This is a genomic window from Streptomyces xylophagus (assembly GCF_000716435.1).
GTDB classification, from domain to species: domain Bacteria; phylum Actinomycetota; class Actinomycetes; order Streptomycetales; family Streptomycetaceae; genus Streptomyces; species Streptomyces xylophagus.
Map to the genome: position 1 here is coordinate 458,911 of NZ_JNWO01000002.1, position 55,531 is coordinate 514,441.

The following is a 55,531-nucleotide window of genomic DNA, read 5'->3' on the forward strand; positions in this document are numbered from 1 at the left end:
AGCGGTATCGGTGCCGCGACCGCGCGCCGCCTCGCCGGGGAGGGCGCGGCGGTGGCGCTCGTCGCACGGCGTCGCGACCGCCTGGACCGGCTCGCCCAGGACATCACGGAGGCGGGCGGCCGGGCCCACGCCGTGGAGGCGGACATCAGCGAGCCCGAGCAGGCGTACCAGGCGGTCCAGGTCGCGCTCGGGCGGCTGGAGCGGCTCGACATCCTGGTCAACAACGCCGGGATCATGCTGCTCGGCACGGCCCTGCACGCCACGATCGAGGACTGGGACCGGATGGTCTCGCTCAACGTGGCCGCGCTGCTCCACGTCACCCACGCCGCCGTGCCCTACCTGATCGACGCGGCCACCACCTCCCCACGGCAGGTCGCCGACATCGTGAACGTGAGCTCGACGGCCGGACGCGTCGCCCGCCCCGGGAGCAGCGTCTACAACCTGACGAAATTCGGCCTCAACGGCTTCACCGAAGCCCTGCGCCAGGAACTGCTCGTGGAGCGGGTACGGGTCGGCGTGGTCGAACCCGGCACCGTACGGACGGAGTTGGTGGATCACCTCGGCGAGGCCACCCGTGAGGCGGCCCTCCGTCAGGTCAGCGGGATCGAACCGCTGCGGGCGGAGGACGTCGCGGACGCGATCGCCTACATCGTCACCCGGGAGCGGCGGGTGGCCGTCAACGAGATGCTGGTCCGCGCCGGTGACCAGACGTGGTAGCTGAGGAGGACGGACCGATGAGCCGCTACGACAACGGTTACGACTACGACGTCATCGTGATCGGCGGAGGATCGCCCGGCGAGCACTGCGCCGGCGCCCTGGCCGACGGCGGCCTGCGGGTCGCCCTGGTGGAACGTGAACTGGTCGGCGGCGAGTGCTCGTACTGGGCGTGCATCCCGTCGAAGACGCTGCTGCGCCCGGGCGAAGCCGTGCACGGCGCACGAGAGGCCGCGGCGAGCGCCGAGGTCGATGTCCAACAGGCCCTGGCCTGGCGGGACTTCATGGTGTCGGACTACTCCGACGCCGGACAGGAACGCTGGCTGGCCGACAACGGCATCGCCCTGTTGCGCGGCACCGGCCGTTTGGCGGGACCGGGTGTCGTGGAGGTGGCCGGAGCCCGCCACACCGCCGAGCACGTCGTCGTGGCCACAGGGGCGTCGCCGATCATGCCGCCGGTCCCGGGCCTGGCCGAGCTGACCGGCGTGTGGACCAACCGCGAAGTGACCGGCATGAAGGCGATCCCGCGCCGGCTGATCGTGCTCGGCGCAGGCCCCGTCGGCGTCGAGATGGCCCAGGCCGTACGCCGACTGGGCGGCGAGGTGGTCCTCACGGCCCACGGCCGGTACGTCCTGCCCCGCGAGCCCCGGCCGCTGGGCGAGGCGCTCGGCGAGGTGCTGCGCCGCGACGGGGTCGAGCTCGTTCTCGGCCCCCGGACGGTCGCCGCCGGGCGCGACGGCGAGGACTACGTCCTGACGCTCGACGACGGGCGGGAACTGCGCGGCGACCGTCTCCTCGTGGCCACCGGGCGCCGCCCGCGCGTCGACGACATCGGCCTGGACACCGTGGGCGTGAAGGCCGACGAGCACGGCATTCCCGTCGACTCGCGTCTGCGTGCCGCCGAGCGGCTGTGGGTCGTCGGCGACGCCACCGGCCTTTGGATGCTGACCCATGTAGGCAAGTACCAGGGCGAGATCGTCGCCGCCAACATCCTCGGCGAACCCCGCGAGGCCGACTACACGGCCGTGCCCCGCGTCGTCTACACCGATCCGCAGGCGGCGTCGGTGGGTGCGGGCGAGGCACGGTTCAGCGCCACCGTCCCGATCTCCGGGGTGGCCAAGACCGCGGCCTACACCCGCGCCTACGCCGACGCCAACGGGTTCCTCACGCTGCTCAGCGACGGCCGGGTGATCACCGGCGCGTACGCCCTCGGCCCGGAGGCGGGGGAGTGGTTGCAACAGGCGACCCTCGCCGTCCGCGCCCGCGTCCCGCTGGACGTGCTGCGGGACACGATCCAGCCGTTCCCCACGTTCTCGGAGATCTACGTCGCCGCGCTCAAGGACCTGCACGAGCAGATGCGGGCCACGGAGGGGAAGGCGTCGCAGTGACGCACTACCGCACGCTGAAGGTCGACGACCTGGAGATCTTCTACCGCGAGGCCGGACCGCCCGACGCCCCCGTCCTGCTGCTCCTGCACGGCTTCCCGTCCTCGTCGCGCATGTACGAACCGCTCCTCGGACGCCTGGCCGACCGGTGGCGACTGATCGCGCCCGACTACCCGGGATTCGGCCACAGCAGCGCTCCCGCGCCGACCGGGTTCGCGTACACCTTCGACCACCTGGCCGAGGTGATGAACGGCTTCGGGGACGCGCTCGGCATCGAGCAGTACACGCTCGTCCTGCAGGACTACGGCGGGCCGGTCGGGTTCCGCATGGCCATGGCGCACCCGGAGCGACTGGAGGCGTTGGTCATCCTGAACGCGGTGGCCCACGAGAGCGGACTGGGGCCGCTGTGGGAGACACGACGCGCCTTCTGGGCAGATCGTGCCACCCATGAACCGGAGCTGCGGGAGAACTTCCTCTCCCTGGCCGCCACGCGCGGACGACACCTGGGGAACGACCCCGCCACCGACCGCTACGACCCCGACCTGTGGACGGACGAGTTCGCCTTCCTCAACCGGCCGGGGCAGGCGGAGATCCAGCTGGACCTGTTCTACGACTACCGCACCAACCTCGCCGCCTACCCGGTCTGGCAGCAGTGGCTGCGCGACCGTCAGCCGCGCACGCTGGTGCTCTGGGGACGCCACGACGCGTCGTTCCAGGCGCGGGAGGCCGACTCGTACCGGGCCGATCTGCCCGACGCGGAGGTCCATCTGCTCGACGGCGGCCACTTCGTCCTGGACACGTGCGCCGACGAGGCCGCGGAGCGGATCCGGGCCTTCCTGACCGCATTGGCCTGAAATCCGCTCCCAGTGGCTTGACCCGCCACCTGCGACGGGACCACGAAAAGGGGCTTTACCCCGCCAGGATTCAGGGTGCGGCCCCGCCGTTGTAGCGTGCAGTGTGACCAGGGGGCAGACCGCGACGAAGGCGGGCAACCGTGGCGCATGCGGAGCACAGCTCACGGGACGGGGCACAGGCCGGCCTTCTCGGCAGGCGGACCGAGTGTGCCCTGCTCGACCGGATGATCGGCGCGGCCCGTAGCGGAGAGAGCAGCACGCTCGTTGTCCACGGCCCACCCGGCGTCGGAATATCGGCCCTCCTCGACTACGCGACGCAGACGGCGACCGACCTGCGCGTGCTGCACGCCGTCGGCATCGAATCCGAGATGGAGCTCGCGTTCGCCACCCTGCACCAGGTCTGTGTGCCGCTGCTCGAACGCCTGAAGAACCTCCCCCAGCCGCAGTGCGCCGCACTGGAGACGGTGTTCGGGATACGAGCGGGACCCCCGCCCGATCGCTTCCTGGTCGGCATGGCGGTACTCGGTCTGCTGTCGGACGCCTCCGCGAAGCACCCGCTGCTCTGCCTGGTCGACGACGCGCAGTGGATGGACCGGGTCTCGGCACAGATCCTGGGCTTCGTCGCCCGACGACTGCTGGCGGAGTCGGTCGCCCTCGTCTTCGGAGCCCGCGAGGAGCCCGAGGACCTGCTCGGACTGCCGGAGCTGGAGGTCACCGGGCTGCGTGACGCCGACGCCCACACCCTGCTCGACTCGGTCACCCACACCCGGCTCGACCAGGACATCCGCGACCGCCTCGTCGCGGAGACCAAGGGCAATCCCCTCGCCCTCCTCGAACTGCCCCGCGGGTTGACGCTCACCCAACTCGCCGGAGGACTCGGCCTGTTGAACGGCGACACACTGCCGGGCCGGATCGAACAGAGCTTCCTGAGCCGGATCGAAGCCCTCCCGGACGAGACCCGGCTGCTCCTGCTGGTCGCCGCCGCGGAACCGGTCGGCGACCCCGCCCTGGTGTGGGCGGCGGCCGACCGGCTCGGTGTGACACCGGAGACGGCGCTCGTCGGCGGCACGGACGGGCTGCTGTCCTTCGACGTACGCGTCACGTTCCGGCACCCGCTCGTCCGGTCGGCCGTCTACCGGTCGGCGACGGAAGAGGACCGCCGGGCCGCGCACCTGGCTCTGGCGGAGGCCACCGACCCGCAGGCCGACCCGGACCGTCGTGCCTGGCACCTCGCCTCCGCCACCGCGGGCCCGGACGAATCCGTCGCCGCCGAACTCGAACGCTCCGCCGGCCGCGCGCAGGCACGCGGCGGACTGGCCGCCGCGGCCGCGTTCCTGCAGCGAGCCGTGGCACTCACCGGCGACACGTCACGGCGCGCCGAACGGGCGGTGGAGGCCGCCGACGTCAGCCTCCAGGCAGGCGACCTCGCTGCCGCCCGCCGGTTCGTCGACATCGCGGACCAGTACGCACAGAACGAGTTCCAACGCGCCCGAGCCCATCTCGTGCGCAGCCGGATCACGTTCGCCGCCGGTCTCGACCAGGAGGCGCCACCGCTGTTGCTGACGGCCGCGCAGCGGCTGGAGCCCTTCGACAAGGGCCTCGCGCGTGAGACCTACCTGATCGCGTGGGGCACCGCGGCACTGGTCGCCGCGGACGCGGACAGCCTCCTGGCGATCTCCTGGGCGATGAGAGCACTTCCGGCGGCAACGGGAACTCCCCACGCCCTCGATCTCGTCAGCGATGCCTGCGCGCTGCTCGTCACCGACGGCCGCGCCGCCGCCGTCCCCGCCCTGCGGCGGGCGGTGGCGGCGCTCGCGGATCTTCCCGCGTCCGACGTCCTGAAGTGGGGCTGGGTGGCCAACGGCGTCAGCGCGGCCGTCTGGGACGACCGGGCCATGCGCAGCACGTACAGCCGGGCCGTCGAAGTGGCGCGCGCGGCCGGCGCCCTGACCGAACTCCCTTTCTGTCTCGCGTCGTTGGGCATGGCGACCACCTGGACCGGGGACTTCACCGCCGCCGCGTCGATCGTCGACGAGGCGGACATCGTCGCCGCGGCGACCGGCGTTCCCCTGGCACCGCACGTCAAGCTGCGGCTCAGCGCACTGCGGGGCCGTAGCGCCGACGCGGAGGCGCTCATCGCCGCGACGATCGAAGAGGCCGGTGCGAGCGGCCAGTTGATGGGCGTCACGACCGCCCACTGGGCCGCCGCCGTCCTCTACAACGGCCTCGCCCGCTACGAACAGGCGATGTCGGCGGCCCAGATCAGCAGCCGGATCGCCGAACTGTGGGTCTCCGTCTGGGTGTTGCCCGAACTCGTCGAGTCGGCGGTGCGCGTCGGGGAGGAGGACGTCGCCGGTGACGCGCTCGCTCGACTCGCGGACACGGCGGAGCCGTGCGACACCGACTGGGCGCAGGGAACCCTGGCCCGCTGCCGGGCCCTGCTCAGCACCGGGGCACCCGCGGACCGCCTCTACCGCAGGGCGATCGAGCGGCTGGGCCGGACACAGCTGCGCCCCGAACTGGCGCGTGCCCACCTGCTGTACGGCGAATGGCTGCGCCGGGGCCGTCGGCGGAGCGACGCGCGCGGCCATCTCCGCACGGCTCACGAGATGTTCGGGTCGATCGGTATGGAGGCGTTCGCCGAACGGGCCCGCCGCGAACTGCTCGCCACGGGGGAGACCGTGCGCAAGCGCACGTTCGAGGCCTCGTCGAGCGACGAACTGACCCCGCAGGAACAGCAGATCGCGTCGCTCGTGCAGGACGGCTTCTCCAACCCGGAGGTCGGATCCCGCCTGTTCCTGAGCCCGCGAACCGTCGAGTGGCACCTGCGGAAGATCTTCACCAAGCTGTCGATCACCTCCCGTAGACAGCTCCGCGACGTCCTGCCCCGCGCCGGGTACGAGGCCACACCGGAGTAGGAGATTGGGGTCAGGGGATGAGCTGCTGGCCGCCGTCGATATCGTAAGTCGCCCCGGTGAGGGCCGTGTTGGTCATCAGGTGCAGGGCGAGCGCGGCCACGTCCGACGGTCCCACGACCCGCCGGATCGGCAGCGTGGCACGCAACTCCGCGCGGCGCTGCTCCAGTTCGTCGCCGAGCAGGCGCGCCGACAGCGGGGTGTCGACGAAGCCGGCGGCGATCGCGTTGACCCGGACCGGGGCGAGTTCGAGGGCGGCGTTCGCCGTGATCGCGGGCAGGCCGGCCGCAGCGACGGCCGCGATACTCAGACCCACGCCGGGGCGGCGGGCGTGCGTACCGGTGATGTACGTCAGCGAACCGCCGGGACGGACACACGTCGCGCACTCCCGTGCGATGCGCAGCGATCCGAGCAGATGCTCGTCGAGCACGCTGCGCGCCAGCTCGAAGTCCATGTCGACGATCGGCGCGTAGACCGGTCCACCACCGGCGACGAGGACGTGGTCGACCGGAGCGGGCAGTTCCGCGAAGAACCGGTGCAGTCCCGCCGCGTCACCCAGGTCGAGTGTCGCGGCCGACGCGTCGAGTTCGTCACGCGCGGTCTCGAGCCGTGCCTGGTCACGACCGGTGATGACGATCCTCGAGCCGCCCGCGTGGGCCTGGCGCGCCGTCTCCAGCCCGATGCCGGAGCTGCCGCCGATGACGACAACGGTGCTTCCTGAGAGCTCGTTCACTGCTTCCTCCTTGCTGGGCCGTGCCGGTCAGGCCGTTGAGCCGCTGGAAACGCCGGACCCCGGGACGCTCGCCGGGTCGCCGGGATGCCTGGTCAGCGGCACCGTCTCGACCGTGAGCCAGTCGGCGAGCGGCAGGGAGCGCAGGACGTCCCGCATCTGCCCGGCTCCGGCGGCGTGCCAGAGGCCGAGGTTCCGCCCCTCGCCGGGCAGCCTCCACAACCGGACCAGGTGGCTCTGGGCGGCCGGATCACCAGCGCGGTCGTCGTCCCGGGTGGTCATCTCCTCAAGGGTCTCGCCGCTCGTTCCGTACGGCACCTCCACGACGAGCGTGACCAGGAACTCCTGGCTGCTCTCCGAGAGCGGAATCCGGCCCCGCCCGGGGTCGTCGGGGTGCGGGCCGAGCGCGGTGACCTCGTCCGTCCGCCAGACCCGCAGGGGCATCGAGGCGAGAGTCCGCTCCAGGCCGTCGGAGTCGTCGGCGGCGAACAGCCCGATCGAGCGCCACTCGCCCGGCTCCGGCGGCGGACGCCACAGGCGCAGGACGCGCCCCCGAGCCGCCGGCTGACGGGTCTGCGCGGCCTCGCGCCCCCGCAGGTGGTCCACCTCGTCCGCCGGTGTTCCGCCCGGAACCCGGGTCGTCATCGTGACCAGGTACTCCATGTCGGGCCTCCTCGGCCGTCGCCCCGCCCAGGATCGGTCGGCCGGGTCGTCGCTCGCGCCCGTGGTCCTCCCTGGCCGACGGCCGACCAGGGTGTCGCCCGGTTCCCGCCCCCTGCCATCTGGCACGGCACGGACCAGTGAGCTCTACGGGCGCGACGGTCTCCGGCGCCGAGGGACGCTGGACGAAGTCACCCACCGTCCCGCGAGTCGCAGCGCCAGGGCGACGAACTCCGCACTGCGCGATCACCTCGTGGCCGACCGAGGGAATCGCCATGTCCAACCACTTCAGCGCCGCCTATCTCAAGTTCCCCGGCGACGACGCGCGCCTGGACCTCACCGACCTGTACGCCTTCCCGGCGTCCGGCGACACCGGCAGAACGGTGTTGATCATCGACGTGAACCCCTTCGCGACGGGGATGAGCGCGACCCCGCCGTTCCTGATGAGCTCGGAACTGCACCCCGACGCGGTGTACCGCATCAACATCGACAACGACGGCGACAACCAGGCCGACGCCGCCTTCTCCTTCGTGTTCACGGAGACGAAGGACGGCAGGCAGACGGGCACGGCCTTCTACGCCACCGGAGCCGACGCCCGCAGCGCCGGGCCGGCCGGTGAGGTGTTCGCCAGTGCCGTACCGGTCGGTCTGGACGCGTCGGCGCAGCCCGTCCAGGCGGGGCGCTGCCGACTGTTCACCGGCGTACGCAGCGATCCGTTCTTCGCCGACGCCGAAGGCGCCCTGCACGGTTTTGAGTGGACGGGGCAGGACGCGTTCGCCGACAAGGACGTGCAGTGCATCGCGCTCGAGGTGCCCGACGACATGCTCGGCCCGGATCCGGTGATCCACCTGTGGGCGACCGTGAGCGTGCGCCGCGACGGTACGCTCGTCCAGGTGGACCGCGGCGGGCATCCGACGATCAACCCGTTCATCAATCCCGACTACGCCAAGGACGCGTACAACGCCGGACATCCGTCGGACGACGTGGCGACGTACCTGCAGCCGTGGTCGAAGATCCTTGAGGGGAACGGCTATTCACCCGCCGAGGCGAGCGCGGCGGCCGCCACCGTCCTGCCGGACGTCCTGCGCTACGACCGCGACCGGCCGGCCGTCTATCCCAACGGGCGGGGACTCACCGATGACGTCTTCATCGCCCGGATGGCCTTCCTGACCAACGGAAAGGTCACCTCCGGCGGGGTGCCGCCGCATGACTACCTGCCCGAGTTCCCCCACCTCGGGCCCCCGCACAGGTAGGCATGCCCCACCCGAACGCGACCCGCCGACACGAGCCGGTCCGCACCGTCACCATCCAGGGGGCCGCCATGGACACTCCCGTCAAGAAGGTCGCCGTCATCACCGGCGCGTCGCAGGGCATCGGCGCCGGCCTGGTCGAGGCGTACCGAAAGCTCGGCTACTCCATCGTCGCGACCTCACGCGGCATCACGCCCTCCGAGGACCCGGACGTCCTCACCGTCCGGGGCGACATCGCCGATCCCGCCACGGCCGAGCGCGTCGCCACCGCGGCGATCGAGCGGTTCGGCCGGATCGACACCCTCGTCAACAACGCCGGCCTCTACCTCGCCAAGCCGTTCACCGACTACTCGCGAGAGGAGTACGAGAGGGTCGTAGGAGTCAACCTGACCGGCTTCTTCCACCTCACCCAGCTCGCCGTCCGGCAGATGCTCCGTCAGGGCACCGGACACATCGTCCAGATCAGCACCAGCCTCGCCGATCACGCCAACTCCACGATCCCCGCGGTGCTGGCCTCCCTGACCAAGGGCGGCCTGCAGTCCGCCACCAAGGCACTCGCGATCGAGTACGCCTCCCGCGGCATCCGCAGCAACGCGGTCGCGCTGGGCGTCATCAGAACTCCCCTGAACCCGGAGACGTCCGAGAGCCTCGCCGCGCTGCACCCGCTCGGGCGGATGGGCGAGGTCGCCGATGTCGTCGACGCGATCGTGTTCCTGGAGAACGCGACCTTCGTCACCGGCGAGATCCTGCACGTCGACGGCGGTCAGAGTGCCGGTCACTGAACTCCCCATGCTGGTGGGCTTTATGGGCAGTAGTGGCGAAGTATCGATTCGGCTAACACACCTCCAGGTTGTGTAGGAAATGTGTGAACGCCGTGATTGAATCATGCACAACTCGGCCTGGTGGCTTGAAGTCGACCGTTCGGTTCCCCGTGTCCTGTGTCCGTCAGCAGGATGTCCGCGCGCTCGAACAGGTCCGCCCGGCCGAGCCGGTACGAACGTGCGGCAGGGGCGGGAGTGGTCGATCCGCGCGCGCCCCTGCCGTAGCGCACCGCAGTCCCCGTGCCCCTCCCGACCGGAGGCCGAGCACCGGCCCGCGCCCGGCATGGCCCGGAACGCCAGCGGTCCGCCCGACGGGAACGTGCGCCGCGTCACCGTGCCGGCACACCACGACTGCGGTGCCGCCCGCCGTCACGTACGTGAAGGGAACCCTCCATGACCGTCGCCTCCGCCACCGTCTCCGACTTCTACTACGGCGCCGTGACTCCCATCGCCGCCTATCTGATGGCGTGCCTGGGAGCGGCCCTCGGGCTGCGCTGCACGACCCGTTCGCTGCGCCGCCCGCAGCACAGAGCCCGCTGGCTGGCACTGGGCGCCGTGTCGATCGGCTGCGGCATATGGACCATGCACTTCATCGCCATGATCGGCTTCAGCGTCCAGGGCGCGCTGGTCCGCTACGACACGACGAAGACGCTCCTGAGTCTCGCCGTGGCGATCGCGGTGGTCGCCGTAGGAGTGTTCCTCGTCGGCTACCGAGGCGGTTCGCCGCTGAACCTGGGCGTGGCGGGCGCGGTCACGGGCCTCGGTGTCGCGGCCATGCACTACCTCGGGATGGCCGCCATCCACACGAACGGCACCCTCCACTACGACACTCTGACCGTCCTGCTCTCCGTCGTGATCGCCATCGGCGCCGCCACCGCGGCCCTGTGGGCGGCGGTCTCCATCCACGCGCTGTGGGCGAGCCTGGGCGCGAGCCTCGTCATGGGCGTGGCAGTGACCGGCATGCACTACACCGGCATGGCCGCGGTCTCCGTCCACGTCACGGCCCCGGTCGTGTCCGCGCAGTCCTCGGCCGACCTCGTCGCGTTCCTCCTGGTCATGCTCGCCGGCCCGCTCCTCGTGCTCCTGGTCGCCGCCGTGATCGTCATGTTCGACCCCGACATGATGCTCGGCGAGGACGAGGCGGAGACTTCTGGGTCCGCGCCCGCGCCGCTGTTCGGCGGCGACTCCGTGTTCCCGAACCAGCCGTCGCAGACGCCCACCTCCTGGTGACCTGACTCCGGCCGTGCCGTCGTGAGTGTGACCTCCCGTCGGAAAGTGTCGGCCATGTCTCACCGGTGCTCCCCGGCGTCACACTCGGTGCCGTCCCGCCCCTCTTGTCGGCAGAACCGACTTGAAGAGGGGAGACCCAGTGAACATCGTCATCTTCGGGGCGAACGGAACGACCGGGCGGCTGGCCGCCCAACAGGCAGCCGCGGAAGGGCATATGGTCACCGCCGTCACGCGCCATCCCGAGGCCTTTCCGGTAAGTGGCCCGCGACTGCGGGTGGTTGAGGCCGATGTGCACGACTCCGCCGCGGTCGAACGCGCGGTGGCCGGGCAGGACGCCGTGATCTCGGCGCTCGGCGTCCCGTACGGCCGAAGCCCGGTCACCGTGTACTCCGTCGGCATCGGCCACATCACACAGGCCATGACCAAACACGGTGTCCGACGCGTCGTCGGCGTGACCTCGACCGTGCTCTTCGGGACGGCGGCGCCCGGCGAGGGCCTGCTGTTCCGCAAGGTGCTGGAGCCGTCCGTCGTACGTTTCATGGGGCGCACCGTGTACGACGACATGCGGCGCATGGAGGAGATCGTCCGCGAGACCGACCTCGACTGGACGGTCATCCGTCCCGGCGGCCTGTTCGACCGGAACGCGGTCAGCGACTACCAGGTCGGCCGGGAGCGCCTCCCCGGCCGGTACACCGCGCGGGCCGATCTCGCGCACGAGTTGCTGCGGCAGGCCGTCGACGATCGGCATGTGCGCGCCTTCATCGACGTACGCACCACGCAGGACACCCCGAGCTTCCTCGACCTCATCCGCACGGAGGCGTTCGGCGGCAAGGGTGAGAAGAGCGGGAACACGAAGGGGCGCGTCCATGGCTGACGAACGGTTCATCCTGCTGGCGCCGGGTGCCGCCCGGCCGGGGCGGATCCCGCTGCCGCCCGCGTTCTGCGTCAAGGCGATGACCGATGACACCGAAGGACGGTTCTCGCTGCTGGAGGTGACCCTGGAGAGGGACATCCCGCGCCATACCCATCACCGTGCGGACGAGGGTATCTACGTCCTCGACGGAGTCCTGGAGATCGCGTTCGACGACGCGGTCCACCTCGCACCGAGGGGCTCCTTCGCACTGCTGCCCCACGGCATTCCGCACGCACTCCGCCGCGCCTCCGACCCACCGCCGCGAGTCCTGCAGATCTCTTCACCCGGTGGCTGGGAGCACTACCTCGAGGACCTGTTCGAGGCAGGGCCCACCGTGTTGACCGACGGGCGGCTGGACCCCGTGAAGATCAATCCGATCGCGGCCCCTTACGACATCACCTACGAGGAGGGGAGTCCTCACCGCTGAAGAGCGCTGCCCACCGGTAATAGGCATCGGGCGTGGGGGGCTTACCGTGCCGGGCGGAACGGGTGCAGGAAGCGGATCCCGTCCTCGATGCCGCCGTCCATCAGTTCCAGCAGTCGGGGCACCAGGTCCTGCATGCGGGGTGCCCGCAGGTGGTCTTCGAGGGCCTCGCGGCTCTCCCAGCGCTCGAAGATGACGAACGTGCCCGGTTCTCCCTCGACCTGGTGGGCCTCGTAGTCGATGTTGCCCGCGTCGTGGCGCGATGCGGTGACGGCGGCTGTCATGAACGCCTTCATCGCGTCCTCCTTCCCGGATCTGGCCCGGGCCTCCCACAGCACGGTGACGTAGCGGTTCGACGTGGTGGTCATGCCTGCTCCTCCTGACTCCGAACAGCGTCGTTGTGCGCCGTTCACCACTCGACACTGAGCCCCCGGGAGCGTCGGCGGGAGCTACGGGGCTTCGTGGTACAGCGCGTACCACCCAGCGGGGCGGGGTCTGCGGGAGGATGGTGTGCATGGATCAACTCGGTGCCGCGCTACGGGCGTGGCGGGACCGGCTGGATCCCGCGACGGTGGGATTCGCACACGGCTCACCCCGTCGGGTCCCCGGTCTGCGGCGCGCGGAGCTGGCGACGCTGGCCGGCATCTCGGTCGAGTACGTGGTCCGGCTGGAGCAGGGACGAGTGGCGACACCCTCGGCGCAGGTCTGCTCGGCCCTGGCTCGAGCCCTGCATCTGTCCGACGACGAGCATGCCCACCTTTTGCGCATGGCAGGTCACGCGGCGGATCCGACCCGGGTTCCGCGAATGATCCCGGGGAGCCTGTACCGGATCGTGGACCAGCTCGCCGGCAACCCGTTGGCGATCTACGACGCCACCTGGCAGTTGCTGCACTGGAATCCGCTGTTCGCGGCCGCGTTCGGCGATCCCACGGTGCACGGTGTGGGAGATCGCAACGTCCTGGTCTGGCAGTTCCTGGGTGAGCTGCCCCGGGTCCGGCAGACGGCGGCCGAGCGGGCGGCGTTCGAGGAGTCCCTCGTCGCCGACCTCCGCGCGACGACGAGCCGGTACCCCGACGATCCCGACCTCACGGCGTTGGTGTCGAAGCTGAACCTCAGCCCACGGTTCCGCGAGCTGTGGAGCCGCCGAGCGGTGGGCGGTCACCAGAGTGCGCACAAACTCGTCCAGCACCCGGATGTCGGAGACATCGCCATGAACTCCGACATCCTCGCCACCCAGGACACGAACCTCCGCCTCGTGGTGTACACGCCGCAGCCAGGCACCGACGCCCGCAGCAAACTCGAATTCCTTGCGGCCATCGGGGTCCAGAGGATGTCTCCTCAGAAATGAAGGCCAGGCTGCTGGGTGGTACGCGCCGTACCAGGAAGTCCCGTAGCTCCCGCCGATCCTCCCGGGAACCCAGCATGGAGTGCGTGAACAGCGCACGACCGTGCTGTCCGGAGCAGGAGGAGCCAGCATGACCACCACATTCATCACCGGGGCCAACAAGTCCCTCGGTCTTGAAACCGCTCGTCGCCTCGTCGAGGCGGGGCACACCGTCCTCCTCGGTGCCCGCGACCGCGAGCGCGGTCGGGCCGCGGCCAAGTCACTCGGCGCCCGGTTCGTTCAGATCGACGTGACCGACGACGCCTCGGTCCGGGCCGCGGTCGCGGATGTCGCCGCGCAGGAGGGAACGATCGACGTCCTGGTCAACAACGCCGGCGTCCTCGGCAAGGTCGGCCCCGTCGAGGAGTACACCGCGGCCGACGTGAGCGCCGTGCTCGACGTGAACGTCGTCGGGATCGTGCGCGTCACCCACGCCTTCCTCCCGCTGCTGCGCAGGTCGCCGAACCCCGTCATCGTCAACGTGTCCAGCGGGATGGGCTCCTTCGGTATGACCCAGGACCCGGCGCGGATCGAGTCGCGGTACGCCCTGCCCCTCTACTGCGCCTCGAAGGCCGCGGTCACGATGCTCACGACGCAGTACGCCAACGAACTGAAGGACGTGAAGGTCAACGCGGCGGACCCCGGGCAGACCGCGACCGACTTCACCGGCGGCCTCGGACACAGCGTCGCCGACGGCGCGGAGTCCATCGTGACCCTCGCGACGATCGGCCCGGACGGGCCGACGGGACAGTTCATCGACCGATCCGGGAACCTCCCGTGGTGAACCCCCTGCGTTGACAGCCCAGTTGGGGTTCATTTTCGCCAAGGGAGCTCGGGGCGCGCCCTGTTGTGTACGAGGGGCGATGCCCACGGCCTTGGTCGCGGCGGACGGTGCCCGATTGTGGTGCGTGCTGCCGCCGGAGCAGCCGGCGTTCCTTGGATGGTTCGGTTCAGCCGATCGGTGCGCTCGGAAACTCGCGATTGTTCTGTGGCCGGGTAGGCCGGAAGCTCGTGTCGTCCACGCAGTGCCGAAGGAGAGGGCCGATGACCAGCGCCGCAATCGTAGGAAGCCCCGTCGTCGACGAGATCTCGGAGCGTGATCCGGACCTGGTCTCGGCCGGCGGCAGTCGGACGTGGTCGGTGTGCGGCCGGAACTTCGTGGTGGCGATCACCGAGCTCGAAGCGGGCGACCGCCTTGCTGAGCACACCCTGCCCGACGAGTACATGCTGCTCGTCCAGGACGACGCGGTGGTGGTTGTGGAGCACGACGGTCAGGCGGGCGTGTCGGTGTCCGAGCCCGCGCTCGTCGTCGTACCGGCCGGCACGAGCACCGTGCGTGCGGCGTCGTCGACGACGGTGACGCGGGTGTTCACCGCCCGCTGCGACGAGCAGATGAGACGGGCCGTCAACCATGTCGCCGGGGCTGACCCGAGGGCCGTACCACTGCCGGAGGCCGCCGCGGGCGGCGGTGACGGGATCTGGGTACATCGCCTGCGTGACATACCCGACGAGGAGGGGCGCCTCGGCCGGATCTTCCGTACGGCGTCGCTGATGGTGAACTGGTTTCCGGTGCACGAGGGGCCGCGCGACACCGAACGGCTGTCGCCGCATTCCCACGAGGACTTCGAGCAGATGTCGGTGACCCTCGCGGGGGACTACGCGCATCACCTCAGGGTTCCGTGGACTCCCCGGATGAGTGAGTGGCGCGACGACGAGCACGTCCGGGTCGGCAGCCCCTCGATGACACTGATCCCGCCGACCGTCGTGCACACCACCCGCGCCGTGGGCGCGGGCCCGCACACGCTCATCGACGTCTTCGCCCCACCGCGTGAGGACTTCCTCGCGAAGGGCTGGGTGCTCAACGCCGGCGACTACCAGGGAACCCGGCCGTGACGGGCGACGCGTTCCCCCGGCTCGGAGCCTGGGTCAAGCTCCCCGCACCGGAGAGCGTCGAGCTGCTCGCACTCGCCGGGTTCGACTTCGTCGTGATCGACGCCGAGCACGGCGTGATCGACACCCGCACGATGTCGACCATGATCGGGCTGGCGCGTGGCTGCGGGGTCGCGCCTTTCGTCCGGGTCGCCGGCATCGCACCACGTGACGTCCAGGTGCCGCTGGACGCCGGTGCGGCCGGCCTGTTCGTCCCGCAGATCGATGACGTCGCCGGCGCGCGGGACGCCGTAGGAGCGACACGGTTTCCGCCGCTCGGGCGACGTGGGGCCAGCAACTCCGGACGGGCCGGCCGGTGGGGACTCGACGCCCTCGGTGACTACCTGCGTGCCGGCAACGACGAGGTGCGTCTCGTGGTCCAGGCCGAGAGCGTCGGAGCCCTCGACGCGATCGTCGAGATCGGCGAGGTCGCAGGCATCGACGCGGTCTTCATCGGCCCGACCGATCTCGCGGTCTCCGGCCGGTTCCGCGAGGGTGACGACCGGCTCGCGGACCTCGTCGTAGCGGCCGAACGGCGCTGCGCCGATCACCACGTCACGCTGGGGACCACGGCCTCGGGCAACGCGTCGGAACTGCTGGATCGTCGCGGGTACGACTTCCTCGTCCTGGGGGCCGACACCGCGATGCTGCGCCAGGGCGCACACGCGTTGGTGAGCGACGTACGCACCCCGAGGAAGGCGGTCGGCCGATGACCACGCACCCTCGGAGTCCCCGCAGTTCGCCCCTCGCCCTCGTGCACACCGAGTTGTCGATGCTGGTGACGGCGCTGTGGTTCGAGATCGACCACAGTGACGGCTCGGCGGCCTCCGGCTTCTTCACCGCCGACGCGGAGCTGACGTTCTCGCGCCGGACCTTCCGCGGCACCGACGAGATCAACGGCGTGTACAGCGAACGCACCGCACGGGGGCCGCGGGTCTCCCGTCACTTGATGTCCAACTTCCACATCCTCCGTCACGAGACCGACCTCGTCGAAGCCGTATCCGCGCTGGTCCTCTACGCGCAGGACGGCGAGCCTCCGCTGCCGACGACCGTTCCGGTGCTGGTCGCCGACGTGTTCGACCGCTTCGTCCGGGTCGGCGAGCCGGGCACGGAGCAGCGCCACTGGCTCATCGCCTCCCGGCGGATCGAGAACCGCTTCCTCGTACCGGGCGACGTCCTCGCCGTCCCCATTGAGTAAGGAGACCCATGACCCGCCAACGCCGTCGGGAAGACTTCCCCCTGCCGACCACGCGGAGCGCCCTGCCGATCGTCGACTCCCATCTGTTCGACGACCTGCTTCCCCCGGAGGCGGCCTACGAGTTGACCGCCGGCCTGCGCCGTCATCGAGAGCCCTACATCGGCATCACCGAGGACGGCACCCCGCGCCCGGGCCTCTACCGTCTCAACGACGCGGGGGCTTCCCCGAAGTCCGCCGTCGTGGCGGCCCGGGCCTACCTCGACGGGCTTGCGCCCCACCAGAGGGTGGTCGCCGCCCTGCCGATGGACGCCCCGGAATGGCGGTTGTGGACGAACGCGATCCCGACCTGGCACCCGAAGGGAATGCGCCTGGAGCGGCTCGCCGACCGTGACCGCGACCGCGCGCTCGCCGTCGTGGAAGCGAGCCTCAGCCCTGCCGGCTACGCCCAGCTGCGAGCGGCGATGGCACTCAACGAGCACCTGGGCGAGCTCATTGACGACTACCGCGACACCCTCACGGAGTTCGCCTACTGGTTCACCGTCTTCGGGACTCCTTCGGACGACTCCCCGTGGGGATGGCAGTTGATGGGTCATCACGTGGACCTGCACTGCGTCTTCGTCGGAGGGCAGGTGGTGCTCGCCCCCGTGTTCCTCGGTGCCGAGCCGACGACCGGGACGGGACGGTTCGAGGGCATCACGGCCTTCGGCGACGAGACCGAGGTCGCGCTGACGTTCCGCCGCACCCTGGACCCCGACCGGGCGGGCGAGTTCCTGATGGGGTCCTCACTGCGCACGGAGGACCTGCCCCCGGAACTCGCCGGACCCTGGAACGGCCGGCATCTCGCCGGCGCGGGCAGTGACAACCTCGTCCTGCCACCCGAGGGGATCGTCGCGGCGAGCCTGTCGGCCGACCAGCGTGACGGTCTGGTGGAGCTGATCCGGGTCTATCTCGACCGGCTCCCCCTGCCACAGGCCGAGCACACCCTGGCGCTCGTCCGTGAGCACTTCGACGAGACACGGTTCGCCTGGCGCGGCGGCCACGACGACGAGTGCGCCTTCTACTACCGGATCCACTCACCCGTGCTGCTGGTCGAGTACGACAACCACCCAGGTGTCTTCCTCACCAATCCCGAGCCCGCCCGCTTCCACGTCCACACCATCGTGCGGGCCCCCAACGGCAACGACTACGGACGTGATCTTCTCGCCCAGCACTACCGGCTCCACCACGGCGGCGACGGAGTTGATGACCCCGCCTGAGGAGTGCGCTCAAGCTCCTTCGATTTCCCGGCGCACGGTAGCGGCGATGCGGGTGAGTGCGGCCTCGAGATGGCGGCGCTGGGCGGCGCTGAGTGGATCGAACACGAGCCGCTTCACCTGCGCGACGTGTTCCGGTGCGCTCTCGACGAGCTTCTGCCGGCCCGCGTCGGCCAGGGTGGCGAGGGTGTATCGACCGTCGCCGGGGTCGGGCCGACGGGCGACCCAGTCGCGGGCCTCGAAGCGATCCATCACCTTCGACAGGCGGGGCTGGGTGCTGTCGCAGACCCGGGCCAGGTCACTGAGCCTCATCGTGGCGTCGTCGGCCATGGACAGCTGAGCCAGGACCCCGTACTCGAAGTTGGAGATGCCCGCGTCTCGCTGCAACTGACGGTCGAGGGCCGCAGGGAGAGCGATGACGACCGTGAGGAGCGCCTGCCACAGGTCCTGCTGGTCGGCGTCGAGCCAGGGCGACTGAGTGTCCATGAGCCCCATCATACTTGCCCCGGCAACTCGGATCACTTGCCCAGGCAACTCATCATGGATTACGTTATGACTTGCCAAGGCAAGTGAAAATACATGCCGGGGCAAGTCAAGGAGCTGATTTCGATGACCACCGCGAGCAGCCTGGCCTCCACCTTTCCGTCGCGTACACCAGCCGCGGCGTACGACGACCTCCTTGCCCGGGTCCTGCCACAGGCACGCGAGCAGCGGGTGTGGAACCCCTCCGACGGGCCGCTGCCCAGCCTCTTCGTCAGTCACGGCGCCCCGTTCACCCTCGACGATCCGCAGTGGCTCGGCGACCTCTTCGACTGGGCCCGGTCGATGCCCAGACCCCGGGCGGTCGTCGTCATCTCGGCCCACTGGGAACGGGCACCGGTCGTGATATCGGGAGCCGCGGCCGGTACCCCGCTCCACTACGACTTCAGCGGCTTCCACCCGCGCTACAAGACGCTTCCCTACGCGACCCCGGACGCCACCGACCTGGCGCGGCGACTCACGGGCCTGTTGGGCCGGACGCCGGTGCACGAGTTCGCCGACCGCGGTCTCGACCACGGCGCCTTCATCCCGCTCATGGCGATGTATCCCGCAGCCGACATCCCGGTCGTGCAGGTGTCGATGCCCAGCCTCGACCCCAGCGCACTGCTCCAGTTCGGAGCACGCCTGCGGCCGCTGCGCGACGAAGGCATCCTCGTTCTCGGCTCGGGCTTCATGACGCACAGCTTCGCCGTCTTCCACCGGCCGGAGCTCGCCGCGCACACCGCGGCCTTCGACGAATGGGCCGTCGACGCCCTCGCCCGGGGCGACGCCGACGCCCTCACCGACTACCGCAACAAGGCACCTGGCGCCGCAGTCGCCCATCCGACGGCCGACCACTTCGTCCCGCTGCTGCTCACCGTCGGTGCCGCCGATGATCCCGGCAGCGCCGTGAGCGCCATCGACCGCATGGTGATGGGCAATTCCACCCGGTCGCTGCAGCTGACCTGAGCGCCTCGACCCGCTTCACCTTCCCGCCGGATCGCCTCATCCGTTGGCGACGGCACCGATACACCCTGGAGGAAAGTGCCATGAAGGCAATGCGTTTCCACGAGTTCGGCAGCAGCAAGGTCCTGCGATACGAGGACGTCGACCGTCCGGTCCCCGGCACCGGGCAGGTGCTGGTGCGGGTGGCGGCCACGTCGTTCAACCCGGTCGACGACCACATCCGCGCCGGTGTCCTGGCCGAGATGATCCCGATAACCCTCCCGTACGTGCCGGGGATCGACCTGGCGGGCACCGTCGCCGAACTCGGCGCGGGCGTGACCGGCCTGGAGGTCGGCGACCGGGTCGTGGCGATGCTGCCCCTCGACTCCGCCGGCGGCGCCGCCGAGTACGTGCTCGCCCCGGCCGAGTCCCTGGCCCCGGCGCCCCGGACGACCGAGCTGGTCGACGCCGCGGCGCTGCCCCTGACCGGCCTGGCGGCATGGCAGACGGCGTTCGAGCTCGCCGAGCTGAAGCCCGGCCAGAGCGTCCTGGTCAACGGGGCCGGGGGCGCGGTGGGCAGCCTTGTGGTGCAGCTCGCCGTCGACGCGGGAGCGCACGTGACGGCGGTGGACGCGCCGCAGCACGCCGACCGCCTTCGGGGCTACGGCGCGGACCGGGTCGTAGGCCCCCTCGACCTCGCCGCGGGCCCGGCCGCCGTGGCCGGTCCCTTCCAGGTCGTGGTGAACCATGTGCGCGTCTCCCCGGAGGAGCTCGCGCAGTTGACGAACTACGTCGCCGACGGCGGGGTCGCCGCCAGCACAGCCGGCCCGATTCCCGAGGACCCCGCTCGTGGGGTGCGCAGCGCGAGCCTGTGGGTCCGCAGCGACGGCGCCCAGCTGACCGAACTGGTCGCCAAGGTGGATGCCGGCAAGCTCCAGGTCCACGTCGCCGACCACCGCCCGGTGGCCGACCTGGCCGCCGTGCATGAGGATGCCGGCGCCGGGAGGCTGCCCGGCAAGACGGTCGTGCTCGCACCCTGACCGCACCCGACCGGGCCGCCCGCCGTTCGCTTTCCCGCCGGTGGGCGGCCCGGAAGTCGACGGCGACCGCACTTACGACCCGCCGGCACCGACGAAGCCACGCGGTAGGCGCTTCACTCGAGCCCCGGCGTTGACGCTCACGCACGTAGCCCGGTACGCCGAAGCGTCCCGGGCAACTCCGCCACGGGGACCCCGCCGGGCGGCGAAGGCGGACCTTGGGCAGTCGTGCGCCTCCACGTGCTTGAAGTCGCCGCTCACGACCCGGGACCGGAGCAGGGGCCGTCACGCCTTGCCGGGAAGGTGCTCTTCCCTCCGCGGCGCGGGTCAGCGCTGCGGTCCGGATTCGGCCGCGGACAACTTCTCCGGTGCCGTGCCCTCCGTGACGCTCAGCTCCTGGGTCCCTACGACAGACAGCAGTTCCAGCTGCTCGGCTCCCGGGCTTCCGGGCGGGGCGGTGAACCACAGCAGGCGTTGCTGTCCGTCCTCGCTGAGGAGGTTGTGGCAATCGAGTTCGATGACGCCGAGCATGGGGTGAACGATCCTCTTGTGGTCCATGCGGCGCACCGCCACGTCGTGGGTGTCCCAGAGGGCTGCGAACTCCTGGCTGCGGCGGCGCAGCACGGCGACCATCTTCGTGACCTCCGCGTCCCGGCCGCGCCGGGCGGCCGCTGCCTGCAGGTCGGCCACGAACACCCGGGAGTGCTGCGGGTGGTCCTCGGGCGGGTAGATCTCGCGCGCCTGCGGGTCGGTGAACCAGCGGTACACGAGGCTCGCCGCCGGGCCGCGGTGTGCCGGGGACCTGCCGAGCAGGGTAAGGGCCAGGTCGTTTTCCACCAGGGTTTCGTGCAGGTCGGTGATGACGCGCGCGGGGGTGTTGGACAGCCGGTCCAGGAGTCCGAGGAGCGCGGGCTGCACGTGTGCCGATGGTCCGTGTGCTGACGGGGGTATCGGCCGTTCGGCCAGGTGAAACAGGTGGTCGCGCTCGTCGCCGTTCAGGCGCAGGGCTCGGGCGAGGGCGGCCAGGGTCTGGGCCGAGGGCTGCACGCCGTTCTTTGCGCTGCCGCGTTCCAGCTCGGTGTAGTAGTCGGCCGACAGCCCTGCCAGCTGCGCGACTTCCTCGCGGCGCAGCCCGGGGACGCGCCGGCGCGGGCCCTGGGGGAGACCGACCTCGGCGGGGCGGATGCGGTCGCGGCGTGTCCTGAGGAAAGCACCGAGTTCTGGAAGGTTCACCGCTCCATGGTCGCTCGTACGCCGGAGCGCAGCCAGGGGGTGGCATCCCCTGGGTAGACGCAGCCCTGGCTGGGGATGGGGGAACGGCCGATCGTGGAGGACGCAGCAGGGCAACGGCAAGACCGCGGCCCGCCCCCCCATCCACCACAGGAGTCAGCCATGCCTGTCCCCACTTCCCCCGACGGGACCGCTGCCTCGGCCCAGCCCGCCGCCTCACCCCGTGTCGCGGTCGTCACCGGCGGCTCGCGCGGCATCGGCCGCCGGACCGTCGGCCGGCTGGCCGCCGACGGGTACGCCGTAGTGGTCGGCTATGCCGGCAACCAGGACGAAGCCGAAGCCGCGGTGAAGGAGGCCCTCACCGGCGGTGGCCGGGCGATCGCAGTGCGCGCGGACGTCGCCGACGAACGCGCGGTCGCGGCCTTGTTCGACGCGGCCGAAGCAGAATTCGGCGCCGGCGTCGACGTAGTCGTACACGCGGCCGGGCGGATGCAACTCGCTCCGATCGCCGAGCTGGACCTGGCCGTCCTGGACAACCTGCACCGCACCAACATCCGCGGCACGTTCGTCGTCCTCCAGCAGGCCGCCCGTCGGGTGCGCCCCGGCGGCGCGATCGTGACGTTCTCCACGTCCGTGGTGGGGCTGGCCTTCCCGGGCTACGGCGCGTACGCGGCCAGCAAGGGCGCGGTCGAGGCGCTGACGCTGATCCTGGCCCGGGAGCTGCGGGGCCGGGACGTCACCGCCAACACCGTCGCGCCCGGCCCCACGGCCACCGACCTGTTCCTGGACGGCAAGAACGAGGAGACCATCGCCCGCCTGGCCGCCCAGCCCCCGCTGGAACGCCTCGGTACCCCGGCCGACATCGCCGAGGTCGTCGCGTTCCTGGCCTCCCCGGCCGGCCACTGGATCAACGGACAGGTCATCCGCGCCAACGGCGGAATCGTCTGAACCCCGCAGAACGCCCCGCAGCCACCTCATCGATCAACGCGAAAGGCCCTGTCATGGCGAACGACGAAACAGGGAAGGTCATCCTCGTCACCGGGGCCTCCAGCGGCATCGGGGCACTGTCCGTGCGTGCTCTGACCCTCGCCGGCCACACCGTGTACGCGGGCATCCGCCAGATCGCGACCCGCAACGCGACCGCGGCCGCCGACCTGATGCGCTACGGCACCGACCACCGGGCCGACGTCCACGCCGTCGAGCTGGACGTCACCTCCCAGGACTCCGCCGACGCCGCGGTCGACCGGATCCTCGCCGAGCGCGGCCGGCTGGACGTGGTCGTGCACAACGCCGGGCACATGGTCCTGGGCGCCGCCGAGGCGTTCACCACCGAGCAGTTCGCGGACCTGTACGACGTGAATGTCCTGGGCACCCAGCGCGTCAACCGCGCCGCCCTGCCGACGTTGCGCGAGCAGGGCTCGGGGCTGCTGGTGTGGATCGGCAGCTCCAGCACCCGCGGCGGCTGCCCCCCGTTCCTGGCCCCGTACTTCGCCGCCAAGGCCGCGATGGACGCCCTGGCCGTCAGCTACGCCGCCGAGGTGCTCCCGTTCGGCATCGACACCGCGATCGTGGTGCCCGGTGCGTTCACCACCGGCACCAACCACTTCGCCCACGCGGGCGCCCCCGCCGACGTCGACCGTGCGGAGGCCTATGACCAGCGTCACCAACCCCTTATGAGCGATCTGGGCAAGCGCCTGGCCGCGCTCATCCCTTCGGACGCCGATGTGACCGAGGTCGCCGAAGCCGTCGCGCGACTGGTCGCGATGAAGCACGGCACCCGGCCTCTGCGCACCCACATAGACCCCAGCCGGGACGGCAGCGAAGTCGTGTCAGCGGTCGCCGACCGCATCCGCGCCGACTTCTTCCGCCGCATCGGACTGGACAGCCTGCTCACCGCAGGCAGCTCCCTATAACGCCCCACTGAGAGAAGGAACGACCAGCCATGCCTTTCGCGAACTTCAAGGTCCTCGAGAAGACCCTCACCCCGAAGCAGAAGGAGGAGATCGTCACCCGCACCACCGAGCTGTACGTCGAGCTCTACGGCGAGCGCGCCCGCGCCACCACCATGGTTCTGATCGAAGAGGTCCCCGACGGCGGTTGGGGCATCTCCGGCAACGTGCTCACCCTCGCCATGCTTGGCGGTGAGGCGACACCGACCGACACCACCGACGCCTGACTGCACCGGCCGTCATCCGGCCAGGACAGCACCCTTGAAACCGAGGGCCCCCGGGCCGAGCGTCGCCACACGGCCTCGCTCATCCCGGGGGTCGTTGAGATCAGCGCAGCCCTTCACTGCGTCCCCGTACCCGATCGGTCGGCGGCGCCCACCGAGGTGCGGGGACGGAGCACGGCAGCGGTCAGCCCCAGGTCGAGCCGCTCGTCCATGTTCAGGCGGAAGGCACCGAACGGGTTGCGGCCAACCGGTCCGGCGGTCGGGCTCCGCCGGCCCGGTGGCTGTCCGGAAACATCGGACCGGCGGAGGGTCTCAGGCGGTCCGGCCGAGTGGTTCCGGAACGCGCAACGCTGCCGCCGTGGCCGTGACGATCTGCTCCGTCGTGACACCGGGCGCCGTCTCGACCAGGACGAGGCCGTGGTCGCCGACATCCAGGACTCCCAGGTCGGTGATGATCCGGTGGATGCAGGCCCGGCCGGTCAGCGGGAGGGCGCACTCCTCGATGATCTTGGGGCTGCCGTCCCTGGCGGTGTGTTCCATCAGGACGATGACCCGGCGCGCTCCGTGGACGAGGTCCATCGCGCCGCCCATGCCCTTGATCATCTTGCCGGGGATCATCCAGTTGGCGAGGTCGCCGTGGGCGGAGACCTGCATGGCGCCGAGGACCGCGGTGTCGATGTGGCCGCCGCGGATCATGCCGAACGACAGCGCGGAGTCGAAGAACGCGGCGCCGGGCAGGACGGTGACGGTTTCCTTGCCCGCGTTGATCAGGTCGGGGTCCACGGCGTCGTCGACCGGGTAGGGGCCGGTGCCGAGGATGCCGTTCTCCGACTGGAGCACGACGTGCACCTCCTTGGGCACGTGGGCGGGTACCAGGGTGGGCAGTCCGATGCCGAGGTTCACGTAGTCGCCGTCGCGGAGTTCGGCCGCGGCTCGGGCCGCCATCTCGTCGCGGGTCCAGGCCATCAGGCGGCCACCGTCCTCTTCTCGATGTGCTTGTCGGACGCCTGCCGCTCGGTGAGGGCCACGACCCGTTGGACGAAGACGCCGGGCACGTGGATCGCGTCCGGGTTCAGGACGCCCGGTTCGACCAGTTCCTCGACCTCGGCGATGGTCACGCGGCCTGCCATGGCGGCCAGCGGGTTGAAGTTGCGGGCGGACTTGTCGAAGACGAGGTTGCCGTGGCGGTCGCCGCGAGCCGCACGGACCAGGGCGAAGTCGCAGGTGATGGACTCCTCCAGGACGTAGTCGCGGCCGTGGAAGGTGCGGGTCTCCTTCGTCGGCGAGGCGATGGCGACGGAGCCGTCGGCGTGGTGGCGCCACGGGATACCGCCGTCGGCGAGAGGGGTGCCCACGCCGGCGGGGGTGTAGAAGGCGGGGATGCCGCAGCCGCCCGCGCGCAGGCGTTCGGCGAGGGTGCCCTGGGGCACGAGTTCGACCTCGATCTCACCCGTGAGGTACTGGCGGGCGAACTCCTTGTTCTCACCGACGTAGGAGCCGGTGACGCGGGCGATGCGGCCGGCGCCGAGCAGGATGCCCAGGCCGTGCTCGTCGGTACCGCAGTTGTTGGAGACCACGCGCAGCGAGCCCGTTCCCTGCCTGTACAGGGCGGAGATGAGTGTGCTGGGGATGCCGCACAGGCCGAAGCCGCCGACGGCGAGAGAAGCGCCGTCTTCGATGTCGGCCACGGCGCGGGCCGCGGTGGGTGATGTCTTGTCCATGGATGTCCTTCGAAGAAGCTCGCAGGAAACGCCGCGCACGGTGCGCCGGGGCGCGGTCCTTGGTGAGTCGGGCTGTTGCCGTTGCTCGCGCGGTCGTCGATCAGCTTCTTCAGGTTCGGCGCGTCGGTCGCGGTGCCGAAGAGCGAGGAGTCAGGCCTGACGAGGGCGGCGATGGGGCCCTGGTCACGCTCTCGGAACGACGGTGCCGTGGATCGGCCGACGGCGAAGATCGTGCTACACCATCGCGGTCACGGTGCCCCGGATGCCGAACAGCGACTTCCCGTAGATCTCGGCAGCGACTTCGGGGTTGAGGACGGCGTGACGGCTTCCGGTCTCGATGTCGCGCCAGATGCGCTGCAGCGGGTTGGAGTCGCCGAAGCTCGAAGCCCCCTGGGCCGAGCACACGACACGGACCGCCTCACGCGCGTGGACCGCGGCTATTCCCGCGTCCATCCGCATGCGTGCTCGGGCGTGGTAGTCGGGGAACACTCCGGCTCGCGCAGCCTCGTCGATGTCCGTGGCCGCGCGGTAGGCGTGCAGCTGGGCGGAGTCGGCAAGCGACGCCGCGTGCGCGGCGGCGAGCTGGATGGTGGGTGCCTCGGCCTGTGAGGTGTAGTTCGTCAGGGTCAGACCCCGCTGCGGAGCCTTTTCGATCAGGAGGTCGACAGCGGCCGCGGCCAACCCGAGTTGGGGCCCGGTCAGTGCGAGCGCCGCGGCCGGCACGAACGGCGCCCGGTAGAGCGCCTCGTCGGTGAAGGGTGTGGCGTAGCGGCCCTCGACGGCGTCGGGGACGGAGTGGAAGCGGTGCGCGGGGACGAAAAGGTCCTCGCCGACGAGCGTGTTCGACGCGGTTCCGCGCATGCCCGCCACGAACCAGGTGTCCTCGACGGGCAGTTCCGACATCGGCGCGAGCACTATGCCGACGGCGTCCGACGTGCCCTCGGCATCCGGCCGGGTGACCCCGAGGACCGCCCAGTCGGCGTGGGCGCACCCGGAGGCGGGGGCCCAGCGCCCGGTCACCCGGTAACCGCCTTCGACCGCACGCGCGGTACCCGAGGGCGTCACGACCCCGGCGACCCGGGCGTGGGGGGTGTCGGCCCAGACGTCGTCCTGGGCCCGGGCGGGAAAAAGCCCGACGAACCACGCGTTGGCGTTGAGCAGCGAGGTCAGCCAGGAGGTGGAGCCGCAGGCGCGCCCGACCTCGCGGCCGACCTCCAGCAGGGTGCGGTAGTCGGTCTGCAGACCGCCGTAGCGGGCGGGTTGCATCAGCGACAGCAGGCCCGCCTCGGCCAGAGCGTCGATGTTCTTCGCGGGCACCCCGCGCTCACGGTCGGTCAGTTCGGCGTTGTCGGCGAGCACCGGTCGCAGCGCGGCGGCGCGCTCGACGAGGTCGGCCCGCAGCTCGCGTGCGGCGTCGGTGGTACGGGGGCCATCCATGATGATGTTCATCGTCGTCACTCCGGTGGAGGGGGCGTACGGGGTGCGGGCCGGTCGGCGACCGGGAGGTCAGCCGGCGACCGCGAGCGGGGCGTGGGTGCCGAAGGCTCGGCGTGCGTAGGTCAGCGGGGCCGTGGGGGTCGGTTCGGCCTCCTCGACGCGCACGACCAGCAGGACGTGGTCACCGCCGTCCACGTGGCGTTCCACGCGTCCCGCCGTCCAGCCGGCCGACTCGGGCAGGTGGGGGAGTCCGGAGCGGACGGTCCAGTCGACGCCGTCGAACTTCAGGCCGGGTCCTCGGCTGGGGCGGGCGAACGTCGACGCCAGCTCGTGCTGGCCGGCGCCGAGGATGTTCACGCCCACCCCGTCGCCCGGCTGGAGGTGGGGCAACAGCGCCGAGGCCCGGTCCAGAGCGAAGCTCACCAGCGGGGGATCGAGGGAGAGCGAGGCGAAGCTCGACACCGTACTGCCCTGCGGATGTCCGTCGGCACTCATCGCGGTGACCACGGTGACCGGGGCACATACCCCGCTCATCAGTTCGACAAAGGTTTCTCGGTCGATCATCGTAGGCCTCCCGGGCGCTTGAATCCGTATGCCGCCGGCAGGTGTGGCCTCGTGGACCACGGTGTCCGGCACCACGAGTAAAGCCAAGCCCTCGGTGTTGCCGCTTGGTCTGGTGGCTCAGGATTGCGGTCCCGGTTGGTCTGCCGGATCGGTCCGGGCCGCGACCGGGAGCCGGACTCACCGCGCGATGTCCTGAGGGTCCTGAGGCAGGAGGACCGCGTCCCCCAGTTCCTCGGCGAGTGCCAGGGCCGTGTGGAGGGTGAAGCGGCGGTCCTCGATGTCGTGTCCCAGCACCTCCTGGGCCCGCTTCACGCGGTAGGTCACGGTTCCCCTGGCCACGTGCAGGCGTCGGGCGACATCCACGAGGCTGCGCTCGGCGTCGATGTAGTGGAACAGCGTGGTCCGCAGTGCCGCCATCGGCGCACTGCGGACGGCAAGCCCGCCGAGTTCACGTCGCACGAAGTCACCGGCCGCGTCGAGATCGGTGGCAAGGAGCGCGACGGCGGCGATGTCGGCGTAGGCGGTCGCGTATCTCGGAACCCGCGCGGCCTCGCGCCGCAGTCGCTCGACCCTCTCCCCGCGCTCGGCCTCACGGTGAGAGCGGCGGAAGCCCGCGACTCCGTCGCCCGGGGTCCCGAAGGCCGCCTGCATCTGCTGCCGGGACAGTGCCTCCCCGATGGCCTTCCACGAACCGGTCCCGTGTGTGCCGCCGGGAGGCACGGTGCCCCACGCCCACAACCGCCCCGTGGCCACGGGGACGACCAGCGTCGCGGTGGCACCCCGGGTCCGGAGCGCCTCGATCGCCGCCGCCTGCAGCGCGGAGCTCTTGTTCGGGGCGTCCGACCACACCACCACTGCCTCGTGGGTCCGCCGCAGGTCGTAGCCGAGGGCACGCGACGCCTCGCCGACATCGGTCGTCGTGGTACCGCTCAGCAGGGACCGCACGATGTCGGCCCGTGCCGCGGCCGCGCTGGTGCTCCACACCTCGTGCTCCACGAGGTAGGTGCGGATCATGGCGTCGGAGAGCTCGTCGACGTAGGAGAACAGCTCACGGGAGACAGCCGTGACCTCATCGACCGCTGCCTCCGGGTGCACCAGCTCGGCACAGGCCCGCAGGAACGCCTCGGTCGTCGCCGCGTGCCCGATCCGGACGCCCCGCAACACCTGCTCCAGCGGTACGGCCCGGTGCACGAACTCGCGGATGCCCTCCAAGGTCGCCTCACTGATCGGCGGGGCCACGGCCGGGCCCTCCACCAGAGTGAACAGCGCCCGCAGGGTGGTCGCTTCGTTGCCTCGGCGGAGCATCTCGACTCCGCCCGGGCTACCGCCGAGGGCCGGCACCTCGCCGACGATCCGCCGTACGACCAGGGAACTCAGTTCGATGGCCCAGCGCACGGGGCCCGTGCCGACGCGTGCGACGGCCTCCTCGACGATCGCGCGAGGAGATGCCGCCCGGTCGATGTCGACCTCACCTCGCGGGCCCAGCTGCGCGATCCAGGCCCGCCGCGGTCGCCGGACGGTCTCGGTCATGGTGCCCTCCCTCGGGCTACGGTGTATCTCCTCGGGGTGGGCTCGCGGTCACCGCGACGACATGGTCGATCCAAGCCGAAGGTCTGATCAACTGCGGATTACCGAATCCATCGTTCGGTAAAACCGAACGATGTGCCAGAGTGGTGCAGCTGCTCGTCGTGGTTCGAGCACCACGAAGTGACGGGAGAGCGGCCGTGAACCTACGTCAGATGGAGTGCTTCCTCGCTGTCGCGGACGAACTGCACTTCCGGCGGGCCGCCGACCGTCTGCGGCTGGCTCCGCCCAGTGTCAGTGAGGCCGTCGCAGGCCTGGAGCGCAGCCTCGGTGGTCGGCTCGTCGAGCGTACGAGTCGGCGGGTCCGGCTGACGCCCTTCGGCGCCGAGTTCGCCGCCGCGATCAGGCAGCCCATCGAGGCGTTGCACCAGGCACATCGGAGCGCCCGCCTGCGCTCGGTGGGCCATCGTGACCTCGTCGTCGCCCACACCCCGGAGCTGGGACAGCTGATCCTGCCCAGACTGGTCGAGGTCTGGCCCGGCGGGGCCGCCGACGACGACGAGGCCCGGGGCCGGTGGCGTCCGGTGCCCATGCACACACCCGAGCAACTCGCCGCCGTGGCGGACGGCGAGGTGGACGTGGGCCTGTGCTGGTCGGTCCCCGAGCAACCCGGGATCTCCAGTGCCGTACTCGGCGAGTTCCCGCTGGTCGCCGTCGTGCGGGCGTCGGATCCGCTGGCGAGCCGCCGGGAGGTGGCGCTCACCGACCTCCGCACCCGGCAGATCCTGATCACTCCGCGCGCCGACAACCCCTACCTCGAGAGCCGGCTGCAGGCGGACATCACCCGGGCAGGCGTCCCCCATACCCACATCGAGGAGGTGGGTCGCTACGACGAACTGGCCGTGCACGTGGCCACGCGCGGACACGTGGGTATCCACCCCGGGCCGATCGCGTTCACCAACTCCCTGCCCACCGTCGTGTTCCGCCCGATCGCCGACGCTTCCGACAGCGTCCGGATCTGCGCGATCACCCGCGCCGGTGCCCTCCCCCCTTCCCTTGCGGACCTCGTCGCGAGCCTGCGGTCGATCGTCGGCTCGCTCGACATCGACGACAAGCTCACTTGACGCACGTGGAGCGTGCGTGGACAACCCTGCTACCTGCGGGACCTGCGCCGTTGCAGGGGGACGTCTCGTATGTGAAGCAGCACACCGAGCGCAAGAAGCAGTACACCGAGCGCAAGCCGACGGCGTCACCTGGTTCGCCGCTCGTTCAGGGCTCTCCGAGTTCGGGCTTGTCCTGCTGCTGTGCACGGGCATTCGGGGCCGTGTCACCGGGCCGGTGACGTCGGTCACCGGCCCGGGGTTACAGCGCTGTGGCGACGCGGGTCAGCCCGCGTACGTCCTCCAGTTGGCCTTCCAGTTGGCCACGGTGTCGGGGAGGTACGTTCCGCCTTCGGGGCTCATCAGGAACTGGTCGTCCTTGTAGGCGGGCGGGACTCTGTCGCGGTCGGCGGGGCTCAGTCGTTGGTGGACGTCCCTGGTCCGGTCGTGGCGTACCGGGCGGCCATGGTGCGGACGGCCTCGTCGACCACCTGAGCGACGCGTTCGGCGCTCACCTCCCAGCCCGGCACCAGGAGGGTCGGCCAGAAGACGTAGTTGGAGATCATGCCCAGGAACTGGGTGGCTGCGAGGTCCACGTCCTCGACCCGCACCGTTCCCGCCTCGTGCTCAGCCTGGAGGTAGCTGCGTACGGACTCGAAGTAGGGCATCTTCCCGTGCGAGAACTGCGCATGGGCCAGCTCGGGGAACCGTGGCAGCTCGGCGATGACGATCCTGAACAGGTCGGTCATCTGGGCACGGCCCAGCAGCTTGGCGTAACGGCGGCCGATGATGCCGAGCCCGTCGACGACGTTGCCTGCCGACGGAGGATCCTCCTCGTCGGCGGTCGACCAGGACTCGGTCACGATGGCGTCGAACAGGGCGGCTTTGCTCGGAAACTGCTTGAACAGGGTGGCCCGCGAAACGCCCGAGCACTCCGCGATCCGCGCCAGCGACGTCCGGTCGTAGCCCAACTCGAGAAACAGTGCGGTCGCGGCCGTCACGATCAGCGCGCGCTTCTCCTGGGCGACGCGCTGGTGATACGTCGTCACGACTCTGCTCATGGGCCGAGCATACGAGGTGAGTGGCTTGACTCGCCACTGTCGCCGACCTAGCGTCAGGGGGCATGGTGAGTCGCCCGGCTCACCACTGGCCGCCGTTCATCACTGGTGATCCCGGTCATTCACCCCCGTACTGAAGGAACATCTGATGCCCCGCTTCGACAACCAGACCGTGCTCGTGACCGGTGGGACCGGCGGCCAGGGCTCGAGCCACGTGCGCGCCTTTCACGCGGAGGGAGCGAACGTGGTGATCGGCGGCATCGACGCGGAACGCGGCGCCGCTCTCGCCGACGAGCTCGGGACCCGCGCTCGCTTCGCCCGCCTTGACGTCACCGACGAGAGCTCGTGGTCCGCCGCCGTGCTGGCCGCCGAGAGCGCCTTCGGTGCCCTGAACGTGCTCGTCAACAACGCGGGCGTGCAGAATCCGCCCGCAACAATCGAAAACACGGAGCAGGCCACGTGGTCGCGCATCCTCGACATCAACCTCACAGGGACCTTCCTCGGCATCAAGGCCGCAGCCCCCGCTCTGCGCCGCGCGGCAGGGGGAGCCATCGTCAACATCGCCTCGGCCATGGGCCTGGGCGGCACGGCTCACTACGCGCCGTACGTCGCCAGCAAGTGGGCCGTGCGAGGCCTCACCCAAACGGCAGCACTCGAGCTCGGCCACGACCACATCCGGGTGAACACCATCCACCCCGGCGTGATCTCGACCCCCTTCATCCACGAACCAGCAGCCGGCGCAGTCGCGGCGATCGCCGACTTCTACTCACCCGAGCCGTTCGCCATCCCCCGACTCGGGGAGCCGACCGACGTCAGCCGTCTACTCCTGTTCCTCACGTCATCGGACGCGTCGTTCATCACCGGGTCGGAGTACGTCATCGACGGTGGACTCCTCCTCGGCCCGGCCCTTCAGGCCGAGACCGCATGAGCACTCCGGAAACGACCGGGTCGAACGACTCCGCACGGGACGCGTCTCTGTCCCACCTGCCCCACCACATCCGACGAGCCATCGAGATCACCCCCGCCGCGGGCACCGGAGAACGGATCATCGACATCACGACGCTGGGGCGCCGCACCGGCCGAGCACGCCGCATCGAGATCTTCTTCTACCGGGCTGCGGGCACCACCTACCTGTGCAGCGGAGCCGGCGGTTCCGCGACCGACTGGCATGCGAACCTTCTCGCCCATCCCCACTTCACCTTCCACCTCAAGAACGGGATTCGTGCAGATCTGCCCGCGCGGGCCACGCCCGTCACCGACCCGGCTGAACGTCAGGCCGTGCTGGCGGAGATCGTGGCCGATCTCAATCAGCCCCACGACCCCGGTACCATCCGGCCGACTCGGCTCGAAGACTGGGCCGACAGTCGGCTGATGCGCATCAGCTTCCGCCATCGGCCGTGATCGATGAGGGTGTAGCCGGCGCGGCGGTCCCAGATGGATGTCGAGGTTTCCAGAGGGAAAGGCTCCTACACGCTCATCCCGAAAGAACCGCCACGTGCCCGACGCCACCGTCGGTGAGCGCATGGACGCGTTCGCCCACCCCGGTCTGACAGCCTTCTGCCGCCTCGACGAGATCGTCCGGCCCGGGGTCGACGTGAATCCCGGGGACTTCTACATCGACCCCAGCCCGCCGATCACCGACAAATGCCTGCGCCGCCGCTGAATCCCGCTCGCCTCCATGGGAGCCTCGCTGCGGTGCAGAACCCGCGCGGCGATCACCACCTCTGCCCGCTCGGTCCGAACCTCCTGCAACGGTTTGGCCGACTTCTCGGCGAGCGCGTCCAGCTCACTCCGGTGAGCCGTGATCCGCGCTCCAGGCGGGCTCTACGACGGCCCGCTGGGCTCCGTCTGCGAAGTCTTGGGGGTCTCCGCGGGGGCAGGCGGTTGATCGGCCGGTGCCGGTTCGGGACCGGGCTCGGTCTGGTGGCCGCCGCGCAGGGCCGAGGCGATCGCGGAGACCAGGGCCATGCCCGCGGCGACGGTGAAGACGATGGTCAGGCCGTGGTGGAACGGGCCGGAGACCAGCCGGGGGAAGAAGGTGTGGCCGGTCAGGACGGCGCGCTGGGCGGCGGAGACGTGGGCGAGGGTGCCGTTGGAGGAGAGCAGGTGCTGGATGGGGTTGTTGCCGAGGAACGTGGCGAACAGCGTGCTCACCGGTGGCAGCGACGCGGCCTGATCGGCGGCGCCGGTCGGTACGCCGTGTGCCTGGAGCCCCTTGCTCAGTGTCCCGGGCAGCGAGGACGCGAGCCCGGAGACCATCAGGGAGAAGAACACACCGATGGACAGGGCGGTGCCCGAGTTCTGGAAGGTGGAGCGCATGCCCGAGGCGACACCCCGGTACTCGCTCGGCACACTGCCCATGATCGAGGACGTGTTCGGTGCGGAGAACATGCCCTGACCCAGCCCGTTGAGCAGAAGCAGTGCCGCGAACATGCCGTAGTCGAAGTCGATGGGCAGCGCCAGCAGGCCGAGGAAGGAGAGTGCCACGACGACCAGCCCGACCGTCGAGAACATCCGGGCGCCGAACCGGTCCGAAAGGTACCCGGACACGGGCCCGGCGACGAGGAAGCCGACCGTGAGGGGGAGCATGAAGATGCCCGCCCACAGCGGGGTGTCCTCGTAGTCGTAGCCGTGCAACGGCAGCCAGATGCCCTGCAGCCAGATGATCAGCATGAACTGCAGCCCGCCCCGCGCGATCGCGGTCAACAGGGCGGCCAGGTTGCCCGCGGCGAAGGCGCGCACCTTGAACAGGGCCAGGTTGAACATCGGTTCGGCAATGTGCGTCTCGATGTAGCAGAAGACCAGCAGCAGTACGACCCCGCCGATCAGGCCGCTGAGCACCCACGGGTTTCCCCAGCCGGTGGCGCTGCCGCCGTAGGGCTGGATGCCGTAGGTGATGCCGGCGAGGAGGATTCCGGCGCCCGCCGCGAAGGTGAGGTTGCCGAGCCAGTCGATGCGGCCGGGGCGGCCCGCCGAGGTCTCGCGCAGGCTCAGGTACGACCAGATCGTGCCGGTGATGCTGATCGGGACGCTCACCCAGAACACCGCGCGCCAGTCGACGACGGCCAGCAGGCCACCCGCGAGAAGGCCGAGGAACTGGCCCGCGAGGGCGGTGATCTGGTTGATGCCGAGGGCCATTCCGCGCTGCCGGGCGGGGAAGGCGTCGGTGAGGATGGCGGCCGAGTTGGCGGTGAGCATCGAGCCGCCGAAGGCCTGCACGATGCGCCAGAGGATCAACCACATGGCCCCCGCCCCGGCGCGGAACGGATCGAGGGACAGCGCGACCGACGCACACGCGAAGATCAGGAAGCCGATGTTGTAGATCTTCACCCGGCCGAACATGTCGCCGAGCCGGCCGAGCACGACGACCAGCACGGCCGAGACCAGCAGATACCCCAGGATCATCCAGAGCAGATAGCCGATGTTGCCCGGGGCGAGTGGATCGAGGCCGATACCGCGGAAGATCGCGGGCAGCGAGATGATCACGATGGAGGCGTCCATCGTGGCGATCAGCACGCCGAGGGTGGTGTTCGACAGCGCGACCCACTTGTAGTTGGGTCCCGGGGGAACGTCCTTTCGACGCCCCGAGCGCACGGCACCCAGCAGGGACGACCGGCCGGGCCGAGGACCGTCCCCGTTCCCCTGCCCGTCGCCGGGTATGTGCGCCCGCTCGGTCACAGTCGCTCCGCCAGTCGGTCGAGGAGGGGCAGGGCCGAGGCGAGTGCCGCGCGCTCCTCCGCGCTGAACTCGTCGAGGACGGCTCCGAGACGGTGGACGGACTCGGAGCGCCGCTCGGCCAGCATGGCGTGTCCCTCGTCCGTGATCGCCACGATGCTCCGCCGCCCGTCCGCGGCATCGGGGCTACGGCGGATCAGTCCGCGCTGTTCGAGCAGCGCGAGCGTGCTCGCCATCGCCTGCGGGCGCACCCGCTCCGCCTCGGCAAGGGATGTCGGCGACTCGGACCCGTCGCGGGCGAGCCGGGCCAGTACGGAGACTCCGGAGAGCGATACGTCCCCCACGGCGTGCGCCTGACGCAGCCGCCGCGTCACACGGCCCACCGCGAGCCGTAGATCGGACGCGAGCCGAGCGGTGTCGTTCGGGCTGTGTGTGACGCCGCCACCTGCGCCAGGGTCCACCTTCATGGGTACTAACACTAGATTTATCAGCCTGGACTGCTCAACCAATTGTTAGTAAATGGCGAGGGCGGTGAAAGGGCGACGTTCGTAGACTGGCTGACCGCAGGTCCGGGCACGAGGAGGTGCTGGTGGCGAGGGGACGTCCTGAAGGTCTGTTCGTCGGTCTGTGCACCCTGGACGTCATCCAGCTCGTGGACCACGCGCCGGCCTCCAACGAGAAACTCACGGCTCGCGAGCAGGTGGTCGCCGCGGGCGGCCCGGCGGCGAACGCGGCCGTGGCCTTCAGCTACTTGGGTGGCGCTGCGAGGCTGCTGACAGCAATCGGCTCCCACCCGTTGGGAGTTGGGGTGGCAGCCGACCTGGACGCGCTGGGCGTCACGGTTTCCGACCTGGCGGCCGACTCGACCGATCCACCCACGGTGTCCTCCGTCCTGGTGACCGCGTCCACCGGGGAACGCGCCGTCGCCTCGACCAACGCGACGGGACACCGACTCGCCCCGCCCGACGATCTCGACGCGTTGGTAGCGGCCTGCGACATCGTCGAATTCGACGGCCACCACATGGAGTTGGCGGTCTCCGCAGCCCGCGCCGCGCGTGCCGCCGGCCGTACGACCCTCTTCGACGGCGGCAGTTGGAAGACCGGCACGCAGGACCTGCTCCCGTTGATCGACGTGGCCGTCTGCTCGGCCGACTTCCATCCGCCCGGCGCGAGTACACCGATGGCCACGCTGCGATTCCTGAGGGAGCACGGGGTCGTCTGGTCGGCGGTCAGTGGAGGAGCGGGCCCGATCAGGTGGGCGGGCCCGGGCGGCGAAGGCACGGTGGACGTGCCTGGGGTCGAGGTGGCGGACACACTGGGCGCGGGGGACGTCCTGCATGGGGCCCTCGCCCATCAACTCGCGATGCGCGGAGCCGGACTTACCTCGGAGGGATTGGTCGAGGCGTTGCGTGAGGCAGCTGCGGTGGCTTCGCGGGCGTGCGCGTCGTTCGGTACGCGGGCGTGGATGCAGGAGGGGTGACCCAACTCGTCCAAGCCTGAGAAGATCACCAGGAACGTACGCATCACGGGATCGTACGAACCATGGGTGGGAAAACGTGATCGTTGTACTGCTGCTCGGCGTCTTGGCGCTTCTCCTGGGCGGGTGCGCATGTGTGGTGTGGGCCGAGCGCGGCGGACCTCGCTGGGTTCGTGTCGTGGCGACCGTGACACTCACCGCGAGCGAACTGCTGCGCAGTTCCGACAAGAAGCGGCGCCGGGGACTGAGCGGGAGTGACGGAAACGACGACTAACAACGTCAGATTGCGACGGCAGGTGGCGAAACCGGTCAGGGAACTCGCCGATACGGAACCCTCTTCCGTACGCCAACATGCCTAGACTGAGCCGCCGTTGATCGTTACATCCGGCCGGTCTCGGGAGGACCGTATGACCCGCACGCCGTCTCGACGCACTGCTCTGCGCAGCCTGGTGGCCGCCTCGGGCATGGTCATCGGCTTTGATCCCTTTGCTCGTAGCTGGGCGGTGACCGACACCGGTCGACCGCTGAGCGGTGTCCCGCGCCTGGACGGGACGCTTCATATCGACGACGCCGCGCTCAGCGCCGACGCCGACGACTTCGGGCACATCGTGCACCGCCGTCCGGCCGCGGTGCTGCGGCCCGGCTCCGTGCGGGACATTGTCGCGATGGTCCGGTTCTGCAATCGGCACGGGCTGAGCGTGGCCCCGCGCGGGCAGGGGCACGGGACGAACGGGCAGGCGCAGGTCGAGGGCGGTCTGGTCATCGAGACCGAGCCGCTCGCCTCCATCGGGCCTGTGCGGGCGGACAGTTCGCGGGTCACGGTCGGGGCGGGCGCGAAGTGGAGCGACGTCGCCAAGGCCACCCTCGCCCACGGTCTGACGCCGCCCGTCTTCACCGACTACCTCGAACTCTCCGTCGGCGGCACCCTGTCCGTCGGCGGCCTCGGCGGTCAGAGCCACCAGCAGGGCGCACAGGTCGACAACGTCCTGGAGCTCGAAGTCGTCACCGGAGCGGGGGAGTTGACCCGCTGCTCCCCGACCCGCCACCCCGATCTCTTCCACGCCGTACTCGCCGGCCTTGGGCAGTGCGCCGTGATCGTCGGCGCCACCCTGCGCCTGGTGCGGGCCCCGGAGACCGTACGGCACTACCTCCTGCCGTACGACGACCTGGAGACCTTCCTCGGCGACCAGCGCCTCCTCGCCACCGAGGGGCGTTTCGCCTATCTCGAGGGCCAGGTCAGCGCGGACACCGCCGGAGCCTTCAACCAGTTCGCCATCGAGGCCGTCGCCTACGGGCCGCCCGTGGGGGTTACCCCGGACGACGCCACGCTCCTGCGAGGGCTGCACCACACCGCCTCCGGCGTCCAGATCACCGACCTCGCCTACTACGACTTCCTCGACCGGCTCGCTCCCTCCGTCGCCGCCCTGAAGGCAGCGGGCCTGTGGGCCTACGCCCACCCCTGGCTCAACCTCCTCCTGCCCGGCCGCAGCACCGCCGACGTGACCGCGACCCTGCTGGACGCACTCACCCCGGCCGACCTGGGACCCGGCGTCGTCCTCCTGTACCCCCTGCTGCGCGAGCGCCTGCACACCCCGCTGCTGCGCATGCCCGACGACCCGGTGCCGTACCTGTTCGCGGTCCTGCGCACGACGCCGCCCGAGGACACGGCGACAGTGCAGCGACTGCTGAGCGCCAACCGGTCCGCGTACGACACCGTCCAGGCCGTCGGTGGCACCCAGTACCCGGTCGGCTCGATCCCCTTCCAACACGCCGACTGGAGACGGCACTTCGGGCCTGCCTGGAGCCGGTTCGCCGAGGCCAGGAAGGCGTACGACCCGAAGGGCGTCCTCGTTCCGGGGCAGGGCATCTTCTGATCAACGCTGCCGCTCTAGTCGGGCGGCAGGTCCGCCAGCGCGTCGCGCAACGCGGCGCGGGAGGCCACGCCCAGTTTGGGGAAGAGCTGGCGCAGGTGGGCGGCGACCGTGCGGGGGGAGAGGAAGAGGCGTTCGGCGATCTGTTTGTTGGTGAGGCCGGCCGCCGCCAGCAGGGCGATCTCCCGTTGTTGGGGCGTCAGCGATGACGGTCCGGTGACCGCGGCGGCTCCTACCGACAGGCCGGTCGCCCGCAGCTCGTTGCCCGCCCTGGCTGTCCAGGGGCGGGCGCCGAGCCGTTCGAAGGTGTCGACGGCGTCGGCGAGTTGGGTGCGCGCCTCCGTGGTGGACTTCAGCCGGCGGAGGCGTTCGCCGTAGGCGAGTCGGACCCGGGCGAGCTCGAAGGGCCAGCGGTCGGTGCCGGGTACGGCGAGCGCCTCCTCGAAGAGGGCGAGCGCTTCGTGGTCGGCGGCGGCGATGGCCGCTGATCCCTTCACGAGCAGGGCGAGTCGTGGCGAGATCGCGGCGATGCCGGCTTCGTGCGCTGCCGCGACATGGGCCGTCGCCTCCGAGGTCCGGCCTGTTCTGATCGCGGCCTCGACGAGATCCATGACGACGAGGAGGGCCGGGGGGACGTGCGAGGCCAGTTCGCCCGCGCGGCTGATGGCGCACGCGTGTCGGTAGGCGTCCTCGAACCGGCCCCGGCCGAGCGCGGCCAGGGCCCGCGCGTGCGAGGCGCACGAGAGGTAGGAACCCACACCGCGCGGTGTCGCCCACAGGGTCATCTCGTCGGTCAGGGCCCGGGTGGTGGTCTCGTCGCCGCGGGCGGCGGCGACCAGTGCCCGTTGGTAGAGGAACTCCGTAGACAGCAGTTGGTAGTTGTGGGCTTCGCCCAGGTCCCGGCCCTGTGTGGCCTGCGCCTCCAGCTCGTCCCACTCGCCTGCCGCGAAATGGTCCCTGCCCAGGTACACCAGTCCCTGGATCTCCACGGTGAGTGAGCTGTTGTCCCGCCCGTCGCGGAGCACGCGTCGCAGCGCGGTCCGGCACGCGGGCAGGCGGTCGACGTAGAGGGATGTCATGGCGATGCGGATGACCCGGACCGGGTCGGCCTCCCGGTCGAGGGAGGCGATGGCCTCGTCGAGCCTGCCGAGCGCGGGCGGTGCCGTACGGGCCGGGTCGGCCATCGTGCCGACGGTCAGGGCGAGTTGGTCCGGGACCTCCGGTTTCAGCAGGGCGAGCGCCCGGTGTAGCGGCTTCCACAGCTCGGCGCGCTGACTGCTCTGGCACAGCCAGGCGAGGGTGTACAGCGCGTCGATCATGGTCGGGTCGGTGGCGTCGTACGGCTGGTGCTGCATGTCGATCGCGCCGACGAGCAGCCGGTGGGCGGTGTCCAGGTCGCCCTCACCGCTGAGGAGGATGTGGTGTGCCGCCGCGACGGCGGCGACGAGGGGCCCTGCCCGGCCGCCGTCGGCCACGCGGGCCTCTTCGAGCAGTCGCGGCACATCGCGCAGGTCACCGGTCAGATCCGCGCCGAGATAGGCCGCCTCGGCGATCCGGCGACTGCGCTCGTAGCCGCGCGGGCTCAGCTCGGCGGCGCGCAGCAGCGCGGCGATGGCGCCGCCCGCGTCACCACGCCGTACGGTGTCGCGCGCCACCTCCTCCAGCAGACTCGCCACGTCCTCGGTGGGCTCGACCGTGGCATGGGCGAGGTGCCAGGCGCGGCGCTCGGGCCGGTCGGCACTGCACTCCGCCAGGGCACGGTGCACCTCGCGGCGCTGCTCGCTGGTGGAGAGTTCCACGACGGCGGAGCGCGTGAGGGGATGGCGGAAGGTCAGGCGGCCGGTGGTCGCGTCGACGTAGACGAGTCCCGCTTGCTCGGCGGGCGCCAGGTCTTCCATGCCGGGCCGCCCGGAACCGGTCGACGCGAGGACGCGCAGATCGCCGGTGCCGTCCAGGACCGCGTACAGGAGGAGCAGCCGGGTCGCGGCGGGCAGGGTCTCGACGCGGGACGCGAACACGGCCTGGAGGCGGTGGCTCAGGGGGAGCAGTTCGGGTACCGCGGTTCCGGAGCGCTGGGGGCCGCTGAGCGCGACGGGCAGTTCGAGCAGGGCCAGCGGGTTGCCCTGCGCCTCCGTCAGCAGGCGCTCGCGCACGCGCGGGGCGAGGGAAGGGGAACGGGCCTGGATCAGCGCCGCCGCAGCCGTCGTATCGAGAGGCTGTACGTGGTGGTGGGGCACTCCGCCGCGTTCGAAGAAGCTTCCTTCGCCCGATCGGTAGGCGCCGAGAAAGCCGACCCGGCTGCCTCCGAGGCGGCGGGCGACGAAGCCCAGCACCACGGCGCTGGCACGGTCCAGCCACGGGAGATCGTCGACGATCACCAGCAACGGGCGCTCCGCGGCGGCCCGGACGAGCAGGGTCAGCGTCGCGTTCGACACCAGCAGCTGATCGGACGGCGCGCCCTGGTCCAGGCCCAGCGCGACGCTCAGAGCGGTGCGGTACGGGTCGGTCAGCCCGTCGAGCCCGGCGAGCAGTGGCTGAAGTACCTGGTGGAGACCCGCGAAGGTGATCGTGCTCTCGAACTCCACGCCGGCGGCGCGCACGACCCGCGTGCCCGCGCCATGAGCCTGTTCGGCCGCGGCGTCCAGCAACACCGTCTTGCCGACGCCCGCGTCCCCGGACAGCAGCAGTGCCCCGCCCGAGACCGCGGCCTCGTCGACGAAACCCCGGACCAGTCCGAGGTCGTGATCGCGTCCGATCAGCTGCTCGGCCGGCCCCGACTGCGGAGCCTCATCCCCGTCCATGCGCATGTCCCTTCCGACCTTCGAACCTTACGTCGGGCCTTTGCCGTCATCTCATGAACAATCCACCGTTGACGTCGAGTGTGGCGCCGGTGATGTACCCGGTGTCCTCACCCGCGAGATGTCCCACCAGCGCGGCCACCTCCTCGGGCCGCCCGAACCTGCCCACGGGAATGCGGTCGGCGGCACGCCGCAGTGCTTCGGCGGGGAGATCGTCCATCACGGGCGTCTGTACGGCGGCGGGAGCCACGGCGTTGACGGTGACGCCGTAGGGAGCGAGCTCCTGCGCGAAGACCTTGGTCAGCACCAGCACCCCCGCTTTCGCCGCGGCGTAGTGCGGGCCGGTGACCAGTCCGCCCTGCTGTCCCGCCAGCGACGCGAGGTTGATGACCCGGCCCCAGCCGCGCTCCCGCATCGGCGGCGCGCAGAGGCGGGTAAGGACGAGGACGCTGCGCAGGTTGGTGGCCATGAGCGCGTCCCACTCGTCGAGGTCGACGTCCCACACCGAGCCGGGCGCCGTACGCGCCGCGTTGTTGACCAGCACATCGGGGCTGCGCCACACCGAGGACACGGCTCGCACCGCACGCTGTGTTTCGTGCGGGTCGCTGACGTCGGCGTGCACCGCCATGGCGGAGTCACCGTCGGGATCCAGCGTCTTGGCCAGGGCCCGCGCGCCGGTGTCGTCCTGGTCCAGCAGTGCGACCCGCAGACCGCGCCGGTGCAGTTCGGCGGCGATCGCGGCGCCGATGCCGCGGGCGGCGCCGGTGACGAGAGCGACCTTGCGGTCCGCTGCCGGGCGGGCCGAGTCTGCCGCTGGTCGGGGTGTGCTCACCGGTCCGGATCTCCTTCGCTGCCGGGGTCAGACGACGTCGGTGTGGGGGAGCGGCCGGCCGAGCAGGACGCGGCCGTAGAGTTCCCGGCTGGTCTCGACACTCAGCGCGGCGTGGCGGGAGGCGGTCCCGATGTCGCGCCAGGCGCGTTGCAGCGGTGAGTCGTCGGAGAAGCTGCTCGCCCCGGCCGTGTCCAGCAGGAGGCTGACCGCTTCGCGGGCGCAGCGCATGGCGTGGCTGCCGTCCATCCTCAGCCGTGCCCGGGTCTCGAGATCGGGGCGCCGTCCGGCGCATGCAGCCTCGTCGATCTCGTCGGCCGCGCGCCGTACGTGCAGGGTGGCCGTGTCGATCAATGTGGCGGCCTGCGCGACGTTGAGTTGGTGGGGGGCCGCCTCCGCCGTATGCGAATGCAGGGGGGAGACGGACCGTTTTCCGCCCGCGAGGTCCCGGACGACGAGTTCGAGGGCACTGCGGGCGATGCCCACGCCGGTGCCGACCAGCGGCAGATTGATGGACAGCGGGAAGACGACCCGGGCCTCGTCCGGGTGGCGCTGGATGCCGATGCCCTCGGCGATCTCCGCGAACGACACGAACTGCTCGTCCGGGACGAAGAGTTGCTGGGCCAGCGCCGTGTGACTGCCGGTGCCCCGCATGCCGGCCATGTGCCAGGTGTCCGCCGCCGTCAGCGCGGACGCGGGTACGAGGGCCAGCCCACGCTCCGGCCGGCCGCGGTCCTCCCGGACGATGCCCAACAGCACCCAGGCCGCATGGTCGATGCCGGATATCCACGGCCACCGCCCGCTGAGTTGGAGTCCGCCGGGTACCGCCGTGACCGCACCGGACGGATTGGCGGCGCCGCAGAGCAGGGCGTCGGGATCCGACGTCCAGATCGCGGTGCGGACCTCGTCGGGCAGTTGGGAGGCGAACAGCGCGGCTCCGTACGCGATGCCGACGAGCCACGAACTCGACGCGCACCCCGCTGCCAACTCGGCACACACGTCGACGGCGGTGCGCACCCCGGCGCCCCGGCCGCCGTAGCAGCGCGGTGTCCCCAGAGCGAAGAGCCCGGCCTCGCGCAGAGCCTTCAAGCTCGGCTCCGCCGGCGTGCGTTGCTGCTCGGTCTGCTCGGCGTGGGAGGAGACGACCGACGCCACCTCCCGTGCCACACGGACGAGTTGGGCCCCGGCGACACCCTGCGATAAGAGATCCCGGCTGTTCGGGTGAGTCATCGGGGGCTTTCCTCTCAGCGGTCCGATCCACGACGGGCAGTGCTGCTCCGAGCGGGATCAAGCCGCCGCGCAACAACATCACCTTACCTGGAGGTGATTCCTCCGGATAAGCTGATGCCGGTGTCCGCGTCGGCGACCGGTTATGTTGCGTCCGCCCAACTGGCGTCGTTCCAGGCCGAGTTGATGCCACGGACAGCTGCACGGCAGGTGGGGACAATGCAAGGGAGAACACGTGAAGATCGTCGTGGTGGGCGGTGGCGTCGCCGGTCTCGTCACCGCTCTGAGCCTGCACGCCGCCGGAATGACCCCGGTCGTCCACGAGTCGGCCCGCGAACTCCAGGCGCTCGGAGTCGGCATCAACCTGCTTCCCCACGCCGTACGCGAACTCGCCGAACTCGGTCTCGGTGACGCGCTGGACGGGATCGGGCTGCCGCCGGAACGGCTGGTCTACTGCGACCGCCGAGGGCGCCGGATCTGGGAGGAGCCTCTTGGTCTGACGGCCGGCTACCGGTGGCCCCAATACTCCGTCCACCGGGGCAAGTTGCAGATGATGCTGCTGGACGCGGTCCGTACCCGTATCGGGCCCGACGCGGTCCGTACCGGTATGGCCTTCGAGCGCTTCGAGCACCAAGAGACGGGCGTCGCAGCGCACTTCGTCGACCGACGTACCGGGGAGCCCGTCGTGGTCGAGGCCGATGTCCTCGTCGGCGCCGACGGCATCGACTCCCGGCTGCGCGCCCAACTCCATCCTGGCGAGGGCGCCCCGCGCGGGAACGGCGTTCACATGTGGCGGGGCATGAGCCGGTATCCGCACATCCTCGGCGGGCGGGCGATCGTGGTGGCCGGCGGACGCCCCGGGGGCAAGTTCGTCGCCTACCCCGTCGAGGACCCGGCGGTCGACGGCGGACCCGCGCTGATGAACTGGGTGCTGGAGATCCGTCGACCGGAGCCCGGCGAGGGACCGGACCGCTCCCACCGTCCCGTCCCGACGGACGAGGCGCTGGCCGAAGCGTCCGGATGGAATCTGCCCTGGATCGACCTGCCCGAACTGATCCGCAACTCCACCGGCATCTACGAATACCCGATGGTGGACCGCGATCCACTGCCGCGCTGGAGCTTCGGGCGCGTGACACTCGTCGGCGACGCCGCCCACCCCATGTACCCCATGGGCATGAACGGCGGCTCCCAGTCGATCGTCGACGCGCGTGTCCTGGCCTGGGCCCTCGCGCAGCACGACGATCCGGTGCGGGCCCTGGAGTGGTACGAGAACCTGCGCCGCGAACCACTGAACCAACTGGTGCTTGCCAACCGTGAATTGGGCCCGGAGAAGATCATCGCCATGGCCGAGGAGAGCGGGGGTCCGGTGCCCGCGGAGCATGCGACGGCCGTTTCTCAGGGGTACAAGCAGCTCGCCGGGTGCACCACCGCCGTGCTCAACTCCAGGGATTCCTGGTCGGTTTCACCGGTGAGCCCCTGAGTAGGTGCTTTTGATCCCTGGCCGTGAGGTGTGTACGGCCAGATGATCTGGTGTGTGGGCGTTGGCGGGACGGCTCGGGGGTATTGCCGGGAGTGCGGTTATCCGCTGCCGCAGGTGATGGCGGCGGAGGCGGTGTTCCGCACCGACCGCTGGGAGAGGAAGTCGTAGCCGACCGCGTCAGGTTCGGATATGCCACTCCAGGCAACGGTGGCCTGATGCGTCTTCGAAAGGAGTGGGCCAGTAGTAGAGGAACGGACCGTCGGATTCCAAGGCATCGGCCAAGATTCGAAAGAACTGCGTCAGACTGGTTGCCCATAGGGTTCCCTCCAGGTCCCCGGACCCGATGCCCATTTCATACACGTGACCGTATGAGGGTCCGGGGCGGTGATCGACAAAGGCAACCCCGCCATCGTTGGGAAGTGCGAACGGCACGCAGCGATGCAGATTCACGGCCAGTGCATCGCCCTCCCACAGGTCGGCATCGACGTTTTCGTCGCCGACGTCCACGAGCACGTCATACATCATCACGATGTCGTCCACACCGCTGAGCCGATGCCCCGACGGAAGAAATGCACCAGCGGGAAGGCGCGTGCGGGAGCCGGGAGCGGCAACAGGTTCAGCAGCTCCATCATGCTGTTGCAGCAGTGCCCTGAGCTCCGGATGCAGGTCGAAGCCGAGCCGCGACTCCAACTCGATGAGCCGCTCGGGGTCCGCCGGCCTTCGCAACATGGCGTGATCGGCGGGCGAGTTCGCATGGAGCCACGACTCGAAGCGAGTCCACTCACGCTCGAACGCAGGAAGATCCATCTGTGTCATGCGCTGAACATAGACGGTCGCACTGACAGCCAGGTTCCGGACCAGGTTGCCCGGTCTGACCGCGAGGGGTTCGAACACCTACTGAGAATCGGGCTTCAGTGTGCCTCCTCGTGCCGGCGTCGCAGCGGAGCCGTTCCGCCCGACGCCGTCGTGCCTCGGGCGGCGGCGCGGGCCGGGCCGTCGCGGAGGGTGAAGGCGAACAGGGAGGTCGCTGCGGCGAGGGCGGCCAGGGTGAAGTAGGCGTGCTGGTAGGCGCTGATGGGCGGATGTGCCGCGGCTGCTGTGGGGGTGCTGAGGACCAGGGCCGTCGTCACCGCCGCGGGTGCGAACGCGCCCCCGGTCTGCCGTACGACCGTGTTGAGCGTGGAGGCCTGGGCCAGGTCCTTGCGGGAGAGTGTGGCCAGCGAGGCGACCGTGGTCGGCATGAAGACGCCGCCCATGCCGACGCCGAGCAGGAACATGTAGGCGCGGAAGGTCCACAGGCCGGTGTCCTGGTCGCAGGTCGCGAAGAGCAGCAGGACCGCGCTGACCATGGCCAGGCCGCTGCCGATGATGATGCGTGGGCCGACCCTGGAGTACAGGATCCCGGCGATCTGGACGGTCAGCAGGACGCCGAAGGCCTCGGGGAAGGTGCTCGTGCCGGATTCGAGCGCCGAACGGCCCTGTCCCTGCTGGAGGAAGAGCGGGCCGAGGTACATGGCGCCCAGGATCGGCACCAGGCCCACCAGGTTGATCAGGTTGGTGTCGCGGAAGAGCCGGTCCGCGAAGAGGCGGAGCTTCAACAGCGGCTCGGCGGTGCGCAGTTCGAAGACGACGGTGGCGGTGAGCAGGACCGTGCCGAGGGCGAGGGCGGTGACCACGGCGGGGGAGGACCAGCCGCGGTTGGGGCCCTCGCAGACACCGAACATCACACCGCCCAGAGCCGCCGCGCTCAGCAGCAGCCCGGTGAGGTCGAAGCGGCCGGGCCGGTGCCCGCGGTGCTCGGCCAGGAACAGCGCCCCGAACACGACGGCGGGCAGGCCCAGCGGCAGGTTGACGTAGAACACCCAACGCCAGGAGAGGTGGTCCACCAGCAGCCCGCCGAGCACCGGCGCGGCGGCCGGGGCTATCTGCTGCGGGATGATCATGTACCGCGAAATGCGCACCTGCTCCCAGGAGTTGAAGGTGCTGTAGAGCAGTGAGGCGGCGGCCGGGAAGAGTACTCCGGCGGACAGGCCCTGCACCGCGCGGGAGGCGATGAGCTGACCGAGACCGGCCGCCGCGCCGCACAGCAGCGACGAGCCGAGGAACGCGGTCAGGGCGGTGAGCAGGACGCGTTTGGCGCCGAACCGTTCGACCAGCCAGGCGGAGGCGGGGATCGCCATGGCCAGGCAGACCGGGTAGACCACGACCACGCCGTCCAGAGCGGCCGTGGTCAGCTCAAACTGGCGGGCAATGGAGGGAAGCGCGACGGTCGTGATCGCTCCGTCGACGATCGCGATGAAGGTCACGCAGACGCACATGACGGGGACGACCAGACGCTGGCCTGGGCGCAGACGGAGGCGTATTCGGGAGACAGGGGGGACGGGACGACGTCGGAACAGCAGCACATGCTGAGCATACTCACTATGTGAGTGCTCATTGCTGCCCCGGGGCTCGTAGAATCGGTCCTTACCGCGGAACGGGGAACGTCATGGCAGTGCACGGCAGCAGCGACATCCTGGTCGACGAGCTCTACGAGACGACCCACCAGCTACGGCAGTTCGTGGAGACCCGGCTGCGCGCCAACGGGGCCTCGGTCGCCCGGCTGCGCGCCCTGCGGATGCTCGCGCTCACCGAACAGCCTCTGCGCATGCGGGACTTGAGCGAGATGACCGGAGTCGCGGCGCGGACCGCGACCAGCATCGTCGACAGCCTGGAACGCGACGGACTGGTGGAGCGGCTACGGCATCCGCACGACCGGCGCGCGTTCCTGCTGCGCCTCACCGACAAGGGCCGGGAGTGCCATCGCGAGGCGGAAGAGGTCGACGGACTCGCGCTCGCGGAGGCGACGGCCGAACTGGACGCGGAGGACCGCGCACAGCTGCGGACCCTGCTCGCACGCATCCGGAAGGCGACCGCCTGAAGCCGGTGCGCGAGGGTCAGGCGGTGGTCCAGTCGCGCAGTTGGCGGGCGATCCGGGCGAGGCCGAGTTCCCCGGAGGCGGCGTCGCGGACGAGTGCCACGGCCGCCTTGGGCGGGTAGTCGAGGCGGCGCCCGTTGAGGATCAGATAGGCCTCGGTGGCGTGCCAGGCGAAGGCCTCGTTGGAGTGTTCCAGGCAGGGCAACTTCGCCAGGGTCTGCAGGAGCGCGGCGGCCTTCAGGTGCAGGGAGCCGTAGATGTCGCGCTCCATCGCGCGGGCGTCGACCCTGGCGGCCGCGGCGTAGAGCGGGCCGTAGTCGTCGACCTGGGGATCGCCGGCGAGCAGCTCGGCGGCGTGCAGCAGGAAGGTGACGTCGAGCGCGTGCGGTGGTTCGGGCTGGGTCACGCGGCGTGCCCTTGCTCCTGGCGTTCGAGTTCACGCAGCGCGTCCCGCTCGGCAGCCCGCTGCTCGGCGCTGGGATCGGCACTGCCGGGCTCGGCGGCGAAGGCCGCGCCGCTGCGCGCCATGGACTCCTTGAAGCCCTCCAGGAACCGCTCTTCGACGGCGGTCGCCCGCGCGTAGGCGGCCGACAGGATGTACTCCTGCAGGCTGACGCCGGCCTGCTTGGCGGCCGCCTCGATGGCCGCGCGCTGCCGCGGGTCCCGGAAGCGGAGGTTCATGGCCTTCGGCGTGTTCGACATGACATCCACGGTACCAGTGGTACCACGCGCGGGAGCCGGGGTTTCCTACACAGGCGTATGGCCCTCCAGGTACACGCGCACGGCTTCGGGCAGCCCGGCGGCGATGGCATCGGCGAACGGTGCCCAGCGGAGCTGCCCCGCGGTGAGCTGGGCCTCCCCGGACGGATCGTCGCTCAGCAGGTGGCACACCACGGCCGGCCCTCCTCCCGACCCTGCTTCCAGAAGGCTCGATCCGTCCACGAGATAACCGGTGAGTTCGTACACCACGCGCGCGGCGGTGGCCTGTGCCGTCTCGGCGGGCTCCGGGACACCGGACGGCAGGCTCCAGCCGCCCTGCACGTCCACCAGCAGCAGGCGTGCGTCGTCCACGACGACCGCCTCCACCACGTCCTCGGCAGCCTGCTCCAACGTCATGTCCCAACCGTCCCTTCACGCAAGGAGCGACCGTCCGGCCGCGTCCGACCCGGTTTCCTACCCGGGGGACGTCGGTTCACGCGGGACGGACCCGGCGGGAGGCACTGCGGCATCCGAACTCGCCCGTCCCCGCGACCACTTGGGGCGAACCGCCTTCAGGTTGCCCACAGGGCGGAGGGGCCATTCTGATGGGCATGCGGATACTCGTGGTCGAGGATGACCTGCGCCTGGCGGCGCTGCTGCACCGGGGACTTGTGGGCGAGGGGTACGCGGTCGACGTCGCGTACGACGGGCTTCGGGGTCTGGAGATGGCGCGGGAGAACGCCTACGACGCCCTCGTGCTCGATGTGATGCTGCCGAAGCTGAACGGCTTCGGGGTGTGCGAGCGGCTGCGCCGCGCGGGCATGTGGGTGCCGGTGCTGATGCTCACCGCCCTGGACGGCGAGTACGACCAGGCCGAAGGACTCGACCTCGGTGCCGACGACTACGTCACCAAGCCGTTCTCCTTCGTCGCACTGGCCGCCCGGCTGCGCGCGCTGATCCGCCGGGGCCGCCCCGAACGGCCGGCCGTGCTGCGGATAGGCGACCTGGAGATCGACCCGGCCGCCCGCCGCTGCCGACGCGGCGGCACGGACGTCGTGCTGACGGCACGTGAGTTCGCCGTCCTGGAATACCTGGCCCGGCGTGGCGGGGAGACCGTGTCCAAGTGCGAGGTCCTCGAACACGTCTGGGACGACCGCTTCGACGGCGACGTCAACATCGTCGAGGTCTACGTCAGTGCCCTGCGCCGCAAGATCGACGCCCCGTTCCAGCGGCACACCATCCGCACCGTCCGCGGGGTCGGCTACCGCCTCGACGCACCGGACGGGAGCAGGCCGTGACCTGGAACCGCGCCCGCCACCTGCCGCATCTGCTACGCCGCCTGCGGCCCGCCACCATCCGGCTGCGACTGGCCCTCCTGGCCGCCGCCGTCACCCTGCTCCCGCTGTCCGTGGCCGCGGTGCCCATCGCGTTCACGGCACGTGCCTCCCTGTTGCAGAGTGCCGAGCGCAGGACGCTGGACAGCGGCTCGCAGTCGGACGTCACCGCGATTCTTCAGGACCCGGGGAACCTGCCCGACTGCACCAGGTCCTTTCAACGGGTGCAGCGCCTGAGGGACAAGAGCCTCAGCCTGTGTCTGCCCACGCCGCAAGCGGGTCAGAGCAAGGGCGGCCTGTCCCTGATTCCGTGGACCGACCCGGTCAGCGGGCCCGTACCGATCCGTCTCATCACCCACGACACGCACGGGACCCTGCGACTGGAACCGGCCAACGTCGCCATCGCGCACTCCCTAGAAGCGGAGCAGTCCCGGCTGAACTCCATCGTCCGGCTCCTCATGGGTGGGGTCGCCGGGATCACGCTGCTGGTGGCGGGCACCACATGGTTCGCGGCCGGCCGCGTGCTGCGCCCCGTCGAGGCCATCCGCGCCGACTTCGCCGAGTTCAGCGCACGCCACCTCGACCGGCGTGTCCCCGTCCCCCGTACCGGCAACGAGATCGCCCGGCTGGCCGTCACCATGAACGCCACCCTCGACCAGCTGCAGACCGCGGTCGACCGGCAGCGCCGGTTCACCGCGGACGCCTCCCACGAACTGCGCACCCCACTGGCCTGCCTGCGCACGGAACTCGAACTCGCCCTGAACAGGCCCGAGTCCGCCGACTGGCCACAGGTCGTCGGCGCCGCGCACGACGACACCATCCGGCTGCAGATCCTGACGGAGAACCTCCTCCTGCTGGCCCGCCTCGACGCCGAACACGCCGAGGGCCGCGCCTGGCCCGGCACACCCGTCGATCTCACCGACCTCGTCCGCGAGGAGATCGCCCGCCGTCCCGCGTCCCGTCCGACCCTGCACGCCGTGACGGGCCCCGACCCGCTCCTCGTGCCCGGCCGGCACGCGTTGATCGCCCGGGTGCTGGCCAACCTCCTGGACAACGCGGAACGGCACGCGACCAGCACCGTCACCGTCCGCCTGAGCCAGGACACCGGCCGTCGCGAGGCCGTCCTCGACGTCGAGGACGACGGGCCCGGCATCCCGGCCGCGGACCGCGCCCGCATCTTCGAGCGCTTCACCCGCCTCGACGACGCCCGCGCCCGCGACACCGGCGGCTTCGGACTCGGCCTGGCCATCGCCCACGACGTCGCCACCCTCCACAACGGAACCCTCACCCTCGCCCCGCCGAACGGCAGCACCCGTTTCACACTGCGGCTCCCGCTGCACCACTGACACGCAGCGCTCGATATCTGCCATGACGCCCTGGCATCAGGACATGGCCGACAGCGCGGCCCCACCCCCGACCTACGGTCGAGCGATGATCCCCTCCTCACCCGCCCGTTCTCAGTCGCCCACGACCCCCAGGGCGACGCGTCCGCTGCTCAGCCCCAGTTGGTTCGCGGCCGTGATGGGCACCGGCATCGTCGCCGACGCGGCGGTCACCCTGCCGCGCGGCTTCCCCGGGCTGCGTACCGCCGCCACGGTCGTCTGGGCGGGCGCCGTGCTGCTGCTGATCCTGTTGGCCGTCGGGTATCTCCGGCAGCGGGCGCTGCGGTCGCACGCGGCCGACCCCGTCACGGCCCAGTTCTTCGGCGCACCGCCGATGGCACTGCTCACGGTGGGCGCCGGGACGCTGCTGCTCGGCCGGCGGGTGATCGGGTTCGACGCGGCGCTGGACGTGGACTGGGTGCTGTGGTCGCTCGGCACCGCACTCGGTCTCGCCGCCGCCTGCACGGTGCCCTATCTGATGGTCACCCGGCACCGCTTCGCGCCGGACGCGGCGTTCGGTGGCTGGCTGATGCCGGTGGTGCCGCCGATGGTCTCCGCCGCGACCGGCGCCCTGCTCGTCCCCTACGCACCGGCCGGCCAACTCCGCCTCGCCCTGCTCCTGATCTGCTACGCCCTGCTCGGCCTCGGCCTCGTCGCCGCGCTCCTGGTCCTCGCGATGATCTACGGCCGTCTCGTGCACCACGACGCGCCCACCGGAGCGATCGTGCCCACGGTGTGGATCGGCCTGGGCGCCCTGGGCCAGGCGGTGACAGCACTCGGCGCGCTGGCCGTGGCGGCACCGAGCACACTGCCGGCGCTCTACGCCCGTGGTGCCGAGGTCCTCGCGCTGCTGGGCGGAATCGCGGTGTGGGGCTTCGCCCTGCTGTGGCTGGCGCTCGCCACCGGACTCACCGCACGGGCGATCCGGGCCGGGCTGCCGTTCGCGCCCACGTGGTGGTCGTTCATCTTCCCGGTCGGCGCGCTCGTCACCGCGACCAGCACGCTCGCGGCACGGACCGGTTCGGTGATGTTCGTCTGGGCCGCCGTCGTGTTCTACGTGCTGCTCGTCCTGGCCTGGATCGTGGTGGCGGGCCGTTCCCTTCGCCACGTCGCCACCCTGACCGCCCCTTCGAGGCGACGAGAACTGAGCAACTCCCTCAGCTGACAAGGCCCTTGCGCAGTGCCGCGAGGCGGGCCATCTGCTCACCCATGCCGCGGGTTCCGGCCAGCGGCATACGGGCGTGCTGCCAGACGGAGCGCACGAGGTCGACATGGCGTGCGCCGCCGAGGGCGACGACGGGGTCGAGGAGGACGATGTCGCGCAACGCCGCCTGTTCCAGAAGGAGTTGGGACGTCACTGCGTCCGTCGTGCCGTGGGGTGTGTCGTACGGCTCGACGACGTCGTCGAGGTCGAGCAGGCCGTGGCGCGCGGAGAGAATCAGCAGCCGGTCGGGCCGCAGAGCCTCGGCCGCATGGCGACACGCACGGTGATACGAGCCGATGTACAGGTCCGCCGCCCGTGCGGGCCGGTCCAGTTTGCGGCTGCCGCACGGGATGACGACGAGTTCCGGCTTGAGGAGGTCGAGAGGGTCGTTCGGGGTCATGCCTGTGTGTCCTGTTCTCGGTCTTCTCGGTCTTCTTCGTTGTCTGTGTTCGCGTTGGTCGTGCCTACGCCGGTCGTCCGGAAGCTGGTCCGGAACGCCCCCGGTGTCACGCCCAAGTGCCGCACGAACGCCCTGCGGAGCGACTCGGCCGAGCCGAACCCGGTGCGCCGCGCCACCACCGGCAGCGAGTCGTCCCCCGTCTCCAGCAACACCTGGGCGGCCTCCAGCCGGACCTGTTCCACATACCGGGCCGGGGTGGTACCCACCTCGTCGTCGAAGAGCCGGCTCATGTGCCGGACGCTGATGCCTGCCCTGCGGGACATGGCGGCCAGGGTGTGGTCGGCACCCGGGTTCGCGGCGACCTCGTCCAGGAGTCGGCGGAGCAACTCATGCCGGGAGTGCGGGAGTTGGGTGCGAGCGCTGAACTGGGACTGCCCTCCGGGTCGTTGCATGAAGACGACCATGTCCTTGGCGACCGCCCGCGCGACCTGAGCTCCGTAGTGCTCCTCGACGAGCGCCAAGGACAGGTCGATCCCGGCACTGACACCCGCCGAGGTCATCATCCGGCCGTCCCGCACGAAGATGGCGTCCGGTTCGACCCGCACGGAGGGGAAACGCACGGCCAGTTGCCGGGACTGCCGCCAATGCGTCACGGCGCGACGCCCTCGCAGCAGTCCGGCCGACGCCAGCAGGAACGCGCCGGTGCACACCGACGCCGTACGACGGGCCATGCCGTGCAGTTGCCGGACCGCATCCAGGAGCGCGTCGTCCTTGATCAGCGTCTCCCATTCCGGACCGCCCGGGACCACCAACACGTCGTACGGCTCACGGACGTCGTCGACGGCGAGGTCGGCGCTGATCCGGGTCCCGGCGGAGGTGATCACCGCCGACCCGTCCTCCGAGACGATCTGAACCCGATAGCGCCCGCCGAACTCGTTGGCCGACGCGAACACCTCGATCGGGCCGGTCACGTCGAGCAGCCGGACGCCCGGGAAGACGAGGACGGTGACGGTGAGCGGGCCCGTGCCGGGGCGGTTGTGGTTCATCGGACAGCCAGCGTGCGCCCGTCGTCCGTGCTTGTGCCACGACCGGCTTCCTCCCTGCTGGGAGGTCGTGCCTCCCAGTCGGAGTTCCGGCCCCCGTGACTACGTGGAGGGCAGGCCGGCATGCCCGACCACCGGCAGTCGCAGGGACGTGTGCGCCAGATCGAGGGTGATCGTCGGCCGGTCGGCCGCCTGCTCGGCGATGCCCCAGTCGGTGCCCGCGACGATCAGGGCCAGCCGGTGCCCGGCCGGGACGATGTGGTCGACGCTCGCGAGGGTCAGAGTGAGGGTGTACGGCTTGCCGGGCGTGAGCGGCTGGACCCGGTGCGCGTCGGCGGCGGTGCCGAGCGCGGCCCAGCCGCGACTGAAGACGGTGCTCGTGACATGCGTGGTGTGGGCCGCCGTCTTCTTGTAACAGGCGCTGTCCTGCGCCGAGTTCTCGCCCCAGCAGGATTTTCCGGAGAGCGTGGAGATGCCCAGGCCGGCCGCCGGGTCGTAGCCGCGGATGGTGGCCGGGCCCAGGTCGACGAGGACCGCCGACAGGTTCGCGGTCGCGGTCGTCGAGGTGGCGGTGACGGTCACCTTCGAGGCGCCGGAGACGCGCAACGGCTTCGTGAGCGGCTCGGTGACGAAGCCCGCCTTCTCGCCGGTCGACTGGCCGATGTGCGTGGCCCAGTCGGTCTCGGACTTCTCCGTGGCGTCGGTGAAGGTCTCGGTGCCGCTTCCGGGTTGGGTGCCGAGTGTGCCCACGCCCGCCTTCGTGCCCTGAACGGGGTTGAGTGTCACGGGAGTTGTGGACTTCGGCGGCCAGACCGCGTCCGTGGTCCAGTGGTCCGGGGTCCGCTCGATGTCGGCCATCGGCGCGCGGTCGATGCCGTTGTCGTAGCCCAGGAGCGCATGGTCGAACCAGTGGTGCAGGGTGTCCACCCACTGCGCACGCCGGTAGTCGAAGGGGTCGACGTGGCCGGTCTGGGAGAGCCAGATCTTGCGCTCGACGCCGTTCTTGGCGAGGGCGTCCCACCATTCGCCGAACTCTTTGGTGCGGACCGTGAGGTCCTGCAGACCGTGCACGACGAGGACGCTCGCCTTCACCTTCTTCGCGTCCGCCACATAGTCCCGCTCGGCCCAGATCGGAGACCAGTCACCGGACTTGACGGCCCCGGTGCCGAGCGGCTTGTTCACGGCGGCGCAGCGGGCACCGGCGGCCTCGCTCTCGACCATGCGGATCAGGGCCCCGGGGGTGGGCGCGTTGCCGACCAGCCCGGCTCCCTGGGAGAAGTAGGCGTCGTACCAGGAGGAGATGGAGCTGATCGGGACGATCGTCTTCAGGCCCCGCACGCCGGTGGCGGCGACCCCGTTGGCGATGCTGCCGTCCCAACTCTTGCCGATCATCCCGGTGTTGCCGTTGGTCCAGGTGGCCCGGGCGGGGGTGGTGCCGGTGTGCGTGGTGTAGGCGTGGGCGCGGCCGTTGAGCCAGTCGACGACCGCCTTCGTGGACTGGACGTCGATGGGGCCGCCGGCGTCCGTGCAGCCGTCGGAGCGGCCGGTGCCGGGGAGGTCGACGGCGACGAACGCGTAGCCGCGCGGGACGAAGTAGTTGTCGTAGAAGAGCGGGAAGCGGACCGGTTGTCCCTTGGCGTCGTAGGTCTTCTTCTGGTTCTCGTTGCCGCGTCCGCAGCAGGAGTAGTAGGGGCTCGCCTCCATGATGACCGGTATCTTCCGGCCCTTGGCGGCGGGTTCGCCCGGGCGCACGATGTCGACGGCCAGCCGGTCGTCCTTGCCGTCGCGGTCATCGTCGCGCCCGGTATCGACCCAGACGGTCTCCCGGACGGCCTTCTTGTACGAGTAGACCGGCTTGCTCTCTCCGGAGGGACCCGCCGGCGATCTCGACGCCCCTGCCGTCGTCGAGGTCCGGCCGGCCGCCTGCGAGACCGAAGGGTTCGGCGAGGAGGAACAGCCGGTCAGCAGAGCGGCGACCGCGGTCGCGAGGAGGGCCGACATGGCGAACGGTCGCCGGGGGCGGCGTTCGAGAAGTGGGGCCACAGAAGTGTTGGTGTGCACGCACAGGTAACGGGTCGGCGGCCGCCGGAGGTTGCCTTGATGTCGTCGAGAGCGACCAAGTCGCTCTGTGTCGACCTGGTTTGACGAAGCGTCAGTGTCACAGGCGATTGTCGGACATGTGTCCCGTTCGGCTGACAGCTGGTGGTATGCCTGTGGAAAATTCAGT

General features: G+C 70.6%; 56 protein-coding genes (1 of these 56 cut by a window edge). 32 read left to right on the top strand and 24 right to left on the bottom strand.

Annotated elements, in window-relative coordinates; translation table 11 throughout:
• The 4 genes from OO70_RS05510 to OO70_RS05525 form a co-directional block, all read left to right on the top strand.
• A protein-coding gene (locus OO70_RS05510) for an SDR family NAD(P)-dependent oxidoreductase (protein ID WP_043664745.1) crosses the window boundary here: on the top strand, window positions 1-717 show its 3' portion. The gene continues 51 nt to the left of window position 1, outside the view; only the last 717 of its 768 coding nucleotides appear in the window; the start codon falls outside the window, past its left edge; the stop codon is at window positions 715-717.
• A 17-nt stretch (window positions 718-734) separates the two neighbouring features.
• Entirely contained in the window at window positions 735-2,102 is a 1,368-nt protein-coding gene (locus tag OO70_RS05515; RefSeq protein ID WP_043664748.1) for a dihydrolipoyl dehydrogenase family protein, read from the top strand.
• Complete coding sequence (locus OO70_RS05520; RefSeq protein ID WP_043664751.1) at window positions 2,099-2,953, top strand: alpha/beta fold hydrolase; 855 nt, start codon at window positions 2,099-2,101, stop codon at window positions 2,951-2,953. The genes OO70_RS05515 and OO70_RS05520 overlap by 4 nt, the downstream gene beginning before the upstream one ends.
• A 140-nt stretch (window positions 2,954-3,093) precedes the next feature.
• Window positions 3,094-5,871: a helix-turn-helix transcriptional regulator gene (locus tag OO70_RS05525; protein WP_043664755.1), complete on the top strand. Its 2,778-nt coding sequence runs from the start codon at window positions 3,094-3,096 to the stop codon at window positions 5,869-5,871.
• 10 nt (window positions 5,872-5,881) lie between these two features.
• Here OO70_RS05525 and OO70_RS05530 read toward each other — a convergent pair whose 3' ends face one another.
• Complete coding sequence (locus tag OO70_RS05530) at window positions 5,882-6,601, bottom strand: SDR family oxidoreductase (RefSeq protein ID WP_043664757.1); 720 nt, start codon at window positions 6,599-6,601, stop codon at window positions 5,882-5,884.
• Between the two features lie 27 nt (window positions 6,602-6,628).
• Complete coding sequence (locus OO70_RS56790; RefSeq protein ID WP_043664760.1) at window positions 6,629-7,261, bottom strand: muconolactone Delta-isomerase family protein; 633 nt, start codon at window positions 7,259-7,261, stop codon at window positions 6,629-6,631.
• Window positions 7,262-7,533: 272 nt separating this feature from the next.
• On the opposite strand from OO70_RS56790, the gene OO70_RS05540 reads away from it, so the two are divergent.
• From OO70_RS05540 to OO70_RS05560, 5 genes are all read left to right on the top strand, one after another.
• Window positions 7,534-8,511 carry a DUF4331 family protein gene (locus OO70_RS05540; RefSeq protein ID WP_043664763.1) on the top strand — a complete coding sequence of 326 codons (978 nt, stop codon included), beginning with the start codon at window positions 7,534-7,536 and terminating at the stop codon, window positions 8,509-8,511.
• 68 nt (window positions 8,512-8,579) lie between these two features.
• A complete protein-coding gene (locus tag OO70_RS05545; protein ID WP_043665443.1) occupies window positions 8,580-9,290 on the top strand; it encodes an SDR family NAD(P)-dependent oxidoreductase in 711 nt (236 codons plus the stop codon).
• 432 nt (window positions 9,291-9,722) lie between these two features.
• Window positions 9,723-10,559 carry an MHYT domain-containing protein gene (locus OO70_RS05550; protein ID WP_043664766.1) on the top strand — a complete coding sequence of 279 codons (837 nt, stop codon included), beginning with the start codon at window positions 9,723-9,725 and terminating at the stop codon, window positions 10,557-10,559.
• 139 nt (window positions 10,560-10,698) lie between these two features.
• Complete coding sequence (locus OO70_RS05555; RefSeq protein WP_051740697.1) at window positions 10,699-11,433, top strand: NAD(P)-dependent oxidoreductase; 735 nt, start codon at window positions 10,699-10,701, stop codon at window positions 11,431-11,433.
• Complete coding sequence (locus tag OO70_RS05560) at window positions 11,426-11,899, top strand: cupin domain-containing protein (protein WP_043664769.1); 474 nt, start codon at window positions 11,426-11,428, stop codon at window positions 11,897-11,899. Before OO70_RS05555 ends, OO70_RS05560 begins: the two co-directional genes overlap by 8 nt.
• 41 nt (window positions 11,900-11,940) lie before the next feature.
• Here OO70_RS05560 and OO70_RS05565 read toward each other — a convergent pair whose 3' ends face one another.
• Window positions 11,941-12,264: a putative quinol monooxygenase gene (locus OO70_RS05565; RefSeq protein ID WP_043664771.1), complete on the bottom strand. Its 324-nt coding sequence runs from the start codon at window positions 12,262-12,264 to the stop codon at window positions 11,941-11,943.
• Window positions 12,265-12,410: 146 nt separating this feature from the next.
• On the opposite strand from OO70_RS05565, the gene OO70_RS05570 reads away from it, so the two are divergent.
• From OO70_RS05570 to OO70_RS05595, 6 genes are all read left to right on the top strand, one after another.
• Entirely contained in the window at window positions 12,411-13,244 is an 834-nt protein-coding gene (locus OO70_RS05570; RefSeq protein ID WP_051740699.1) for a helix-turn-helix transcriptional regulator, read from the top strand.
• A gap of 127 nt (window positions 13,245-13,371) precedes the next feature.
• Window positions 13,372-14,064 carry an SDR family NAD(P)-dependent oxidoreductase gene (locus OO70_RS05575; RefSeq protein WP_043664773.1) on the top strand — a complete coding sequence of 231 codons (693 nt, stop codon included), beginning with the start codon at window positions 13,372-13,374 and terminating at the stop codon, window positions 14,062-14,064.
• Window positions 14,065-14,324: 260 nt separating this feature from the next.
• A complete protein-coding gene (locus OO70_RS05580; protein ID WP_043664775.1) occupies window positions 14,325-15,173 on the top strand; it encodes a cupin domain-containing protein in 849 nt (282 codons plus the stop codon).
• Complete coding sequence (locus OO70_RS05585; RefSeq protein ID WP_051740701.1) at window positions 15,170-15,922, top strand: HpcH/HpaI aldolase family protein; 753 nt, start codon at window positions 15,170-15,172, stop codon at window positions 15,920-15,922. Before OO70_RS05580 ends, OO70_RS05585 begins: the two co-directional genes overlap by 4 nt.
• Window positions 15,919-16,407, top strand: coding sequence for a nuclear transport factor 2 family protein (locus tag OO70_RS51100; RefSeq protein ID WP_051740704.1), 489 nt, complete (start codon window positions 15,919-15,921; stop codon window positions 16,405-16,407). Before OO70_RS05585 ends, OO70_RS51100 begins: the two co-directional genes overlap by 4 nt.
• 8 nt (window positions 16,408-16,415) lie before the next feature.
• Complete coding sequence (locus OO70_RS05595; protein WP_051740706.1) at window positions 16,416-17,663, top strand: DUF3500 domain-containing protein; 1,248 nt, start codon at window positions 16,416-16,418, stop codon at window positions 17,661-17,663.
• A 9-nt stretch (window positions 17,664-17,672) separates the two neighbouring features.
• On the opposite strand, the gene OO70_RS05600 is transcribed toward OO70_RS05595, so the two are convergent.
• On the bottom strand, window positions 17,673-18,146 hold the full coding sequence (locus OO70_RS05600) for a MarR family winged helix-turn-helix transcriptional regulator (RefSeq protein WP_043664776.1): 474 nt from the start codon (window positions 18,144-18,146) through the stop codon (window positions 17,673-17,675).
• Between the two features lie 123 nt (window positions 18,147-18,269).
• Here OO70_RS05600 and OO70_RS05605 point away from each other — a divergent pair, with 123 nt between their 5' ends.
• Both OO70_RS05605 and OO70_RS05610 read left to right on the top strand, forming a co-directional pair.
• Window positions 18,270-19,148, top strand: a complete 879-nt coding sequence (locus OO70_RS05605) for a dioxygenase family protein (protein WP_043664779.1) — start codon at window positions 18,270-18,272, stop codon at window positions 19,146-19,148.
• An 80-nt stretch (window positions 19,149-19,228) separates the two neighbouring features.
• A complete protein-coding gene (locus OO70_RS05610; protein WP_043664781.1) occupies window positions 19,229-20,164 on the top strand; it encodes an NADP-dependent oxidoreductase in 936 nt (311 codons plus the stop codon).
• A 324-nt stretch (window positions 20,165-20,488) separates the two neighbouring features.
• On the opposite strand, the gene OO70_RS05615 is transcribed toward OO70_RS05610, so the two are convergent.
• Window positions 20,489-21,394 (bottom strand): helix-turn-helix transcriptional regulator, encoded by a 906-nt coding sequence (locus tag OO70_RS05615; RefSeq protein ID WP_043664783.1) that lies wholly within the window; start codon window positions 21,392-21,394, stop codon window positions 20,489-20,491.
• A 159-nt stretch (window positions 21,395-21,553) separates the two neighbouring features.
• On the opposite strand from OO70_RS05615, the gene OO70_RS05620 reads away from it, so the two are divergent.
• From OO70_RS05620 to OO70_RS05630, 3 genes are read left to right on the top strand one after another with little or no spacing between them, the layout of a single operon-like run.
• Window positions 21,554-22,339, top strand: coding sequence for an SDR family oxidoreductase (locus tag OO70_RS05620; protein WP_043664785.1), 786 nt, complete (start codon window positions 21,554-21,556; stop codon window positions 22,337-22,339).
• 53 nt (window positions 22,340-22,392) lie between these two features.
• A complete protein-coding gene (locus tag OO70_RS05625) occupies window positions 22,393-23,304 on the top strand; it encodes an SDR family oxidoreductase (protein ID WP_043664787.1) in 912 nt (303 codons plus the stop codon).
• A 29-nt stretch (window positions 23,305-23,333) separates the two neighbouring features.
• A complete protein-coding gene (locus tag OO70_RS05630; RefSeq protein ID WP_043664789.1) occupies window positions 23,334-23,567 on the top strand; it encodes a tautomerase family protein in 234 nt (77 codons plus the stop codon).
• A 309-nt stretch (window positions 23,568-23,876) separates the two neighbouring features.
• On the opposite strand, the gene OO70_RS05635 is transcribed toward OO70_RS05630, so the two are convergent.
• The 5 genes from OO70_RS05635 to OO70_RS05655 form a co-directional block, all read right to left on the bottom strand.
• On the bottom strand, window positions 23,877-24,530 hold the full coding sequence (locus tag OO70_RS05635) for a CoA transferase subunit B (RefSeq protein ID WP_043664791.1): 654 nt from the start codon (window positions 24,528-24,530) through the stop codon (window positions 23,877-23,879).
• Entirely contained in the window at window positions 24,530-25,285 is a 756-nt protein-coding gene (locus tag OO70_RS05640; protein WP_043664794.1) for a CoA transferase subunit A, read from the bottom strand. The genes OO70_RS05635 and OO70_RS05640 overlap by 1 nt, the downstream gene beginning before the upstream one ends.
• Before the next feature lie 234 nt (window positions 25,286-25,519).
• Window positions 25,520-26,722, bottom strand: coding sequence for an acyl-CoA dehydrogenase family protein (locus tag OO70_RS05645; RefSeq protein WP_234336717.1), 1,203 nt, complete (start codon window positions 26,720-26,722; stop codon window positions 25,520-25,522).
• 69 nt (window positions 26,723-26,791) lie between these two features.
• A complete protein-coding gene (locus OO70_RS05650; RefSeq protein ID WP_043664797.1) occupies window positions 26,792-27,286 on the bottom strand; it encodes a flavin reductase family protein in 495 nt (164 codons plus the stop codon).
• A 177-nt stretch (window positions 27,287-27,463) separates the two neighbouring features.
• A complete protein-coding gene (locus OO70_RS05655) occupies window positions 27,464-28,816 on the bottom strand; it encodes a PucR family transcriptional regulator (RefSeq protein WP_043664800.1) in 1,353 nt (450 codons plus the stop codon).
• Window positions 28,817-29,010: 194 nt separating this feature from the next.
• Here OO70_RS05655 and OO70_RS54420 point away from each other — a divergent pair, with 194 nt between their 5' ends.
• On the top strand, window positions 29,011-29,934 hold the full coding sequence (locus OO70_RS54420; protein ID WP_158711411.1) for a LysR family transcriptional regulator: 924 nt from the start codon (window positions 29,011-29,013) through the stop codon (window positions 29,932-29,934).
• 392 nt (window positions 29,935-30,326) lie between these two features.
• Here OO70_RS54420 and OO70_RS05665 read toward each other — a convergent pair whose 3' ends face one another.
• On the bottom strand, window positions 30,327-30,971 hold the full coding sequence (locus OO70_RS05665; protein ID WP_043664804.1) for a TetR/AcrR family transcriptional regulator: 645 nt from the start codon (window positions 30,969-30,971) through the stop codon (window positions 30,327-30,329).
• A gap of 145 nt (window positions 30,972-31,116) precedes the next feature.
• Here OO70_RS05665 and OO70_RS05670 point away from each other — a divergent pair, with 145 nt between their 5' ends.
• The 3 genes from OO70_RS05670 to OO70_RS55275 all read left to right on the top strand — a co-directional run bounded on the left by OO70_RS05670 (window position 31,117) and on the right by OO70_RS55275 (window position 32,631).
• Entirely contained in the window at window positions 31,117-31,896 is a 780-nt protein-coding gene (locus OO70_RS05670) for an SDR family oxidoreductase (RefSeq protein ID WP_043664806.1), read from the top strand.
• Window positions 31,893-32,369 (top strand): nitroreductase/quinone reductase family protein, encoded by a 477-nt coding sequence (locus tag OO70_RS05675; RefSeq protein ID WP_051740708.1) that lies wholly within the window; start codon window positions 31,893-31,895, stop codon window positions 32,367-32,369. The genes OO70_RS05670 and OO70_RS05675 overlap by 4 nt, the downstream gene beginning before the upstream one ends.
• Window positions 32,370-32,463: 94 nt before the next feature.
• Window positions 32,464-32,631: a hypothetical protein gene (locus OO70_RS55275; protein WP_199827266.1), complete on the top strand. Its 168-nt coding sequence runs from the start codon at window positions 32,464-32,466 to the stop codon at window positions 32,629-32,631.
• Between the two features lie 161 nt (window positions 32,632-32,792).
• Here the strand turns inward: OO70_RS55275 and OO70_RS05680 are convergent, their stop codons facing one another.
• Entirely contained in the window at window positions 32,793-34,646 is a 1,854-nt protein-coding gene (locus OO70_RS05680; protein ID WP_078651256.1) for an MFS transporter, read from the bottom strand.
• Window positions 34,643-35,110 carry a MarR family winged helix-turn-helix transcriptional regulator gene (locus OO70_RS05685; RefSeq protein ID WP_043664808.1) on the bottom strand — a complete coding sequence of 156 codons (468 nt, stop codon included), beginning with the start codon at window positions 35,108-35,110 and terminating at the stop codon, window positions 34,643-34,645. The genes OO70_RS05680 and OO70_RS05685 overlap by 4 nt, the downstream gene beginning before the upstream one ends.
• 122 nt (window positions 35,111-35,232) lie before the next feature.
• Here OO70_RS05685 and OO70_RS05690 point away from each other — a divergent pair, with 122 nt between their 5' ends.
• From OO70_RS05690 to OO70_RS05700, 3 genes are all read left to right on the top strand, one after another.
• Window positions 35,233-36,123, top strand: coding sequence for a PfkB family carbohydrate kinase (locus tag OO70_RS05690; RefSeq protein ID WP_043664809.1), 891 nt, complete (start codon window positions 35,233-35,235; stop codon window positions 36,121-36,123).
• Window positions 36,124-36,202: 79 nt separating this feature from the next.
• The gene (locus OO70_RS05695) at window positions 36,203-36,394 is read left to right on the top strand and encodes a hypothetical protein (RefSeq protein WP_043665470.1); all 192 of its coding nucleotides are present in this window, start codon (window positions 36,203-36,205) and stop codon (window positions 36,392-36,394) included.
• Between the two features lie 133 nt (window positions 36,395-36,527).
• Window positions 36,528-37,994: an FAD-binding protein gene (locus tag OO70_RS05700; RefSeq protein ID WP_043664811.1), complete on the top strand. Its 1,467-nt coding sequence runs from the start codon at window positions 36,528-36,530 to the stop codon at window positions 37,992-37,994.
• Between the two features lie 14 nt (window positions 37,995-38,008).
• On the opposite strand, the gene OO70_RS05705 is transcribed toward OO70_RS05700, so the two are convergent.
• Genes OO70_RS05705 through OO70_RS05715 form a run of 3 tightly spaced genes read right to left on the bottom strand, consistent with a single transcriptional unit; the run spans window position 38,009 to window position 42,848 of the window.
• Window positions 38,009-40,798, bottom strand: a complete 2,790-nt coding sequence (locus OO70_RS05705; protein ID WP_407702745.1) for an ATP-binding protein — start codon at window positions 40,796-40,798, stop codon at window positions 38,009-38,011.
• Window positions 40,799-40,838: 40 nt separating this feature from the next.
• On the bottom strand, window positions 40,839-41,621 hold the full coding sequence (locus OO70_RS05710) for an SDR family oxidoreductase (protein ID WP_043664815.1): 783 nt from the start codon (window positions 41,619-41,621) through the stop codon (window positions 40,839-40,841).
• A gap of 27 nt (window positions 41,622-41,648) precedes the next feature.
• Window positions 41,649-42,848 (bottom strand): acyl-CoA dehydrogenase family protein, encoded by a 1,200-nt coding sequence (locus OO70_RS05715; RefSeq protein ID WP_043664817.1) that lies wholly within the window; start codon window positions 42,846-42,848, stop codon window positions 41,649-41,651.
• A gap of 232 nt (window positions 42,849-43,080) precedes the next feature.
• Between OO70_RS05715 and OO70_RS05720 the strand changes: the two genes are divergently transcribed.
• Window positions 43,081-44,325, top strand: a complete 1,245-nt coding sequence (locus OO70_RS05720; RefSeq protein ID WP_078651257.1) for a flavin-dependent oxidoreductase — start codon at window positions 43,081-43,083, stop codon at window positions 44,323-44,325.
• A 177-nt stretch (window positions 44,326-44,502) separates the two neighbouring features.
• Here the strand turns inward: OO70_RS05720 and OO70_RS05725 are convergent, their stop codons facing one another.
• Both OO70_RS05725 and OO70_RS05730 read right to left on the bottom strand, forming a co-directional pair.
• Window positions 44,503-45,219: an SMI1/KNR4 family protein gene (locus OO70_RS05725; protein ID WP_234336719.1), complete on the bottom strand. Its 717-nt coding sequence runs from the start codon at window positions 45,217-45,219 to the stop codon at window positions 44,503-44,505.
• Window positions 45,220-45,236: 17 nt separating this feature from the next.
• A complete protein-coding gene (locus OO70_RS05730; RefSeq protein WP_051740710.1) occupies window positions 45,237-46,643 on the bottom strand; it encodes a DHA2 family efflux MFS transporter permease subunit in 1,407 nt (468 codons plus the stop codon).
• Window positions 46,644-46,813: 170 nt separating this feature from the next.
• On the opposite strand from OO70_RS05730, the gene OO70_RS05735 reads away from it, so the two are divergent.
• Complete coding sequence (locus OO70_RS05735) at window positions 46,814-47,245, top strand: MarR family winged helix-turn-helix transcriptional regulator (protein ID WP_043664819.1); 432 nt, start codon at window positions 46,814-46,816, stop codon at window positions 47,243-47,245.
• A 16-nt stretch (window positions 47,246-47,261) separates the two neighbouring features.
• Here OO70_RS05735 and OO70_RS05740 read toward each other — a convergent pair whose 3' ends face one another.
• Genes OO70_RS05740 through OO70_RS05750 form a run of 3 tightly spaced genes read right to left on the bottom strand, consistent with a single transcriptional unit; the run spans window position 47,262 to window position 48,358 of the window.
• Window positions 47,262-47,648, bottom strand: coding sequence for a toxin Fic (locus OO70_RS05740; protein ID WP_043664821.1), 387 nt, complete (start codon window positions 47,646-47,648; stop codon window positions 47,262-47,264).
• Entirely contained in the window at window positions 47,645-47,944 is a 300-nt protein-coding gene (locus OO70_RS05745) for a type II toxin -antitoxin system TacA 1-like antitoxin (RefSeq protein ID WP_234336723.1), read from the bottom strand. Before OO70_RS05745 ends, OO70_RS05740 begins: the two co-directional genes overlap by 4 nt.
• 45 nt (window positions 47,945-47,989) lie before the next feature.
• A complete protein-coding gene (locus OO70_RS05750; RefSeq protein WP_043664823.1) occupies window positions 47,990-48,358 on the bottom strand; it encodes an NUDIX hydrolase in 369 nt (122 codons plus the stop codon).
• Between the two features lie 194 nt (window positions 48,359-48,552).
• Between OO70_RS05750 and OO70_RS05755 the strand changes: the two genes are divergently transcribed.
• The 3 genes from OO70_RS05755 (at window position 48,553) to OO70_RS05765 (ending at window position 51,822) form a co-directional block, all read left to right on the top strand.
• Window positions 48,553-49,239, top strand: coding sequence for a response regulator transcription factor (locus OO70_RS05755; RefSeq protein WP_043665487.1), 687 nt, complete (start codon window positions 48,553-48,555; stop codon window positions 49,237-49,239).
• Window positions 49,236-50,621 carry a sensor histidine kinase gene (locus OO70_RS55280; protein ID WP_051740712.1) on the top strand — a complete coding sequence of 462 codons (1,386 nt, stop codon included), beginning with the start codon at window positions 49,236-49,238 and terminating at the stop codon, window positions 50,619-50,621. The genes OO70_RS05755 and OO70_RS55280 overlap by 4 nt, the downstream gene beginning before the upstream one ends.
• Window positions 50,622-50,706: 85 nt before the next feature.
• Window positions 50,707-51,822, top strand: coding sequence for a TDT family transporter (locus OO70_RS05765; RefSeq protein ID WP_234336724.1), 1,116 nt, complete (start codon window positions 50,707-50,709; stop codon window positions 51,820-51,822).
• Here the strand turns inward: OO70_RS05765 and OO70_RS05770 are convergent.
• The 3 genes from OO70_RS05770 to OO70_RS05780 form a co-directional block, all read right to left on the bottom strand.
• Complete coding sequence (locus OO70_RS05770; protein ID WP_043664825.1) at window positions 51,815-52,261, bottom strand: DUF6884 domain-containing protein; 447 nt, start codon at window positions 52,259-52,261, stop codon at window positions 51,815-51,817. The genes OO70_RS05765 and OO70_RS05770 overlap by 8 nt on opposite strands.
• Complete coding sequence (locus tag OO70_RS05775) at window positions 52,258-53,307, bottom strand: GlxA family transcriptional regulator (RefSeq protein ID WP_043664827.1); 1,050 nt, start codon at window positions 53,305-53,307, stop codon at window positions 52,258-52,260. Before OO70_RS05775 ends, OO70_RS05770 begins: the two co-directional genes overlap by 4 nt.
• Window positions 53,308-53,406: 99 nt before the next feature.
• Window positions 53,407-55,305 (bottom strand): Xaa-Pro dipeptidyl-peptidase, encoded by a 1,899-nt coding sequence (locus tag OO70_RS05780; protein ID WP_051740714.1) that lies wholly within the window; start codon window positions 55,303-55,305, stop codon window positions 53,407-53,409.
• Window positions 55,306-55,531: the final 226 nt, after the last annotated feature.

Excerpts from the sequence above, each read along its gene's own strand:
- OO70_RS56790 (WP_043664760.1), bottom strand. The coding sequence starts at position 7,261 with ATGGAGTACCTGGTCACGATGACGACCCGGGTTCCGGGCGGAACACCG.
- OO70_RS05570 (WP_051740699.1), top strand. The coding sequence starts at position 12,411 with ATGGATCAACTCGGTGCCGCGCTACGGGCGTGGCGGGACCGGCTGGAT.
- OO70_RS05550 (WP_043664766.1), top strand. The coding sequence starts at position 9,723 with ATGACCGTCGCCTCCGCCACCGTCTCCGACTTCTACTACGGCGCCGTG.
- OO70_RS05645 (WP_234336717.1), bottom strand. The coding sequence starts at position 26,722 with ATGGATGGCCCCCGTACCACCGACGCCGCACGCGAGCTGCGGGCCGAC.
- OO70_RS05595 (WP_051740706.1), top strand. The coding sequence starts at position 16,416 with ATGACCCGCCAACGCCGTCGGGAAGACTTCCCCCTGCCGACCACGCGG.
- OO70_RS05620 (WP_043664785.1), top strand. The coding sequence starts at position 21,554 with ATGCCTGTCCCCACTTCCCCCGACGGGACCGCTGCCTCGGCCCAGCCC.
- OO70_RS05685 (WP_043664808.1), bottom strand. The coding sequence starts at position 35,110 with ATGAAGGTGGACCCTGGCGCAGGTGGCGGCGTCACACACAGCCCGAAC.
- OO70_RS05700 (WP_043664811.1), top strand. The coding sequence starts at position 36,528 with ATGACCCGCACGCCGTCTCGACGCACTGCTCTGCGCAGCCTGGTGGCC.
- OO70_RS05635 (WP_043664791.1), bottom strand. The coding sequence starts at position 24,530 with ATGGCCTGGACCCGCGACGAGATGGCGGCCCGAGCCGCGGCCGAACTC.
- OO70_RS05715 (WP_043664817.1), bottom strand. The coding sequence starts at position 42,848 with ATGACTCACCCGAACAGCCGGGATCTCTTATCGCAGGGTGTCGCCGGG.
- OO70_RS05515 (WP_043664748.1), top strand. The coding sequence starts at position 735 with ATGAGCCGCTACGACAACGGTTACGACTACGACGTCATCGTGATCGGC.
- OO70_RS51100 (WP_051740704.1), top strand. The coding sequence starts at position 15,919 with ATGACCACGCACCCTCGGAGTCCCCGCAGTTCGCCCCTCGCCCTCGTG.
- OO70_RS05575 (WP_043664773.1), top strand. The coding sequence starts at position 13,372 with ATGACCACCACATTCATCACCGGGGCCAACAAGTCCCTCGGTCTTGAA.
- OO70_RS05665 (WP_043664804.1), bottom strand. The coding sequence starts at position 30,971 with ATGAGCAGAGTCGTGACGACGTATCACCAGCGCGTCGCCCAGGAGAAG.
- OO70_RS05610 (WP_043664781.1), top strand. The coding sequence starts at position 19,229 with ATGAAGGCAATGCGTTTCCACGAGTTCGGCAGCAGCAAGGTCCTGCGA.
- OO70_RS05765 (WP_234336724.1), top strand. The coding sequence starts at position 50,707 with ATGATCCCCTCCTCACCCGCCCGTTCTCAGTCGCCCACGACCCCCAGG.
- OO70_RS05670 (WP_043664806.1), top strand. The coding sequence starts at position 31,117 with ATGCCCCGCTTCGACAACCAGACCGTGCTCGTGACCGGTGGGACCGGC.
- OO70_RS05745 (WP_234336723.1), bottom strand. The coding sequence starts at position 47,944 with ATGTCGAACACGCCGAAGGCCATGAACCTCCGCTTCCGGGACCCGCGG.
- OO70_RS05770 (WP_043664825.1), bottom strand. The coding sequence starts at position 52,261 with ATGACCCCGAACGACCCTCTCGACCTCCTCAAGCCGGAACTCGTCGTC.
- OO70_RS05750 (WP_043664823.1), bottom strand. The coding sequence starts at position 48,358 with ATGACGTTGGAGCAGGCTGCCGAGGACGTGGTGGAGGCGGTCGTCGTG.
- OO70_RS05580 (WP_043664775.1), top strand. The coding sequence starts at position 14,325 with ATGACCAGCGCCGCAATCGTAGGAAGCCCCGTCGTCGACGAGATCTCG.
- OO70_RS05545 (WP_043665443.1), top strand. The coding sequence starts at position 8,580 with ATGGACACTCCCGTCAAGAAGGTCGCCGTCATCACCGGCGCGTCGCAG.
- OO70_RS05625 (WP_043664787.1), top strand. The coding sequence starts at position 22,393 with ATGGCGAACGACGAAACAGGGAAGGTCATCCTCGTCACCGGGGCCTCC.
- OO70_RS05755 (WP_043665487.1), top strand. The coding sequence starts at position 48,553 with ATGCGGATACTCGTGGTCGAGGATGACCTGCGCCTGGCGGCGCTGCTG.
- OO70_RS05730 (WP_051740710.1), bottom strand. The coding sequence starts at position 46,643 with ATGTGCGTCTGCGTGACCTTCATCGCGATCGTCGACGGAGCGATCACG.
- OO70_RS05780 (WP_051740714.1), bottom strand. The coding sequence starts at position 55,305 with ATGTCGGCCCTCCTCGCGACCGCGGTCGCCGCTCTGCTGACCGGCTGT.
- OO70_RS05650 (WP_043664797.1), bottom strand. The coding sequence starts at position 27,286 with ATGATCGACCGAGAAACCTTTGTCGAACTGATGAGCGGGGTATGTGCC.
- OO70_RS05560 (WP_043664769.1), top strand. The coding sequence starts at position 11,426 with ATGGCTGACGAACGGTTCATCCTGCTGGCGCCGGGTGCCGCCCGGCCG.
- OO70_RS05630 (WP_043664789.1), top strand. The coding sequence starts at position 23,334 with ATGCCTTTCGCGAACTTCAAGGTCCTCGAGAAGACCCTCACCCCGAAG.
- OO70_RS05640 (WP_043664794.1), bottom strand. The coding sequence starts at position 25,285 with ATGGACAAGACATCACCCACCGCGGCCCGCGCCGTGGCCGACATCGAA.
- OO70_RS05565 (WP_043664771.1), bottom strand. The coding sequence starts at position 12,264 with ATGACCACCACGTCGAACCGCTACGTCACCGTGCTGTGGGAGGCCCGG.
- OO70_RS05600 (WP_043664776.1), bottom strand. The coding sequence starts at position 18,146 with ATGGACACTCAGTCGCCCTGGCTCGACGCCGACCAGCAGGACCTGTGG.
- OO70_RS05540 (WP_043664763.1), top strand. The coding sequence starts at position 7,534 with ATGTCCAACCACTTCAGCGCCGCCTATCTCAAGTTCCCCGGCGACGAC.
- OO70_RS05655 (WP_043664800.1), bottom strand. The coding sequence starts at position 28,816 with ATGACCGAGACCGTCCGGCGACCGCGGCGGGCCTGGATCGCGCAGCTG.
- OO70_RS05775 (WP_043664827.1), bottom strand. The coding sequence starts at position 53,307 with ATGAACCACAACCGCCCCGGCACGGGCCCGCTCACCGTCACCGTCCTC.
- OO70_RS05605 (WP_043664779.1), top strand. The coding sequence starts at position 18,270 with ATGACCACCGCGAGCAGCCTGGCCTCCACCTTTCCGTCGCGTACACCA.
- OO70_RS05675 (WP_051740708.1), top strand. The coding sequence starts at position 31,893 with ATGAGCACTCCGGAAACGACCGGGTCGAACGACTCCGCACGGGACGCG.
- OO70_RS05735 (WP_043664819.1), top strand. The coding sequence starts at position 46,814 with ATGGCAGTGCACGGCAGCAGCGACATCCTGGTCGACGAGCTCTACGAG.
- OO70_RS05705 (WP_407702745.1), bottom strand. The coding sequence starts at position 40,798 with ATGCGCATGGACGGGGATGAGGCTCCGCAGTCGGGGCCGGCCGAGCAG.